This window comes from Hungatella sp. (assembly GCF_046966825.1).
The window spans coordinates 1-57,671 of the sequence record NZ_JBKVCZ010000027.1 but is presented as its reverse complement, the minus strand read 5'-3'; the positions used below and the strand labels follow the sequence as shown (position 1 = coordinate 57,671).

At 51.2% G+C, this 57,671-nt stretch carries 53 protein-coding genes, 1 other RNA gene, 3 pseudogenes and 3 riboswitches (1 of these 60 running past the window's edge); of the genes and pseudogenes, 48 read left to right on the top strand and 9 right to left on the bottom strand.

What is annotated here, in order from left to right; translation table 11 throughout:
* The 15 genes and pseudogenes from gcvPA to ACLTD4_RS11045 all read left to right on the top strand — a co-directional run.
* Window positions 1-535, top strand: a pseudogene (gene gcvPA, locus ACLTD4_RS11115) (aminomethyl-transferring glycine dehydrogenase subunit GcvPA); it begins 770 nt to the left of the window's first position.
* Window positions 532-1,986 carry an aminomethyl-transferring glycine dehydrogenase subunit GcvPB gene (gene gcvPB, locus ACLTD4_RS11110; protein ID WP_117620588.1) on the top strand — a complete coding sequence of 485 codons (1,455 nt, stop codon included), beginning with the start codon at window positions 532-534 and terminating at the stop codon, window positions 1,984-1,986. The pseudogene gcvPA and the gene gcvPB overlap by 4 nt, the downstream one beginning before the upstream one ends.
* On the top strand, window positions 1,983-2,978 hold the full coding sequence (locus tag ACLTD4_RS11105; RefSeq protein WP_117620589.1) for a lipoate--protein ligase: 996 nt from the start codon (window positions 1,983-1,985) through the stop codon (window positions 2,976-2,978). The genes gcvPB and ACLTD4_RS11105 overlap by 4 nt, the downstream gene beginning before the upstream one ends.
* A 48-nt stretch (window positions 2,979-3,026) precedes the next feature.
* Window positions 3,027-4,403, top strand: coding sequence for a dihydrolipoyl dehydrogenase (lpdA, locus tag ACLTD4_RS11100; protein ID WP_117620590.1), 1,377 nt, complete (start codon window positions 3,027-3,029; stop codon window positions 4,401-4,403).
* A gap of 338 nt (window positions 4,404-4,741) precedes the next feature.
* Window positions 4,742-5,752: a deoxyguanosinetriphosphate triphosphohydrolase gene (locus ACLTD4_RS11095; protein WP_002603855.1), complete on the top strand. Its 1,011-nt coding sequence runs from the start codon at window positions 4,742-4,744 to the stop codon at window positions 5,750-5,752.
* Window positions 5,753-5,784: 32 nt separating this feature from the next.
* The gene (dnaG, locus tag ACLTD4_RS11090) at window positions 5,785-7,548 is read left to right on the top strand and encodes a DNA primase (protein WP_002603856.1); all 1,764 of its coding nucleotides are present in this window, start codon (window positions 5,785-5,787) and stop codon (window positions 7,546-7,548) included.
* 39 nt (window positions 7,549-7,587) lie between these two features.
* Window positions 7,588-8,796, top strand: coding sequence for an RNA polymerase sigma factor RpoD (gene rpoD / locus ACLTD4_RS11085; RefSeq protein ID WP_002603857.1), 1,209 nt, complete (start codon window positions 7,588-7,590; stop codon window positions 8,794-8,796).
* Between the two features lie 16 nt (window positions 8,797-8,812).
* Window positions 8,813-9,529 carry a tRNA (adenine(22)-N(1))-methyltransferase gene (locus ACLTD4_RS11080; protein ID WP_117620591.1) on the top strand — a complete coding sequence of 239 codons (717 nt, stop codon included), beginning with the start codon at window positions 8,813-8,815 and terminating at the stop codon, window positions 9,527-9,529.
* Window positions 9,498-10,307 (top strand): Nif3-like dinuclear metal center hexameric protein, encoded by an 810-nt coding sequence (locus ACLTD4_RS11075; protein ID WP_117620592.1) that lies wholly within the window; start codon window positions 9,498-9,500, stop codon window positions 10,305-10,307. The genes ACLTD4_RS11080 and ACLTD4_RS11075 overlap by 32 nt, the downstream gene beginning before the upstream one ends.
* Before the next feature lie 22 nt (window positions 10,308-10,329).
* Complete coding sequence (locus ACLTD4_RS11070) at window positions 10,330-11,991, top strand: nucleoside kinase (protein ID WP_117620593.1); 1,662 nt, start codon at window positions 10,330-10,332, stop codon at window positions 11,989-11,991.
* Window positions 11,992-12,042: 51 nt separating this feature from the next.
* Window positions 12,043-12,966, top strand: a complete 924-nt coding sequence (locus ACLTD4_RS11065) for an AEC family transporter (RefSeq protein ID WP_055652912.1) — start codon at window positions 12,043-12,045, stop codon at window positions 12,964-12,966.
* 49 nt (window positions 12,967-13,015) lie between these two features.
* An RNA gene (gene rnpB / locus ACLTD4_RS11060) (RNase P RNA component class A) lies at window positions 13,016-13,365 on the top strand.
* Window positions 13,366-13,508: 143 nt separating this feature from the next.
* Window positions 13,509-14,555, top strand: a complete 1,047-nt coding sequence (locus tag ACLTD4_RS11055) for a lysylphosphatidylglycerol synthase transmembrane domain-containing protein (protein ID WP_412331311.1) — start codon at window positions 13,509-13,511, stop codon at window positions 14,553-14,555.
* Window positions 14,556-14,706: 151 nt separating this feature from the next.
* Window positions 14,707-15,156, top strand: a complete 450-nt coding sequence (locus tag ACLTD4_RS11050; protein ID WP_117620595.1) for a LytTR family DNA-binding domain-containing protein — start codon at window positions 14,707-14,709, stop codon at window positions 15,154-15,156.
* Window position 15,157: 1 nt separating this feature from the next.
* Window positions 15,158-15,550, top strand: coding sequence for a DUF3021 family protein (locus tag ACLTD4_RS11045; RefSeq protein ID WP_055652910.1), 393 nt, complete (start codon window positions 15,158-15,160; stop codon window positions 15,548-15,550).
* A 72-nt stretch (window positions 15,551-15,622) separates the two neighbouring features.
* On the opposite strand, the gene ACLTD4_RS11040 is transcribed toward ACLTD4_RS11045, so the two are convergent.
* Both ACLTD4_RS11040 and pyrB read right to left on the bottom strand, forming a co-directional pair.
* Window positions 15,623-16,048: an aspartate carbamoyltransferase regulatory subunit gene (locus tag ACLTD4_RS11040; protein ID WP_002603865.1), complete on the bottom strand. Its 426-nt coding sequence runs from the start codon at window positions 16,046-16,048 to the stop codon at window positions 15,623-15,625.
* Window positions 16,042-16,965 (bottom strand): aspartate carbamoyltransferase, encoded by a 924-nt coding sequence (gene pyrB / locus ACLTD4_RS11035; RefSeq protein ID WP_002603866.1) that lies wholly within the window; start codon window positions 16,963-16,965, stop codon window positions 16,042-16,044. The genes ACLTD4_RS11040 and pyrB overlap by 7 nt, the downstream gene beginning before the upstream one ends.
* Before the next feature lie 303 nt (window positions 16,966-17,268).
* Between pyrB and ACLTD4_RS11030 the strand changes: the two genes are divergently transcribed.
* The 15 genes and pseudogenes from ACLTD4_RS11030 (at window position 17,269) to fliB (ending at window position 33,124) form a co-directional block, all read left to right on the top strand.
* A complete protein-coding gene (locus tag ACLTD4_RS11030) occupies window positions 17,269-17,991 on the top strand; it encodes an ABC transporter ATP-binding protein (RefSeq protein ID WP_055653139.1) in 723 nt (240 codons plus the stop codon).
* Complete coding sequence (locus ACLTD4_RS11025; RefSeq protein ID WP_117620596.1) at window positions 17,975-19,804, top strand: hypothetical protein; 1,830 nt, start codon at window positions 17,975-17,977, stop codon at window positions 19,802-19,804. Before ACLTD4_RS11030 ends, ACLTD4_RS11025 begins: the two co-directional genes overlap by 17 nt.
* A complete protein-coding gene (locus ACLTD4_RS11020; RefSeq protein WP_055652908.1) occupies window positions 19,794-21,155 on the top strand; it encodes an ABC transporter permease in 1,362 nt (453 codons plus the stop codon). The genes ACLTD4_RS11025 and ACLTD4_RS11020 overlap by 11 nt, the downstream gene beginning before the upstream one ends.
* A 55-nt stretch (window positions 21,156-21,210) precedes the next feature.
* Window positions 21,211-21,293: riboswitch (ZMP/ZTP riboswitch) on the top strand.
* Window positions 21,294-21,376: 83 nt separating this feature from the next.
* Window positions 21,377-22,117, top strand: coding sequence for an IMP cyclohydrolase (locus ACLTD4_RS11015; RefSeq protein ID WP_117620597.1), 741 nt, complete (start codon window positions 21,377-21,379; stop codon window positions 22,115-22,117).
* 26 nt (window positions 22,118-22,143) lie between these two features.
* Window positions 22,144-23,319, top strand: coding sequence for a phosphoribosylaminoimidazolecarboxamide formyltransferase (locus ACLTD4_RS11010; RefSeq protein WP_117620598.1), 1,176 nt, complete (start codon window positions 22,144-22,146; stop codon window positions 23,317-23,319).
* A gap of 216 nt (window positions 23,320-23,535) precedes the next feature.
* A complete protein-coding gene (locus ACLTD4_RS11005) occupies window positions 23,536-24,876 on the top strand; it encodes an MATE family efflux transporter (protein ID WP_117620599.1) in 1,341 nt (446 codons plus the stop codon).
* 106 nt (window positions 24,877-24,982) lie between these two features.
* On the top strand, window positions 24,983-25,633 hold the full coding sequence (sigK, locus tag ACLTD4_RS11000) for an RNA polymerase sporulation sigma factor SigK (protein WP_002603873.1): 651 nt from the start codon (window positions 24,983-24,985) through the stop codon (window positions 25,631-25,633).
* A 173-nt stretch (window positions 25,634-25,806) separates the two neighbouring features.
* Complete coding sequence (gene licT / locus ACLTD4_RS10995; protein ID WP_002603874.1) at window positions 25,807-26,634, top strand: BglG family transcription antiterminator LicT; 828 nt, start codon at window positions 25,807-25,809, stop codon at window positions 26,632-26,634.
* A 25-nt stretch (window positions 26,635-26,659) separates the two neighbouring features.
* Window positions 26,660-27,151: a PTS glucose transporter subunit IIA gene (locus ACLTD4_RS10990; RefSeq protein ID WP_117620600.1), complete on the top strand. Its 492-nt coding sequence runs from the start codon at window positions 26,660-26,662 to the stop codon at window positions 27,149-27,151.
* A gap of 12 nt (window positions 27,152-27,163) precedes the next feature.
* Window positions 27,164-27,418: an HPr family phosphocarrier protein gene (locus ACLTD4_RS10985; protein ID WP_002603876.1), complete on the top strand. Its 255-nt coding sequence runs from the start codon at window positions 27,164-27,166 to the stop codon at window positions 27,416-27,418.
* A gap of 73 nt (window positions 27,419-27,491) precedes the next feature.
* A pseudogene (nagE, locus tag ACLTD4_RS10980) lies at window positions 27,492-28,948 on the top strand (N-acetylglucosamine-specific PTS transporter subunit IIBC).
* Window positions 28,949-29,206: 258 nt separating this feature from the next.
* Window positions 29,207-29,773 (top strand): signal peptidase I, encoded by a 567-nt coding sequence (lepB, locus tag ACLTD4_RS10975; RefSeq protein ID WP_055652904.1) that lies wholly within the window; start codon window positions 29,207-29,209, stop codon window positions 29,771-29,773.
* Window positions 29,774-29,871: 98 nt separating this feature from the next.
* The gene (locus tag ACLTD4_RS10970) at window positions 29,872-31,233 is read left to right on the top strand and encodes an MATE family efflux transporter (protein ID WP_055652903.1); all 1,362 of its coding nucleotides are present in this window, start codon (window positions 29,872-29,874) and stop codon (window positions 31,231-31,233) included.
* 38 nt (window positions 31,234-31,271) lie between these two features.
* The gene (locus ACLTD4_RS10965; RefSeq protein WP_055652902.1) at window positions 31,272-31,898 is read left to right on the top strand and encodes a manganese efflux pump MntP family protein; all 627 of its coding nucleotides are present in this window, start codon (window positions 31,272-31,274) and stop codon (window positions 31,896-31,898) included.
* 59 nt (window positions 31,899-31,957) lie between these two features.
* Window positions 31,958-33,124, top strand: coding sequence for a flagellin lysine-N-methylase (fliB, locus tag ACLTD4_RS10960; protein WP_117620601.1), 1,167 nt, complete (start codon window positions 31,958-31,960; stop codon window positions 33,122-33,124).
* Between the two features lie 2 nt (window positions 33,125-33,126).
* Here the strand turns inward: fliB and ACLTD4_RS10955 are convergent, their stop codons facing one another.
* A complete protein-coding gene (locus tag ACLTD4_RS10955; protein ID WP_117620602.1) occupies window positions 33,127-33,813 on the bottom strand; it encodes a DUF554 domain-containing protein in 687 nt (228 codons plus the stop codon).
* A gap of 169 nt (window positions 33,814-33,982) precedes the next feature.
* Here ACLTD4_RS10955 and ACLTD4_RS10950 point away from each other — a divergent pair, with 169 nt between their 5' ends.
* Together ACLTD4_RS10950 and ACLTD4_RS10945 are read left to right on the top strand one after the other, a co-directional pair.
* Window positions 33,983-34,627: a sugar O-acetyltransferase gene (locus ACLTD4_RS10950; protein ID WP_117620603.1), complete on the top strand. Its 645-nt coding sequence runs from the start codon at window positions 33,983-33,985 to the stop codon at window positions 34,625-34,627.
* A gap of 205 nt (window positions 34,628-34,832) precedes the next feature.
* Window positions 34,833-36,014 (top strand): N-acetylmuramoyl-L-alanine amidase family protein, encoded by a 1,182-nt coding sequence (locus ACLTD4_RS10945; RefSeq protein WP_055652899.1) that lies wholly within the window; start codon window positions 34,833-34,835, stop codon window positions 36,012-36,014.
* Window positions 36,015-36,085: 71 nt separating this feature from the next.
* On the opposite strand, the gene ACLTD4_RS10940 is transcribed toward ACLTD4_RS10945, so the two are convergent.
* Both ACLTD4_RS10940 and ACLTD4_RS10935 read right to left on the bottom strand, forming a co-directional pair.
* Window positions 36,086-36,778, bottom strand: coding sequence for an LrgB family protein (locus tag ACLTD4_RS10940; RefSeq protein ID WP_002603884.1), 693 nt, complete (start codon window positions 36,776-36,778; stop codon window positions 36,086-36,088).
* The gene (locus ACLTD4_RS10935; protein ID WP_002603885.1) at window positions 36,771-37,142 is read right to left on the bottom strand and encodes a CidA/LrgA family protein; all 372 of its coding nucleotides are present in this window, start codon (window positions 37,140-37,142) and stop codon (window positions 36,771-36,773) included. The genes ACLTD4_RS10940 and ACLTD4_RS10935 overlap by 8 nt, the downstream gene beginning before the upstream one ends.
* Window positions 37,143-37,287: 145 nt before the next feature.
* Here ACLTD4_RS10935 and ACLTD4_RS10930 point away from each other — a divergent pair, with 145 nt between their 5' ends.
* On the top strand, window positions 37,288-37,833 hold the full coding sequence (locus ACLTD4_RS10930; protein ID WP_117620604.1) for a phosphatase PAP2 family protein: 546 nt from the start codon (window positions 37,288-37,290) through the stop codon (window positions 37,831-37,833).
* 65 nt (window positions 37,834-37,898) lie between these two features.
* A riboswitch (THF riboswitch) is annotated at window positions 37,899-37,997 on the top strand.
* A gap of 64 nt (window positions 37,998-38,061) precedes the next feature.
* Complete coding sequence (locus tag ACLTD4_RS10925) at window positions 38,062-38,622, top strand: folate family ECF transporter S component (RefSeq protein ID WP_055652897.1); 561 nt, start codon at window positions 38,062-38,064, stop codon at window positions 38,620-38,622.
* Between the two features lie 2 nt (window positions 38,623-38,624).
* Here ACLTD4_RS10925 and ACLTD4_RS10920 read toward each other — a convergent pair whose 3' ends face one another.
* The gene (locus ACLTD4_RS10920; RefSeq protein ID WP_412331310.1) at window positions 38,625-39,404 is read right to left on the bottom strand and encodes an HD domain-containing protein; all 780 of its coding nucleotides are present in this window, start codon (window positions 39,402-39,404) and stop codon (window positions 38,625-38,627) included.
* Window positions 39,405-39,495: 91 nt separating this feature from the next.
* On the opposite strand from ACLTD4_RS10920, the gene ACLTD4_RS10915 reads away from it, so the two are divergent.
* From ACLTD4_RS10915 to ACLTD4_RS10905, 3 genes are read left to right on the top strand one after another with little or no spacing between them, the layout of a single operon-like run.
* Window positions 39,496-40,305, top strand: coding sequence for a Cof-type HAD-IIB family hydrolase (locus ACLTD4_RS10915; RefSeq protein WP_117620606.1), 810 nt, complete (start codon window positions 39,496-39,498; stop codon window positions 40,303-40,305).
* A 3-nt stretch (window positions 40,306-40,308) separates the two neighbouring features.
* Window positions 40,309-41,148: an Mrp/NBP35 family ATP-binding protein gene (locus ACLTD4_RS10910; protein WP_055652894.1), complete on the top strand. Its 840-nt coding sequence runs from the start codon at window positions 40,309-40,311 to the stop codon at window positions 41,146-41,148.
* Between the two features lie 45 nt (window positions 41,149-41,193).
* Window positions 41,194-41,904 (top strand): GTP pyrophosphokinase family protein, encoded by a 711-nt coding sequence (locus ACLTD4_RS10905; protein WP_055652893.1) that lies wholly within the window; start codon window positions 41,194-41,196, stop codon window positions 41,902-41,904.
* A gap of 135 nt (window positions 41,905-42,039) precedes the next feature.
* Here ACLTD4_RS10905 and ACLTD4_RS10900 read toward each other — a convergent pair whose 3' ends face one another.
* Window positions 42,040-42,699, bottom strand: a complete 660-nt coding sequence (locus ACLTD4_RS10900) for a GntR family transcriptional regulator (protein WP_055652892.1) — start codon at window positions 42,697-42,699, stop codon at window positions 42,040-42,042.
* A gap of 217 nt (window positions 42,700-42,916) precedes the next feature.
* Here ACLTD4_RS10900 and ACLTD4_RS10895 point away from each other — a divergent pair, with 217 nt between their 5' ends.
* Both ACLTD4_RS10895 and ACLTD4_RS10890 read left to right on the top strand, forming a co-directional pair.
* Window positions 42,917-43,606: a cyclase family protein gene (locus ACLTD4_RS10895; RefSeq protein ID WP_055652891.1), complete on the top strand. Its 690-nt coding sequence runs from the start codon at window positions 42,917-42,919 to the stop codon at window positions 43,604-43,606.
* A 25-nt stretch (window positions 43,607-43,631) separates the two neighbouring features.
* Window positions 43,632-44,543 carry a ketopantoate reductase family protein gene (locus ACLTD4_RS10890; RefSeq protein ID WP_117620607.1) on the top strand — a complete coding sequence of 304 codons (912 nt, stop codon included), beginning with the start codon at window positions 43,632-43,634 and terminating at the stop codon, window positions 44,541-44,543.
* A 69-nt stretch (window positions 44,544-44,612) separates the two neighbouring features.
* Here ACLTD4_RS10890 and ACLTD4_RS10885 read toward each other — a convergent pair whose 3' ends face one another.
* Together ACLTD4_RS10885 and ACLTD4_RS10880 are read right to left on the bottom strand one after the other, a co-directional pair.
* Window positions 44,613-45,860: a sensor histidine kinase gene (locus ACLTD4_RS10885; RefSeq protein ID WP_117620608.1), complete on the bottom strand. Its 1,248-nt coding sequence runs from the start codon at window positions 45,858-45,860 to the stop codon at window positions 44,613-44,615.
* Window positions 45,854-46,531: a response regulator transcription factor gene (locus tag ACLTD4_RS10880; RefSeq protein WP_002603896.1), complete on the bottom strand. Its 678-nt coding sequence runs from the start codon at window positions 46,529-46,531 to the stop codon at window positions 45,854-45,856. Before ACLTD4_RS10880 ends, ACLTD4_RS10885 begins: the two co-directional genes overlap by 7 nt.
* Before the next feature lie 248 nt (window positions 46,532-46,779).
* Between ACLTD4_RS10880 and ACLTD4_RS10875 the strand changes: the two genes are divergently transcribed.
* The 9 genes and pseudogenes from ACLTD4_RS10875 (at window position 46,780) to ACLTD4_RS10835 (ending at window position 57,416) form a co-directional block, all read left to right on the top strand.
* Window positions 46,780-47,871, top strand: coding sequence for an S-layer homology domain-containing protein (locus tag ACLTD4_RS10875; RefSeq protein ID WP_055652887.1), 1,092 nt, complete (start codon window positions 46,780-46,782; stop codon window positions 47,869-47,871).
* Window positions 47,872-47,885: 14 nt separating this feature from the next.
* A pseudogene (locus ACLTD4_RS10870) lies at window positions 47,886-49,630 on the top strand (efflux RND transporter periplasmic adaptor subunit).
* Entirely contained in the window at window positions 49,630-50,355 is a 726-nt protein-coding gene (locus ACLTD4_RS10865; protein ID WP_117620610.1) for an ABC transporter ATP-binding protein, read from the top strand. The pseudogene ACLTD4_RS10870 and the gene ACLTD4_RS10865 overlap by 1 nt, the downstream one beginning before the upstream one ends.
* The gene (locus tag ACLTD4_RS10860) at window positions 50,339-51,517 is read left to right on the top strand and encodes an ABC transporter permease (RefSeq protein ID WP_055653138.1); all 1,179 of its coding nucleotides are present in this window, start codon (window positions 50,339-50,341) and stop codon (window positions 51,515-51,517) included. The genes ACLTD4_RS10865 and ACLTD4_RS10860 overlap by 17 nt, the downstream gene beginning before the upstream one ends.
* 112 nt (window positions 51,518-51,629) lie before the next feature.
* Window positions 51,630-52,622: a dipeptidase gene (locus tag ACLTD4_RS10855; protein WP_117620611.1), complete on the top strand. Its 993-nt coding sequence runs from the start codon at window positions 51,630-51,632 to the stop codon at window positions 52,620-52,622.
* A 108-nt stretch (window positions 52,623-52,730) separates the two neighbouring features.
* Complete coding sequence (locus tag ACLTD4_RS10850) at window positions 52,731-54,383, top strand: Na/Pi cotransporter family protein (RefSeq protein ID WP_412331309.1); 1,653 nt, start codon at window positions 52,731-52,733, stop codon at window positions 54,381-54,383.
* A gap of 9 nt (window positions 54,384-54,392) precedes the next feature.
* Window positions 54,393-55,085 carry a response regulator transcription factor gene (locus tag ACLTD4_RS10845; protein WP_055652882.1) on the top strand — a complete coding sequence of 231 codons (693 nt, stop codon included), beginning with the start codon at window positions 54,393-54,395 and terminating at the stop codon, window positions 55,083-55,085.
* A 1-nt stretch (window position 55,086) separates the two neighbouring features.
* Window positions 55,087-56,475 carry a sensor histidine kinase gene (locus tag ACLTD4_RS10840; protein WP_055652881.1) on the top strand — a complete coding sequence of 463 codons (1,389 nt, stop codon included), beginning with the start codon at window positions 55,087-55,089 and terminating at the stop codon, window positions 56,473-56,475.
* 53 nt (window positions 56,476-56,528) lie between these two features.
* A complete protein-coding gene (locus ACLTD4_RS10835) occupies window positions 56,529-57,416 on the top strand; it encodes a DegV family protein (RefSeq protein WP_117620613.1) in 888 nt (295 codons plus the stop codon).
* Window positions 57,417-57,440: 24 nt separating this feature from the next.
* Window positions 57,441-57,548, top strand: a riboswitch (TPP riboswitch).
* Window positions 57,549-57,671 lie beyond the last annotated feature (123 nt).

Below are 57,671 nucleotides of genomic sequence, written 5' to 3'. Positions count from 1 at the left end.
AGAAGGACAGCCGCTGGGACTTCCTATGGCTTTCGGCGTTCACACCTGGGATTTATGGCGACGACGCGGGATATGATGAAACTCCCGGCCGTATTGTGGGGAGACGGTGGATTCCGATGGAAAAGGGCTTGTTCTGACTCTGCAGGGAGAACAGCACATCCGCCGGGAAAAAGCCAGCAGCAACATCTGTTCCAACCAGGCGCTCTGCGCGCTGACAGCCTCAGTCTATTTATCGGCCATGGGGCCGGAGGGACTTCGGGAGGTGGCGCTCCAGTGCACCTCGAAAGCCCATTATTTGAGAGAAAAGCTAAGAGCAGCCGGTTTAAGTCCGGTCTATGACAAGCCATTTTTCCACGAGTTCGTGACAGACTGTCCGGCAGATACAGCGCGGCTGTCCGCCAAACTGGAGGAAGAAGGTTACTTAGGCGGTCTGCCTCTGCCAGGCGGACGCATACTCTGGTGTACCACGGAGATGAATACGAAGGAGGAGATGGACCGTCTGGCCGATCTCGTAAAGGAGGTGTGCTGCGCATGAAACTGATATTTGAACGAAGTGTAAACGGGCGTCACTGCCAGATTCTGCCGCCATCCGACGTGCCTTACGTGATGCCGGAGTGTACGAGAACGCTTCCGCTGCGCCTTCCCGAGGTATCTGAAAATGACATAAGCCGCCATTATACGGAGCTGGCCAAAGCGACCCACGGTGTCAACGACGGATGCTATCCCCTGGGTTCCTGCACCATGAAATACAATCCAAAGATCAATGATGAGATTGCCGGACTCCCCGGATTTACAGGAATTCATCCGCTGCAGCCGGAATCCACCGTTCAGGGCGCCTTAGAGGTCCTGAAGACTTCGGAGGAAATATTCTGTGAGATAACAGGAATGGACAGCATGACGTTCCAGCCGGCGGCCGGCGCCCACGGCGAATTCACGGGACTTCTGCTGATTCGTGCCTGGCACGAGAGCCGCGGGGATGAGAAACGGACGAAGATCATTGTTCCGGACTCCGCCCATGGGACGAATCCGGCCAGTGCAACCATGGCCGGCTACAAGGTAATCAATATTCCATCCACAGCCGACGGACTTGTGGATTTAGAGAAGCTTCGGGGCGCTGTCGGAGAAGACACGGCAGGCCTTATGCTGACGAATCCCAATACAGTGGGACTCTTTGATCCCAACATTCTGGAGATCACAAAGATCGTCCATGATGCTGGCGGCCTCTGCTATTACGACGGAGCGAACTTAAATGCGGTTATGGGAATCACACGGCCGGGAGACATGGGCTTTGACGTGGTTCATTTGAATCTGCACAAGACCTTTTCCACGCCTCACGGCGGCGGGGGACCCGGAAGCGGTCCGGTGGGCTGCAAGCGTTTCCTGGAACCGTTCCTGCCGGGACAGAAGGTGGTGGAACGGGACGGCGCGCTTCACATGGAGCCCTATGAAAAATCCATCGGCATGGTTAAGGAATTCTACGGAAACTTCCTGGTGGTGGTGAAGGCGCTCTCTTACGTGCTGACGCTTGGACCCGACGGCATTGCCGACGCCTGTAAAAACGCGGTGTTAAACGCCAATTACGTCAGGGTAAAGCTCTCAGATTACTACCATATGCCGTTTAAACAGACGTGCATGCATGAATTCGTCATGAGTCTGGAGCAGGAAAAGGAAGAGATGGACGTGACGGCCATGGATATCGCCAAGGCCCTTTTAGATCATGGAATCCATCCGCCGACCATGTACTTCCCGCTGATTGTCCACGAGGCTCTGATGGTGGAGCCGACGGAGACGGAATCAAAGGAGAACTTGGATGAACTGATCGCCGTGTTCCACGAGATCTATGAGACAGCGAAGCGTGATCCCGAATATATACGGAGCTCCCCCCACATCACCATGGTGAAGCGCCTGGATGAAGTAAATGCGGCCAGGAACCCGAAGCTGCATTACGCATTCGGGGAGGAAAGCGCAGAGGGGGAAGAGGCGTGATCCGCCGACTGACCCTGGCCCTGGGGCCGGGGTCATACCCCTATCCCAATTTCGGCATGGAGGAGTATTTGCTTTACCATGTGGAAGAAGAGGAGTGCATTCTCTACCTGTGGCAGAATGAGAAAACCGTGGTCATAGGCAGGAATCAGAATGCATGGAAGGAGTGCCGCAGAGAGGAACTTGAGGCCGCCGGAGGTTATCTGGTGAGACGGCTGTCGGGAGGCGGCGCCGTGTTCCACGACCTGGGCAATTTAAATTTTACCTTCATCACAAGAAAAGATAACTACGATGTCACAAAACAGACGGAGGTTATCCTAAGGGCGGTCAAAAAGCTGGGTGTAAACGCAGAACGGACCGGCCGCAATGATATCACAGTGGATGGCCGCAAGTTTTCCGGCAACGCGTACTACGAGACCGGGGACTTCTGCTATCATCACGGGACCATTCTGCTCTCCGTGGACAAAGAAGAGATGGCCCGCTATCTAAACGTTTCCAGGGAAAAACTGAGATCCAAAAGCGTGGATTCCGTCAAAAGCCGTGTGGCCAATTTAATCGAATTCGTGCCGGATCTGACGGTTAGACGCATGAGAGACAGCCTGGAGGAAAGCTTCGGCGAGGTCTACGGCCTTCCCGCAGACCCATTTCCTCCGGAACGGCTTTGCGAAGACGAGATAAGGGAGCGGACGGAGCGGTTTGCCTCCTGGGAGTGGAAATACGGCAGGAAGATCCCGTTCAGCGATGAAGCCGCCGCTCGTTTTACCTGGGGGGAGGCCCAGGTGCTGGTCCATGTGGAAGAGGGGCGTGTCCAGGAAGGAAAGATCTGGTCCGACGCCCTGGATACGGACTTTATGAAAGCCGCGGAAGACATACTGACCGGCATGATCTGGAACAGAAAGGCCGCGGCAGACAGTTTTGCAGCCCTGTCCTGCGGCACTCCGGTTCAGGAGGCGATGCGGAAGGATTTACAGAAGCTGGTCTGCGATATGATGTAGTGCTGTGCCGTCGATTTACAGACTCGCCTGAGAGAACAGGAGGATTGGATGGAAAAACATTATGATCTCGTCGTAATCGGCGCGGGGCCGGGCGGCTATATGACGGCCCTTTACGCGTCGAAGGCGGGAAAAAGAACGGCCGTGATCGAACGGTCCCATGTGGGAGGCACCTGTTTAAACTGCGGATGTATTCCTACAAAAACGTATCTCCACACCGCCGGCCTTTACCGGGAGGTGAAGAAGACAGAGGCCGCAGGCCTCCATACGGAAGGCCTGCGCGTATCCATGGAGGAACTGAAGAAACGCAAAGACGCCGTGGTGGAAGAATTGCGCGCCGGCATCGAGAAGCAGCTGGCTGCCGCTAAGATCGATCTATACCGGGGTACAGGCGTAGTGTGCGGAGAACATTTAGTGAAAGTGATGCCGGGTGAGGAAGAAGTAACCGCAGATTATATTCTGCTGGCAGCAGGCTCCGAGCCTTCGTCCCTTCCCATTCCGGGCATGGACTTACCGGGCGTGAAAAACAGTACCCAGATGCTGGAGGAGGAGTGTGTTCCGGACCGTCTCGTGATCATTGGCGGCGGAGTCATCGGAATGGAGTTTGCTACTGTCTATAACGACCTGGGATGTCAGGTCACGGTACTGGAAGCCATGGATAAGATCCTGCCCGGCATGGACAAGGAGATTTCTCAGAATTTAAAGATGATTATGAAAAAACGCGGTGTAGATATTCATACCGGAGCCATGGTTTCCTCCGTCGAAAAGATGGGAGACGGAACGTATCTCTGCCGCTATACGGAAAAAGAAAAAAAATGTGAAGCCACGGCCGCGCTGATTCTGTCAGCCGTCGGCCGCCGTCCCTTAAGCCGCGGTCTGTTCTCAGAAGACATGCAGGAACGCATCGAAATGGAGCGGGGCAGAGTCCTGGTAAACGAGCGCTATGAAACCTCGGTACCCGGCATTTACGCCATTGGAGACCTGATCGGAGGCGTCTGTCTTGCCCACGTGGCTGCGGCAGAGGGCTGTCAGGCAGCTTCCGCCATGTTCCCGGAGCTGAAGGGAAAAGACATGACCGTCATTCCCTCCTGCGTGTACACCGATCCGGAGATCGCCTGCGCAGGCCTCACCGCCGACGAGGCAAAAGCCGCAGGCATTGATACCGCGACGGGAAAATACATCATGTCCGTAAATGGTAAGTCCGTCCTGTCCATGCAGGACCGCGGTTTCCTGAAAATAGTTTCTGAAAAGGAGACCGGCCGTATCCTGGGCGCCCAGCTGATGTGCGCCAGAGCAACCGATATGATCGGTGAACTGGAACTGGCCATTTCAAAACGCTTGACGGCCGAAGATCTGGCGGCCGTCATCATGCCCCATCCAACCTTCTGTGAAGGAATCGGAGAGGCTGCAGAATCAATATTGATGTAATATGAAGTACAGTCATAGTTATCATTACACAATCCCCACAGTTTATGGTGAAACTGTGGGGATTTTAAGATTCATATTACTTTTCTGATATTGACAGGCTTCGTAACCAACTGCTGGAACAGAACGGGAACCAGAAGCCGCTTGAACGGGAAGCTGTTGCTCAGATGACTTTGTGAAGTGAAGAACTTTAAATAGAGGGTATTAAAGTTACTGAAAATATGATATAATGTAACATAACTTTGGGTATTTATTTAGAAAAACAAATGTAACCCCTTTCCTCTTTGCAGATGGAAGGCGGAATCGAAAAAAATAAGTAAAAAACAGGAAGGATGTGACATATGAATATCAGGGAATCCACGGAATCCTGGGAAGCAGAAGCTTTAAGCCCTTACGCCTCACTCAGCAGGAATTCGAGAGGAAGGGAAAGGGAGGAAGAACCGTGTGATATACGGCCCGTCTATCAGCGGGACCGGGACCGGATTATCCACTGTAAGACATTTCGCAGGCTGAAGCATAAGACGCAGGTATTTCTGGCGCCGGAAGGCGACCATTACCGGACGCGCCTTACCCATACCCTGGAAGTATCTCAGATTGCAAGGACCATTGCCAGGGCGCTGCGCATGAACGAGGATCTGACTGAGGCCATCGCGCTGGGGCACGATCTCGGACATACGCCCTTCGGCCATTCAGGGGAAGCGGTCCTGAACAAGATCTGTTCGGAAGGCTTTGCCCACTACCGGCAGAGCGTCCGGGTTGTGGAGGTCCTGGAAAAGAACGGAAGAGGCCTTAATCTAACCTGGGAAGTGCGCGACGGCATCTTAAACCACAGAACGAGCGGAAGCCCATCCACGCTGGAAGGAAAGATTGTACGGCTTTCCGATAAGATCGCCTACATCAATCACGATATCGATGATGCGATCCGCGCCAGGATGTTTGTGGAGGAAGATCTGCCGGAGTGCTATACGGAGGTTCTCGGGCACAGCGTGCGGGAACGTCTGAATAACCTGATCCATGATATTATCCGAAACAGCTATGAGAAGCCGGAGATTATCATGTCCCCCCACATGGAGGAAGCCATGCAGGGGCTTCGCACCTGGATGTTTGAGAACGTATACCGGAGCGACGTACCCAAGGCGGAGGAAGGAAAGGCGCAGCATCTCATTGTGATGCTGTTTAACTATTATATGGAGCATACGGATAAGCTCCCGGCGGAATACCACTATCTGATGGATGTACGCCACGAAAACCGTGAACGCGTGGTATGCGATTACATAGCGGGGATGAGTGACAGCTACGCCATCGACAAGTTCGAGGAGCTGTTCGTCCCAAAGGCCTGGAAGGATATCTGACAGTTAAGGGAATCAGGGAGGTGTGAAATTTCATGCGATATCCGGAAGAAGTAGTAGAAGAAGTCAGAATGAAAAACGATATCGTGGATGTGATTTCAGGTTACGTGAAGCTGCAGAAGAAGGGAAGCAACTACTTTGGACTCTGCCCGTTTCACAATGAGAAATCACCTTCCTTTTCCGTGTCGCCCTCCAAACAGATGTATTACTGTTTTGGCTGCGGCGCCGGAGGCAATGTGATTACGTTTGTGATGGAATATGAGAATTATTCCTTTATGGAAGCGCTTCAGATGCTGGCCGACAGAGCCGGCGTGGCGCTCCCGAAGCAGGAGTACAGCAAGGAAGCAAAAGAGGCCGCGGATCTGCGGACGGCCCTGCTGGAGATTAACCGCATGGCGGCAAATTATTACTATTTCCAGCTTACGAATCCGCAGGGCGAGGTGGGTTACCGGTATTTGAGGGACAGGCAGCTGGCCGACGATACCATACGCCACTTCGGACTCGGCTTTGCCAATAAGACCAGTGACGATCTGTACCGGTATTTAAGGGCAAAGGGATACGACGACAAGATTTTAAAGGAGACAGGTCTGGTCACCATCGAGGAGCGCGGAGCCCATGACAAGTTCTGGAACCGTGTTATGTTCCCCATCATGGATGTGAACAACCGTGTCATCGGTTTCGGCGGCCGTGTGATGGGCGCAGGGGAACCGAAATACTTAAACTCTCCGGAGACGAAGCTGTTCGATAAGAGCCGGAATCTCTACGGCCTTAACTATGCAAGACTTTCCAGGGAAAAATACATATTAATCTGCGAAGGCTATATGGATGTCATCGCCATGCACCAGGCCGGCTTCACCAATGCGGTGGCGTCGCTGGGAACGGCCTTTACGACGCAGCATGCGGCGCTGTTAAAACGCTACACGGATAAGGTGGTTTTAACGTACGACAGCGACGGAGCGGGAACGAAGGCGGCCCTGAGGGCGATTCCGATTCTGCGCGACGTGGGCATGTCCATCCGGGTGCTGAACATGCAGCCGCATAAAGACCCCGACGAGTTCATCAAGAACATGGGGGCCGAAGCGTTCCGTGAACGGATCGAGCAGGCGAGAAACAGCTTTTTATTTGAAATCGACGTTTTAAAGAGAAACTACGAGATGGATGACCCCGAACAGAAGACCGAGTTCTATAACCAGGTGGCGAAGAAGCTCTGTGAGTTTCCGGAGGCCCTGGAGCGGGAGAACTATTTAGAGGCCGTGTCCCGGGAATTTTTCATCAATTACGAAGATTTAAAACGTCTGGTAAACCGCATGGGAGCGAGACTGGGTCCGGTGGCTCCGCGGGAGGAAGAAGAGAATACTGCAGGAAAGAAGAAAAAGGACAGGGAAGACGGAAGAAATCAGTCCCAGAGGCTTCTCCTCACATGGCTGATCGAGAATCCGTTCCTGTTTGACAAGATAGAGGGAATCATCACTCCCGATGATTTTATTGAAGATCTGTACCATCAGGTAGCCAAGATGGTATTTGACGGACACGCCGCCGGGAATTTGAATCCGGCAGAAATCCTGAATCATTTTATTAACGATGAAGAACAGTACCGGGTGGTTGCGGGACTTTTTAATGCGAGCCTGAAAGAATCCCTGGATAATGAAGAACAGAAGAAGGCATTTTCAGAAACGATCATGAAGGTGAAAAAGAACAGCCTCGATTATGCCAGCCGCAACGCAGCGGGGATCGAGGAGCTGCAGAGAATCATAAAGGAGCAGGCGGCGCTGAAAGATCTGCATATTTCACTGGATTAGGGTGAACACTATAGGCAAGCTGTGGAAGGATGGAAGAACATGGGCGAGAATGTTAAGAGAACGGCAGAGAAGCTGTCATCATCAAAGAAGGTGGACGAGGCCAGGGAGGCAGAACTGAGGGCCGCAGAAGAACTGGCTGCATTTGAGGAAAAGTTAAATCAGCTGCTTCTGCTGGCGAAAAAGAAAAAGAATGTTCTGGAAAATCAGGAAGTGCTCGATTTCTTTACTGGCACTACGCTGGATGCAGACCGGCTGGACCAGATCTATGATTTCCTGGAAACGAATAAAGTGGACGTTCTTCAGATCAATGAAGACGAGGACCTGGAGCTGGATCCCGATTTATTTATCGAGGAAGAGCTGGAGGAAGAGGAAGAAATCGATATGGAGCACATCGATCTCTCTGTTCCGGAGGGCGTCAGCGTTGAGGACCCTGTCCGCATGTATTTAAAGGAGATCGGCAAGGTTCCGCTTTTATCCAGTGATGATGAGATTGAACTGGCCAAGAAGATTGAGCTTGGAGATGAACTGGCCAAGGAGAAGCTGACGGAAGCCAACTTAAGGCTGGTCGTCAGCATTGCCAAACGGTATGTGGGACGCGGCATGCAGTTCCTTGATCTGATTCAGGAGGGAAATTTAGGGCTCATCAAGGCGGTGGAAAAGTTCGATTACAGGAAGGGCTATAAATTCAGTACTTATGCGACCTGGTGGATTCGTCAGGCGATCACGCGTGCGATTGCAGACCAGGCCCGTACCATCCGGATTCCCGTTCATATGGTGGAGACCATTAACCGTCTCGTACGGGTTTCAAGGCAGCTTTTGCAGGAGCTGGGCAGGGAACCGTCGCCGGAAGAGGTCGCTTTGAAAGTGGACATGCCGGTGGAACGGGTGCGGGAGATCATGAAGGTATCCCAGGAGCCGGTATCCTTAGAGACGCCGATCGGCGAAGAGGAAGACAGCCATTTGGGCGACTTTATTCAGGACGATCAGGTGGCGGTTCCGGCGGACGCGGCTACCTTTACCATGCTTCACGAGCAGCTTATGGAGGTCCTTGACACCCTGACAGAGAGGGAGCAGAAGGTACTTCGCCTGCGGTTCGGTCTCGACGACGGAAGACCGAGGACGCTGGAAGAGGTGGGCAGGGAGTTCAACGTGACGAGAGAGCGAATCCGTCAGATTGAGGCCAAGGCCCTGCGGAAGCTCCGCCACCCAAGCCGGAGCAAAAAGCTGAAAGATTATTTAGACGACTGATATTGGAGCTGTATATATGAAATTATCAAAACGGTTAGAAACAGTTGCTTCCTTTGTTCCCAAAGGAAGCAACATTGCTGATATAGGGACGGACCACGGTTACGTTCCCATTTACTTAGTCAGGGAAGGTCAGGCGGAGCACGCGGTAGCCATGGATGTGAGAAAAGGCCCGCTGGAACGCGCCAGAGCCCATGTGGAGGCTGCTGGACTCGGAAGCCGGATTGATGTGCGCTTAAGCGACGGCCTGGCGGGGCTAAAACCAGGGGAAGCGGACTGCGTCGTGATCGCGGGTATGGGCGGGGAACTGATCATACATATTCTGGAAGAAGGGCGGAGGCTGTGGGACACCATCGGATACTGGGTCCTTTCCCCGCAGTCAGAACTGGATAAAGTGCGCCGTTTCCTGGAAAAAGAGTCATTTTCCATTGCTCGGGAGACTATGATGAAGGAAGATGGAAAATACTATACGGTGATGGGGGTGACACGGGACGGCATTTCCTGGGATTATACCTCCGAGCCGCATTACCTGTACGGAGGACGGCTGATCCGGCAGAAGAGTCCCGTTCTCGCAGAATTTCTTAAGAAGGAACAGGAACAGCTGGAACAGATTCTGGATACACTGAAGGACAGCGACACGCCGGCGGCCTTAAATCGCCGCGGGGAGATGGAAGCCATGCTGGCCTGGAACAAGGAGGCACAAGATGAAATGCTTGGAACTGATACAGAAGCTTGAGACACTGGCGCCGTCTGGCTGCGCCTGTGATTGGGATAATGTGGGCCTGCTCGTCGGATGGAAGGAGCAGGAGATTCACAGGATCTTAATCGCACTGGATGCCACAGACGAGGTGGTGGAGGAAGCCATTCGGATGCGGGCCGATCTTCTGCTCACACACCATCCGCTTATTTTTAAACCGCTAAAAAAAGTCAATGACGATGATTTCATTGCCCTCAGGGTGATGAGTTTAATCCAGTACAATGTGAATTATTACGCCATGCACACCAATTTCGACGCGGCTCCCGGCTGTATGGCGGATATTGCCGCCGGGCGGCTGGGCCTTCTGGGACCGGATGTTTTGGAGGTGATGGGCACCATGGAGATCGACGGAAAGCCTGTTCCATATGGTATCGGCAAGGTGGGAACGCTTCCTTATGCGATGACATTAAAGGAACTGGCCCTGTTCGTCAAGGAGCGGTTCGGTCTGCCGTTTATTACCGTTTACGGGGAACACTCGGTGAAGGAGACGGTAACGCGTGTGGCGATTGCTCCCGGCTCTGGAAAGAGCTCCATTGCGTACGCGGAAAAGGCCGGCGCCGAAGTCCTGATCACAGGCGATATCGGGCATCATGAAGGCATCGATGCGGCGGCGAATCATCTGGCGGTTCTGGATGCCGGACACTATGGACTGGAGCATCTGTTTATCGGATTTATGGCGGATTACCTGGAACGGGAGTATGGAGACAGCCTTGAGATCCACAAAACAGCGGCGGCATTTCCTGCAGCCGTACTCTAATACTGCAGCAAGGAGGTATCAGATGGCATTAGTAACAATCGGTGATGTAACAAAAGAATATCCGAACGGAACGACGTACTTGGAGATTGCGGAGGAATATCAGCCGCAGTACGAGGACGACATTCTGCTTGTGCGGATCAACGGTAAGCTTCGGGAGCTTCATAAAAAGGTAAAGTTTGACTGCAGGCTGGAATTTTTCACAGGAAGGGACCAGCCGGGAATCCAGACGTACCACAGAAGCGCTACGTTCCTGATGCTGAAAGCATTTTACGACGTGGTGGGAGCGGAGAAGATCGAGAAGGTCACAGTGGATTTTTCCCTCGGAAAAGGCTACTATATTGAGCCACATGGAAGTTTTGCGCTGACAAAAGAGCTGATTGACCGTGTGAAGGCCCGGATGCATGAGTACGTGGAAGAGAAGATTCCCATCATGAAGCGGAGCGAGAATACGGACGATGCGATTGAACTGTTTCACAGACACCGCATGTATGACAAGGAACGGCTGTTCCGCTACCGCCGCGTCTCCCGCGTCAACATCTACAGCATCGGCGGTTTTGAAGATTACTACTACGGCTACATGGTGCAGAATACCGGCTATATCAAGTATTTTGATCTGGTTTTATACGACGACGGCTTCATGCTGATGCTCCCTCAGAAGGAGAATCCCAAGGAGGTTCCCATTTTTGAGGCGGAGAAGAAACAGAAGCTTTTCCAGGTGTTAAAGGAAAGTGTGAAATGGGGCGAGCGCCTGAACGTCTCCCATGTCGGGGAGCTGAACGAGGTGATCGCGAAGGGAGACATAAGCCGGCTGATCCTGATTCAGGAGGCTCTCCAGGAAAAGAAGGTTGCGGAGATCGCGGAGAAGGTCACGTATGAACGGGATAAAAAGTTCGTCATGATCGCAGGCCCGTCATCTTCCGGAAAGACCTCCTTTTCCCACCGGCTGTCCATCCAGCTGAAGGCACAGGGGATGATCCCCCATCCGATCGGTGTGGATGATTACTTTGTCAACCGGGCTGACAGCCCTAAGAATCCAGACGGAAGCTATAACTACGAGGTGCTGGAGTGCCTCGATGTAGAACAGTTTAATAAGGATATGATGGCCCTTCTGGCCGGAGATACCGTCGAGATGCCGCGCTATAATTTCAAAACAGGGATGCGGGAATACCACGGAGACATGTTAAAGCTGGGCAGAGACGACATCCTGGTAATCGAGGGAATCCACTGCTTAAATGACCGGCTGTCCTATTCCCTTCCGGCGGAAAGCAAATTCCGCATTTACGTCAGTGCGCTGACGCAGCTCAACGTTGACGAGCATAACCGGATTCCTACCACCGACTGCCGCCTGCTGCGGCGTATGGTCCGGGATGCAAGGACGAGAGGCGCATCTGCTCAGGATACGATCCGTATGTGGCCGACGGTGAGACGTGGGGAAGAGCAGTATATCTTCCCGTTCCAGGAGTCCGCCGATATGATGTTTAACTCCGCCACGGTATATGAGCTGGCAGTTTTAAAGCAGTATGCGGAACCGCTTCTGTTTGGAATCCCCAGGGATTCGGAAGAGTATATGGAAGCCAAACGTCTGCTTAAGTTCCTGGATTACTTTCTGGGCGTAAACAGCGAGACTATTCCCAATAACTCGATTATACGGGAATTTATCGGAGGAAGCTGCTTCCGTGTATGACAGCAGCCTCCGAATACAAAAGAAAATGGATTGTAAAGTGAGGAAGTAAACGTGGAACTGGCTGTTATTACTGCGGAAAAGATAAGCGTCATGTTTGTCATGGCGCTTATTGGGATGATTTGTTACCGGATTGGTCTGATAAGCGGACACACCAATGAGAAGCTATCGGATATTCTTCTTCTATTGGTGTCGCCGCTGCTTATTTTTACATCCTATCAGCAGGCCTTCGATCCGGAGAAGCTAAACGGGCTGCTGGCCGCGTTCTTTATGGCGGCGGTCAGCCACGCAGTGGCCATCGCGATCGCGTCCTTTCTGGTGAAAAAGGGAAGAACGGACTGGGAGGTCGAGCGGATATCCTCGATCTACTCCAACTGCGGTTTTATGGGGATTCCGTTGGTGAGCGCACTTTTCGGAGCCGACGGCGTTTTCTATGCGACCGCCTACATAACGGTGTTCAACGTTCTGGTGTGGACCCACGGAGTCATCCTGATGACCGGGAAACAGGATTTTAAATCATTTTTGACGGCCCTTCGATCGCCCTGTATCGTGGCAGTGGTTCTGGGGCTGTTCTGTTACCTTGCGCGCATCCGGTTTCCCGCGGTTATTCTGGAGCCGCTTACAGCGATTGCCGATATGAATACGCCGTTGGCCATGCTGGTAGCCGGTGTCTCCATCGCAGGAAGCGATATCCGCGCACTGCTCATGAAGGTGCAGATCTATTACATCTGTGCCATCCGTCTGCTCGTCATACCGGTCGCGGTCCTTCTGGTGCTGAAGGCTTTCCGGCTCGACGATATGGTCACGACGGTAGTTGTTCTGGCCACATCCTGCCCAACTGCTACCACCGGTACACTTTTCGCCCTGAAATTCCACCGGAATTCCGGTTACGCCTCTGAGATATTCGGTTTGGCCACGGCAAGCTCCATCGTGACGATCCCGGTTATGATGCTTTTGTGCGGTTTGATAAGGATATAGAGAACTGGTCTTTACAAAATCCCAAATCTATGGTAAACTAACAACGTTTTGAGTAAGACAAATGGCCGCAGCTGTAATGCCGAAAGGCTGCAGATGAGGAAAGTCCGGGCTTCACAGGGCAGGATGCCAGATAACGTCTGGCGGAGGCGACTCCAGGGAAAGTGCAACAGAAATATACCGCACCGGCATGCCGGTGTAAGGGTGGAAAGGTGGTGTAAGAGACCACCGCTCTCCTGGTAACAGGAGGGGTCCATGTAAACCCCATTCGAAGCAAGACCGAACAGAGAGCATAAGGCGGCCCGCCTGCTTTCGGGTAGGTTGCTTGAGCCTGCCGGCGACGGCAGGCCTAGATAGATGGCCATTCAACGACATAACCCGGCTTATCGTCTTACTCAAAATATGAATGAAAAAGCCCTCTGCCATGCGGGCCTGCATTCCGTTTTTTTGCAGGTCCATGCGGCAGAAGGCTTTTTTATTTCACAGGATTTTAATATTTAAGGTTTATAATAGCACTCAGTAAATCCTGGAAGGTTGTGACAATATTGAAACAAAAGAGAATGCATAAGAGACAGATGCTGATCTGTCTGGCGGTTTTGGCGATGCTGTCCTGGATAACGTTTCACATTCTGTTCAAGGACCACTCGCCGGAAGCGCTGTACGAAGTTTTTTCCAGGGCAGACTGGAGATTTGTGGGGCTTGGCGTGGCCTGTATGGCCGTCTATCTGATCTGTGAGGCGGAAAGCATCAGGACCCTGATGGGGGCGTTTCAGACGAAGGTTCCGTTTCTTCGGTCGGCCGGGTATTCGTTCGCTGATTTTTATTTCAGCGCGATCACCCCGTCTGCAACCGGGGGACAGCCCATGCAGCTTTACTATATGACGCGGGATGGATTCGGCTTTGCCCAGAGTTCCTTTTCCCTCCTTACGCTGGCCGCGGTATACCAGCTGATGGTTCTGGTGTACGGCGTGGTCATGGTAATCGTGAAGTATCCGTATGTACAGAGCCAGAGCCGTCTGATCAAGTGGCTGCTCCTATTCGGCATCGCAGTGAACGGCATCTGTTCCCTTGGCATCCTGCTGGTGATTCTAAAGAGGGCGCTGGTGGAGCGCATTGCAATGATTGGCATTACGATTGCGGTGAAATTGAGAATCATTAAGGACAGAAAGAAGATGGAGCGGAAGGCGGAGCACCTGATTGACGAGTACAGCAGGGGCGGCGAATGCTTCCGCAAGTATCCGCTGGTCTTCGTGAAAGTGGTAATTTTGACGGCGCTGAGGCTGACGGCGCTGTTTATGATCCCGTATTTTGCCTGTCTGGCTCTTGGGATCGGAGATTTGGGGCCGTTTGAGTTTCTGGCGGTCCAGGCCATACTAAGCCTGGCGGTAACTGCGGTTCCGCTGCCGGGATCAGTCGGCGCATCGGAGGGCAGCTTCATGCTTTTATACAGCGGCGTGGTGGCGGCAGGCAATGTATTTCCCATGATGATGCTGAGCAGGGGAATCAGTTTTTACGGCTTTCTGGCCGTCAGCGGCGCGGCGACCCTGCTCCTTCAGTTCTGGAAGGCGGGATATACAAAAGAATATACATAATCCATACAGTTGGCTGGGACAGGCTCCGGCCAGCTGCATTTTTTTGTGTAATAGAAAAACACATCTTACAGGCGAAAAAATACCACTTACCGCGTTTGGTGAGACAAATCAGAAGGGGTGGTATACAATGACATCAGAAGGGAGGAAGAATATGAAAATTATCATCGAACCGGGAGACATGGAAGAGCCGGAGGTCATCATACGCGGACGAAGCGGAAGCGAGGAAGTCAGGCAGCTGCTGGAGCTTTTAGGCGGCGCGGGAGGTATTTCCCAGATACCGCTGTATGCGGAAGAGAAGGAATACTTTTTCAGGCCGGAGGAGATCAGTTATTTTCTCACGGAGGGCGGAAAAGTCAGCGCATATCTGGTATCCGGAGTCTATGAGGCAAAAGGAAGGCTCTATGAGCTGGCCCGGCAGCTTCGCCACAGGGGATTTATTCAGATCAGCAAAAGTACCGTGATCAACGCAGCTATGGTCGCTTTTGTGGAGGTGGAGTTCAGCGGGAATTACACCGCATTTTTAAAAGATGGAAAGACAAAGCTGCTCATTTCCAGAAACTACATGAAGGATTTTAGAAAATATATTATGGAGGGAAGATAATATGAAACGATTGGAAGGATTTTTGACGTATCTGTTTACAGGAATTGGAATCGGGGCCGTTGTGTGTACGGTGTCCCTGGCAGTTATGGGCGGCATGGATGGAACGCTTAAGCAGATTCTCGTATGGCTGGCGGCGTCCGCGCTGTTTACGGTTATTTCCCATATTATGTGTATGGATTTTGGCAATCTGCTGATCCGTACCGTTATTCATTTCTGCCTCTGTTTTGCCCTGGCGGTGACAGTTGGAACGTTTCTTAACTATTCTGCCAGCTGGATTTCCAGCGCCAGAGTGATGCTGCCTGCATTCCTTGTCATTTATGTGATTATCTATGTGGGAACATTCCTGGTGCGGCTGGCCGAGACGAAGGAGCTGAATAAAAAGCTGAGCAGATAAGAAATAACAGGTTTTCAGAAAGTAAAAAAGAATCATGACAGTGCCAGTTCCCCTGTCATGATTCTTTTTGTTTTATTTGGAGTACTTTTCCTCGCAGTACATGCAGCGGTAGGTCTCGGTCTCCGAATCCGCAAGATAGAAGATATGCGGCAGCTCCTGCTCGATGGAGGTGATGCAGCGCGGGTTCCTGCAGTGGATCACATTGGTGATCTTTTTCGGAAGCTTCAAGGTTCTCTTTTCCGCAATCTGATTATCCCGGATAATGTTGACCGTGATGTTGTGATCGATGTAGCCGAGAATGTCGAGATCGATGTGGTCCAGGCCGCCCTCGATCTTAATGATGTCCTTGCGTCCCATCTTGTTGCTTCTTGCATTCTTGATAATCGCTACCTGGCAGTCTAACTTGTCCAGTCCCAGGTTATAGTAGATGTCCAGGCTCTTGCCGGCCTGAATATGGTCTAATACGATGCCTTCGTTTAATCCGCTGATATTTAACATGGTTTTTCTACCTCCAGTAATGTCATAATAAGGGCCATGCGCACGTATACGCCGTACTGGGCCTGTTTAAAGTAGGCGGCTCTCGGGTCGTTGTCTACTTCTACGGATATTTCGTTGACCCTGGGAAGCGGGTGAAGAACGTACATGTCCTCCTTGGCAAGCTTCATCTTGTTCTTATCGAGAATGTAGCAGTCTTTCAAACGAATGTAATCTTCCTCGTTGAAGAAACGTTCCTTCTGTACGCGGGTCATGTAGAGAATGTCGAGAGAAGGCATGGCCTCGTCTAAGCTGTCCATTTCCACAAATTCGATGTTGTTCGCTTTTAAAACGTCTTCCCTGATGTATTCCGGTACACGCAGCTCCGGCGGGGAAATGAGGACGAACTTAATGTTCTCATAGCGAACCAGGGCGTTGATCAGGGAGTGAACGGTGCGGCCGAACTTTAAATCGCCGCAGAGGCCAATGGTCAGGTCATGAAGACGGCCCTTTAAGGAACGGATTGACAGCAAGTCCGTGAGTGTCTGGGTCGGGTGCTGATGGCCGCCGTCACCGGCGTTGATGACCGGAATTCCGGAATGGGTGGCGGCAACTAACGGAGCGCCCTCCTTCGGATGTCTCATGGCGCAGATATCGGCGTAGCAGGAAATGACACGGATCGTATCGGCCACGCTCTCGCCTTTTGCTGCCGAGCTGGAATCGGCAGAAGAAAAGCCGAGTACGCTGCCACCTAAATTTAACATGGCTGCTTCAAAACTCAAACGAGTTCTTGTACTTGGCTCATAAAATAATGTCGCTAATTTTTTTCCGTCACATACGTGGGAATATTCCGAAAGGTGATGTTCAATATTGTCTGCCAGATCGAGCAGCTGACCGGTTTCTTCCACACTAAAGTCTAATGGGTTTAATAAATGTCTCATAAGAATCTCCTTTATCCAATGTCTTATACAATCCGCATTTTGAATGGGAATCAAAATGACAGGGCAGCAGTGCTGCTGAATTCTTTACCCATTATATAGTATCTTATAAAATATTTCCATAGTTTTTTACAAAAAAAGTGCCTGTAAGGAATATTTAAGGAACTTTAAGAAAATTAAGGAAGACCGGATGGAAAACCTGTTGTATAATGGCAGTATGAGAAAAGAAGGGCGCTAAGTGCTCATAGTGAGGAGGTATCTGCTTTGGCGGAAGAAAACAGGGAAGAGAAGAGTAAGAAGATACCTATGATTCAGGTGAAAAATCTCTACAAAGTATATAAAGTCGGCGACACCAGGGTCTATGCCTTGGGAGGGGTCGACTTTACGATATATAAAGGAGAATTTTGTGCGATTGTCGGACCGTCCGGTTCCGGAAAGTCTACTCTTCTTAATATGATGGCCGGATTGGAGAAGCCCTCGAAGGGGGAGATTCTCATTGCCGGGAAACATATCGAGAAGCTGACGGAGAACCAGCTGGTCGCCTTCCGGCGGAAGCATGTGGGCTTCATCTTTCAGTCCTATAATCTGCTTCAGACGATGAACGCCGTAGAGAATGTGGCTCTGCCGCTCTCTTTCCGGGGAGTCCCGAGGAAGAAGCGGAACGAGAAGGCAGTAAAGTATATTAAGCTGGTCGGCCTGGAGAAGCAGATGAAGCACATGGCCAACGAGATGTCCGGCGGACAGCAGCAGCGAGTGGGAATCGCCAGGGCCCTGGCCGTGGACCCGCAGATCATTTTCGCGGATGAGCCTACCGGTAATCTGGATTCGAAGACGACGAAGGAGATTCTGGGGCTGATGAGGAAGATTGTGCGGGAGCAGAATCAGACGCTTGTCATGGTAACCCATGATAATTATATTGCCGGCTTTGCCGACCGGCAGTTACATATAGTAGACGGCAAGATCTTCAAGATCGAAGAACAACACCATGATGATACCGAGGAGGATACAGAGAATGAAGAAGAGAGGTAATAGGGTACTGGCAGGTCTGCTTGCCGTACTGGTAGTGCTGGGGGCTGTGCCGCTTCAGTCGATGGGGGCGCAGTACGGGATACAAAGGAATACGTATCTTGATGTTAAGAAGACGCCGACTGGAAAGACCGGTCAGAATATGACGATTAATATGATATTCGGCAACGGTGATGGAACCAGGGATTTCCGGAGGGCCTCCGTAAAGTTTGATGACAGCGCGGTGGACAGCGAATTCGACGCGGCGGAAGATCCGGATGAAGATACCAGGTATAATGGTTCCATCTTTCCCTTTGAAATTACTTCCGATATTTTTGACGCCAAAGTAATTGGGCCTGTTAAGGCAGGCGCGACCAAAAACGTTTCCTTATCTGCCAGAGTCAGAAGAGATATTGCCGAAGGCTATTATTCCGTACCGATTATCATCGAGGATAGTGGTGACTACGTTACGACCGACCACATCAACGTCTGGATCACAAAGTCCAGCGGGACCACGGAATCGGGAGACGACGACGGATCGATCCGTTTTGAGCTGGGGGAAAACCAGTCCACCCCATCCGGCCAGTATCCGGATGTGATGAATTTTACCGTAAACTTACGCAACGCGTCGAATATTACGGCATTTGATGTCAATGTTCGCATGGGATTAAGCGAAGACAGCACAAAATTCCCCTTTAACATCAATGACGGAAATTACGTGAGGCATTTTGACCGGGTCGGCGGCGGTGAGAGCCAGGAGGTATCCTACAGTATGGCTATCCGCAAGGAGTCGTACACCGGATACTATCCGATCACCTTTACGATCGAATACAGAGACAGCACCGAGGGCGATATTCAGAAAGCGGAATCCATCTTCTACGTACACGTTCAGAACAAGGACAAGGAAGAGGAGACGGGAGAGTTTAACGCCAACGACAGAACGAAGGCCAGACTGATCGTCGACGGATTCCAGACGATTCCGGAGGTGGTTTACGCAGGCGATGATTTCGACCTGATTCTCCGCATGAAGAACGCATCCGAGAACGTGGCTGCCAGCAACATCTTATTTACCCTGGAATCCGAGAAGGTGACGGACAGCGCGGTATTTACCACAGACTCCGGTTCCTCCTCCATCGTGGTGAATTCCCTGGCGGCAGGACAGAGCACAGAGCTTAAGATCCGTATGAAGGCAGGGGCCTGGGTGGATCAGAGAACCTACGCCATTACGATCAATGAGAAATACGACAGCCCGGAATTCAAGAACGCCGAGGAGAAAGTAACGGTGGACATTCCGGTGAAGCAGATGGCCCGGCTTAACACCGGCACCATCGATATCATGCCGGACTCCATCTCTGTCGGAGCGGAATCCAATGTCATGTTCCAGATCAACAACACAGGCAAAGTCCTTCTTTATAACGTGATGGTCACCTTCTTGGGCGATTCCGTCCAGAAGACAGACGCCTATGTGGGCAATATCAAGCCGGGAGACTCCGGCAGCGTGGACGCCATGCTGTCAGGCATCGCCCCCACTGCGGATGACGGCAAGATCAAGATTATGATTACCTATGAGGATGAGAACGGAGTAGTCAGCGATCCGATCGAAAAAGAGATGACGCTCATGGTAACGGAGGCTGTGGATCAGGACTTCGATATGTCGGATGACATGGGCACGTTTCCGGCGGACGCGGAACCGACAGGCATTAAGAAATACCAGAAGTTCATAATTCCAGCGGTGATCGTAGTGCTTGTGGCCGGCACCGCGGCAGGCATTATCCTTGTTAAGAGACGGAAAAAGAAGAAGGCAGCAGAGGAAGAGGAAATAGACGATGAGATTTAGTGATTTGCTTTCCATGAGTGTGAACAATTTAAGACGGAGAAAGCTCAGGACATTCCTGACCGTTCTGGGGGTTGTCATCGGTACAGCCTCCATCGTGGTCATGGTCTCTTTGGGTATCGGTTTAAATGAACTCACCATGGAGCAGATTGCCTCCTACGGCAGCCTGACGGAGATATCCATCTATTCTGACGCCATGTGGGGCGGTTCCGATGACGGAAAGGATCCGAAGTATATGACGGATGAGGTCATGGACCAGTTTCGAAGGCTGGACCACGTGAAAACAGTCTCGCCGATCCTGTCGACGTACGTTATCATGCGTCAGGGCGTCTACCAGGCGAATGTCAACCTTACCGGTGTGACAAAGGAATATATGGAAAAGATCCCCTTAAAGGAGGGGACTGTGCCGGACACCAGCGGCAATGAGCTTCAGATGGTGGTCGGCAACATGGTGCCCAGACAGTTTTATAATCCGAAGTCCAGGAGCAACCGGTACGGCATGAGCGGAGACGACGTCCCGGATATCGACTTTATAAATAAGCCGATTTTCGTGATTTTCGATACGGATGCCTATTATCAGAGCCAGAACGGAAGCACGACGGAGGGAGGAACTCCGGTCAAGGCTCCCAAGAAGTATTTGCTGCCGACCTCGGGCCTGGTGGAAGGCGGCCTGGAGGACTGGAACAACTACAGCTACAGTGTGTATGTGGACATCGACATGCTGAAATCTCAGCTAAAGCAGGTATTTAAGAAGAAACCGATTCCAAACCAGCCGACGAATAAGAAGGGAAAGCCCTTTAATTACTTCGTCTACGAGCAGGCGGTGGTGGAAGTGGATGATATGAAGAACGTCACCGAAGTGCAGAAGATTATTAACGACATGGGATTCCAAGCCAACAGCAACATGGACTGGCTGGAACAGTCCCAGAAGCAGTCCAATATGGTGCAGGCCGTGCTGGGCGGCATCGGCGCCGTGTCCCTGTTTGTAGCGGCCATCGGCATTGCCAATACCATGATGATGTCGATCTATGAGCGTACGAAGGAGATCGGTATCATCAAGGTCCTCGGATGCGACATGGGCAATATCAGGAACATGTTCCTGCTGGAATCCGGTTTTATCGGTTTCATGGGAGGTGTGATCGGAATTATCTTAAGCTATGGAATCTCCTTTATTGCCAATAAGTTTTTATCCGGCCAGTTTCTGGTAGGCATAGAAGGAGATTTATCGAGAATTCCACCGTGGCTTTCGGTATCGGCAGTGGGATTTGCCATATTCGTCGGTATGGCGGCAGGCTTCTTCCCGTCACTGAGAGCCATGAAGCTAAGCCCGCTTGCGGCAATCCGGAACGAGTAGGAAGTACGGGAAAAAATACTTGCATTTCAGACCGGAATATTATATGATATGTGACAGAGTGACGTGCGACTGGCGGATAAGTGGAGAGATACCACGGGGAGCACGTTCGATAAGAAGCCGACCGCCTGGGCACCGCTTTTGGGGTATCCAGGCGGTTTTTTATTTCACAGGAAAGTTTGTCCTATGATTTCGGACGATACCACTATTTAGGAGGAAAGAAGATGAACATGATTTCACTGAAGGACGATTTGAGAGGCAATTCCTATCCGGGAAGAGGGATTATCATCGGAAAGACACCGGATGGAACGAAGGCGGTGGCTGCTTACTTTATTATGGGAAGAAGCGAGAACAGCCGCAACCGTGTATTCGTGGAGGACGGGGAGGGAATCCGTACCCAGGCATTCGATCCGGCGAAGCTTACCGATCCCAGCCTGATCATCTACGCACCTGTCCGTGTTCTTGGGAATAAGACGATCGTGACCAATGGAGACCAGACAGATACGATCTATGAGGGCATGGATAAGCAGATGACATTCGAGCAGTCCTTAAGAAGCCGTGAGTTTGAGCCGGACAGCCCCAACTATACGCCCCGGATCTCTGGAATTATGCATGTGAAGGGCTGTACGGACTGTGATGTCCAGGAGAAGGGCCATTATAATTATGCCATGTCCATCTTAAAGAGCAGCAACGGAAATCCTGATTCCTGCTGCCGCTATACATTTGCCTACGAGAATCCTGCTGCCGGAGAGGGCCATTTCATCCATACGTATATGCATGACGGCAATCCGCTTCCAAGCTTTGAAGGCGAGCCCAAACGGGTGGAGACCATCGACGACATCGACGCGTTCACCAGCCTGCTGTGGGAAAATTTAAACGAGGACAACAAGGTATCCCTGTTTGTACGGTATATTACGATTGCCACAGGTGCGTATGAGACACGCATTGTGAATAAAAACCAGTAATTCTTTATACAAAAGGAGAAAAAGCGATGAACGAATTAGAACTGAAGTATGGCTGCAACCCAAATCAGAAACCGTCCAGAATCTTCGTGAAGAACGGAGATCTGCCGATCGAAGTGCTGAGCGGTCGTCCGGGCTATATTAATTTCATGGATGCCTTCAACGGCTGGCAACTGGTAAAAGAACTGAAAGAGGCGACAGGACTTCCGGCCGCGGCTTCCTTTAAGCATGTGTCTCCGGCGGGAGCGGCCGTGGGCCTTCCGCTGGACGAGACGTTAAGAAAGATTTACTGGGTAGACGATATGGGAGAGCTCTCGCCCTTAGCCAGCGCCTATGCCAGAGCGAGAGGCGCGGACCGCATGTCTTCCTTCGGTGATTTTATCTCCCTGTCCGACGTCTGTGATGCAGATACGGCCAGGATCATCAAGCGGGAAGTCTCCGACGGCGTCATCGCTCCCGGATATGAGCCGGAGGCACTGGAGATATTAAAGTCCAAGAAGAACGGCAATTACAATGTCATCGCCATCGATCCCGCGTACAGACCGGAGCCGATCGAGCGCAAGCAGGTGTACGGCATTGTATTCGAGCAGGGAAGAAACGAACTGAAGATCGATGAGGAACTGTTAAAAGAAGTCGTGACTTCCAATAAAGAGATTCCGGATTCCGCGAAGATCGATCTGATCATCTCCCTGATCACCTTAAAATATACCCAGTCCAACTCTGTCTGCTTCGCAAAGGGTGGCCAGGCCATCGGCATCGGCGCAGGACAGCAGTCCCGCGTTCACTGTACGAGACTGGCAGGAAACAAGGCGGATAACTGGTTCCTGCGTCAGTGCCCGAAGGTCTTAAATCTGTCCTTTGTCGACAACATCCGCCGCGCGGACCGCGACAATGCGATTGATGTCTACATCGGCGAGGACTATATGGATGTGCTTGCAGACGGCAGATGGGAGAGTATTTTCAAGGAAAAACCAGAGGTATTTACAAAAGAGGAGAAGAGAGCGTGGCTGGACAAGATGACAGATGTAGCCCTCGGCTCCGATGCGTTCTTCCCCTTCGGTGACAACATTGACCGGGCGTATAAGAGCGGCGTGAAGTATGTGGCTCAGCCAGGCGGATCTGTCCGTGACGATCAGGTGATCGAGACGTGTGACAAATACGGCATGGCGATGGCATTTACGGGGATCCGTCTGTTCCACCACTAAGAATCTGCGTTTTAGCGGAGACAAAAGAGGACAAAAGAAAAGACAAAAAACGAGGCAAAGTATTGACAAACCGAAGATATTTGATAAAATATTAGTGGTTCATCGGAGGGATATAAATCGTTTGAATTTTATATGCCGGATAAGATGTCAGGTGGAAATCCTGATATTTTATCCGGCTTTTTTACGTAGTAAAGAAAGCTCAGGAGGTACCTTTATATGAATTCAACCACTCAAAACACACTGACAGAGGGAAAACTGGCCCCGGCGCTTCTGCGCTTTGCCGTTCCATTTCTCATCTCAAACTTTCTCCAGGCCTTATATGGAGCCGTCGATTTATTTGTCGTGGGACAGTTTTCGACTTCCGCGTCCGTATCTGCCGTGGCGATCGGCAGCCAGGTGATGCAGACGGTCACCTGGATCATCCTGGGAATATCCATGGGCGGGACCGTACTGATCGGTCAGAAGATCGGAGAGAAGAACCAGGAAGGCGCGGCGGAGGCTATAGGCTGCGTCGCCGTCTTATTCTACCTGATGGCCCTTGTCTTAACCCCGCTGATGCTGCTTGCCGTTAATGGGGCTGTAGCCTTGATGAAAACCCCGCCGGAGGCGGTCAGCGCGGCGCGCAGCTATATCTTCATCTGTTCCTGCGGACTTCCGTTTATCACCGGATATAACGGCGTCAGCGGTATTTTCCGCGGGATCGGGGATTCACGGACGCCGGTCATCTTCATCGGCCTGGCCTGCATCGTCAATGTCATCGGCGATTTCCTGTTCACCGGCTGGATGGGCATGGGCGCAGCCGGAGCGGCCCTCGCCACGGTTATCGCCCAGGCAGTCAGCTTCCTGGCGGCTCTGGCATATATGTATAAAAAAGGATTTTCCTTCCCCTTTGGACGGCGTCACTTAAGACTCCGCAGAAAACCGGCCGCTGCCATCCTAAAGGTAGGATTTCCGCTTGCCCTGCAGGACGCGCTGGTCAACGTCTCATTCCTGATTATCACGACGATCATCAACACCATGGGACTGACCGCGTCCGCCGCCGTGGGAGTCGTGGAGAAGATCATCTCCTTTGCCATGCTGCCTCCAAGCGCCATCGCATCGGCAGTGACCACGGTGACTGCGCAGAACATCGGGGCGAAGAAGCCGGAGCGGGCGAAGCGGGCGCTCTGGTATGGGATCGGCTTTTCCCTGATCTTTGGGATTGCGGTCTGTATTTTTGTCCAGTTTTTTGCGCCGCTGGTCACGGCCGTGTTCTCCAGGGACGAGGCCGTCATACAGGCGGCGGCCCAGTACCTCCGGTCATACTCCTATGACTGCATCCTGGTCAGCTTCGTGTTCTGCATCAACTCGTATTTCAGCGGCAGGAGCAACGCGCTGGTCCCGTTTATCCACAGCATGATCGCTACCTTTCTTGTCCGGATTCCGGCGACCTACGGCTTCAGCCTGATCGCAGGGGACAGCTTATTCCCCATGGGACTTGCCGCGCCGCTGGCTTCCTTCGTGTCCATCGTCATCTGTTTCGGCTATATGAGGTGGGAAGAGACGCGAAAAAGGTAAAAACGAGGGAAAATAAAAAGAAGTATAAGCCTATATTTTTTGTAAAAGCACTTTAAAAGGAAAGACGGCATAAAATGAGAGTAAGTAAGTTTTAAGGCGGCTTTCTTTGAAAACTTTTCCCAAACCTTTAACTGCGCGAGAGGAACGAGAGTGTCTGGAACGATACCAGGAAGGGGATCAGGAGGCGAGAGCCACACTCATCGAGCGGAATATGCGTCTGGTAGCGCATGTGGCCAAGAAGTATCAGAATACGGATTATGATATGGAGGACCTCCTGTCTGTCGGAACCATCGGTCTGATCAAGGCCGTCAATACGTTTCACACGGACAGGGGGTCAAGACTCGCCACCTATGCCGCGAAGTGTGTGGAAAATGAAATCCTCATGCTCCTTCGTGCTAATAAAAAATATTCAAAAGAGGTGTCTTTATTTGAGCCCATCGGAGTAGACAAGGATGGTGAGACCGTCAGCCTGGTGGATGTCATAGAGATGGAGAACAAGGAGGCTCTGGAGACCATCATCCTGAGCCAGGACATCAAGGAACTGTACGATGCGTTTGACCACTGTCTCAGAGACACGGAAAAAAAGGTGATCGGCATGCGGTACGGACTATACGGAGGAAAGGAGCACACCCAGCGGGAGATCGCTGATATGTTAGGAATATCCAGGTCCTATGTCAGCCGGATCGAGAAGAAATCCATTGAAAAATTACGTATGGAATTCGAGAAAAACAATAAAAAATCAGGAATTATTAAATAAGTATAAAAAATGTCTAAATAATTTGTTGACTTTTTCCTAGAGTTCTGGTATAGTATGAATTAAGTTAATACGAGATGGATTGTTACTGGTAAGCAGGCAAAACCAATTTTGATCAATGAAAATATAATTTTATTTTCGCTGGCAAAATTGGTTTTTTTATTTGTAGGTGAAGTATGAAAATTGACAAGATTATCAACAATAACATTGTCAGTGCCATAGAAGCGGATGGAAAAGAAGTCGTTATCATGGGCCGGGGACTGGGATTTGGAATGAAGCCCGGAAAAGAGATTCCGGAGGGAAAGATCGAGAAGGTCTTCCGGTTAGACAGCCAGAACAGCACGGATAAGTTTAAAGAGCTGTTGGCGAATCTGCCTCTGGAGCACATTCAGGCATCCACGGAGATCATCAATTATGCGAAAAGCGTGTTGAACCGGCGTTTGAACCAAAGCATCTATATTACACTGACAGATCATATTAATTTTGCCATCGAACGATTTAAAGAGAAGATGATGTTTACCAATCCGCTGTTAAACGAGATCAAGACGTTCTACAAGGAAGAGTACTTAATCGGCGAGTACGCCGTGGCCCTGATTGAGCGAAGGATTGGAATTACACTTCCGGTGGACGAGGCGGGATTTATCGCGCTTCATATAGTAAATGCCGAATATAATACAGCCATGCGGGACACGATTGATATTACAACCTTAATTCAGAATGTTGTAAAAATCGTGAAAGAATATTTTTCCATGGATTTAGATGAAACTTCGCTGAATTACCAGCGTTTTGTCACGCATCTTCGTTTCCTGGCTCAGCGGATTATCGGAGGAGAGATGCTAAACAGTGATAATCCGGAATTCAACCAGCTGATCAGTCAGATGTATCCGGAAGAATACGCATGCAGTCTGAAGCTGAAGGATTATATCCAGGTGACCTACCACCATGATGTGACCGAGGAAGAAACGGCATATCTGGCTGTCCATATTAAGAGAATAAGAATTTAAGGAGAAGAAAGGAGATTGAGGAAACATGTTTAGTTCATTGAAAAAGATGTTTTCAGGAGGCGAGAAGGAGAGAGAGAAGATCCTTGCGCCGGTAGAAGGAAAGGCGGTACCGTTAAGCGAGGTCAGCGACCCGACCTTCAGTCAGGAAATACTGGGAAAGGGTATTGCCATCATTCCGGAAAAGGGAAGAATCGTGGCTCCGGCCAGCGGTGTTCTGACCGTTATGTTTGAGACAAAGCACGCAGTCAGCGTAACGACTGACGGAGGCGCTGAGATCATCGTCCATGTGGGCCTTGATACCGTAAATTTAAAGGGAGAGCACTATACCTCCTATAAGAAGCAGGGCGAGCATGTCAAGGCGGGAGAGCTCCTTGTGGAGTTTGACATCGACGCGATCAAGGAAGCTGGCTACGATGTGATCACACCAATCATCGTATGCAACACGCCAAATTATCCGGATATGGTATGCCATACCGGCATGCAGGTTAAGGAACTGGATCCGATTATCGAATTATAGGGCTGGAGATCTATGAGGGAGTTCTTATATGAAGTGAAAGACCCTATGGGCTTTCACGCAAGGCCGGCTTCACGGCTGTTCATGAAGGCGAGAGAATACGAATGCCGGATTGACGTTGCCGCGGAAGGGGAAACGGTGGATGGAAAGAATCTTCTCGCTCTGATGAGTCTCGAGATCAGAGAAGGAGAGATGCTTCGGTTCCGGTTCGAGGGAACCGATGAGGAAGAGGCGGAGAAAGCACTTTTAGAGGTGCTGGACCAGATATGATTTGAACCTGTGATGGGCACAGGATCAGATAAATAATGTCCGTTAGGACAAAAAAGAAAGGGGTTTCTTTATTATGATGAAGTATTTGCAAAGACTTGGTAAATCATTGATGCTCCCCGTAGCGTGTTTACCTGCAGCTGGTATCCTGATGGGTATTGGTTACTGGATTGACCCGAATGTAATGTCGGGACTCGGTACGCCAAGCGCGCTTTCGTTCTTCCTTGTGAAGGCAGGCGGTGCGCTGATTGACAACATGGCGATTCTGTTCGCAATCGGTGTTGCAATCGGAATGGCTGATGACAACGATGGTACAGCGGCTTTAGCCGGTATTGTATCATGGCTGATGATTCAGCAGATTCTTTCACCTGCAGTAGGTTCCTTAAAGGGAATTGATGTATCAGAAGTAAATGCAGCATTCTCAAAATCAATAATCAGGCTATCGGTATCTTAAGTGGTTTGATTGGCGCTACCTGCTATAATCGCTTCAAGAACACGAAGCTTCCGGATGCACTTGCATTCTTCAGCGGTAAACTCAGTGTTGCAATTGTAACGGCTTTGGTATCGATCGTTGCTTCTCTGATTCTGTTCTTTATCTGGCCAATTGTCTATTCTGCACTGGTAGCTTTTGGCGAGTCGATCATCGGTTTAGGCCCGATCGGCGCTGGTATTTACGGCTTCTTCAACAGACTGCTGATTCCGCTCGGATTACATCATGCGCTGAATTCCGTATTCTGGTTTGACGTTGCTGGTATTAACGATCTGTTCAAGTTCTGGGGAACCGTCGATGGTGCGGTTTACGGACAGACAGGTATGTACATGTCTGGTTTCTTCCCAGTCATGATGTTTGGTTTACCGGCTGCAGCTCTTGCCATGTATCAGACAGCAAAACCGGGTAAGAAGAAAAATGCTTATGGTTTATTATTCGCAGCAGCACTTTGTTCCTTCTTTACAGGTGTTACAGAACCTCTGGAATTCGCATTCATGTTCCTTGCACCAGGATTATACTTAATCCATGCTGTATTAACAGGTATTTCACTGGCAGTCACAGCTTTACTTCCAGTCCGTTCCGGTTTCTGGTTCAGCGCAGGTTTCGTTGACTGGTTACTGAGCATGAAGGCTCCAATGGCTGAGAATCCATTGTTTATGCTTCCGTTAGGTTTAGTTTACGGTTTGATTTACTATGTGGTATTCCGTTTTGCCATTGTTAAATTCAACTTTAAGACTCCTGGCCGTGAAGATGATGATGAGTTTGACATGGATGAGTCAAAAGTTACATTAGCCAACAATGATTTTACTCAGATCGCTACAATCATTCTGGAAGGCCTTGGCGGCAAAGAGAACGTAACAAGTGTAGATAACTGCATTACCAGATTAAGACTGGAAATCAAGGACTACACAAAGGTTAGCGAGAAGAAGATTAAATCTGCAGGCGTTGCAGGTGTAATCAGACCAGGAAAGACCAGCGTACAGGTTATTGTTGGTCCTCAGGTACAGTTCGTAGCTGACGAATTCAAGAAACTGTGTAAGTAATCACGATAGAGAGACAGCCGGGCGGGCGACCGTTCCGGCTGTTTTACTATGTAATAGGAAAGTTCATCCTGGGCCGCTGAGGCGACCGCGCTTCGGCGCGGGAGTCCGGCTCGCCGGACTCTTTATTCTACCAAAAAGGGGATTGTCAGGAGGTTTGCCAAAAATAAATGTTAATTTTATGTGAAAAGGCTGAACGAAAGGTAAATTTTGTGGTAGAATAGGGAAAGAAAACAGAACAGCAAAGGAAAATGTGCAGACATGAGAGAGAAAAAAGAAAAGTTACAGGAACAGGAAGAGCCGTTTGATCTGAAAAAAGAAATATTTGAATGGGTGAAGATCATCATTGCAGCTGCGGCGATCGCGTTCTTCCTCAACACCTTCATTATAGCGAACAGCACGGTGCCCTCCGGTTCCATGGAAACGACGATCATGACAGGAGACCGGATTATCGGTTCCAGGCTGGCCTATAAGCTCGGCGGAGATCCTGAGCGGGGAGATATCGTTATTTTCGATCATGAGACAGGACCCGGCAACGAGGAAACACGACTGGTGAAGCGGGTTATCGGTCTGCCCGGAGAGACGGTGGAGATCAGGGACAATCAGCTGTACATTGACGGAGCCCTGCAGGACGAGCCGTATTTGCGGGAGGCGATGGACTCCGACGATTACCATTTTGAAGTGCCGGAGGGCTGTTACCTGATGCTGGGAGACAACCGGAATTACTCCGCAGACGCGAGATACTGGCCGGATCCCTATGTGCCCGAGAAAAAGATACTGGCAAAGGTTCTCTTTCGTTACTATCCCAGAATTGGAAAAATTAAATAATTTTCAGAAATCACTTGACCTTCCAGCAACTGGAAGGTCTATTTTATGTAATAGAAAAGAGCTTTGTTAATGTTGCACAGACTGGGAGGAACTGGACGATGAAACAGGAAAATAATCTGACGGAGGGAAATGTGTTCCGGGTTCTGCTGGAATTTTCGATTCCGTTTGTGATTGCAAATGTGATTCAGGCGCTGTATGGGGCCGTGGATCTGCTTGTGATCGGCAAATACTGTACGCCGGAGAGCGTCGCCGCGGTTTCCACGGGAACGCAGGTGACACAGATCATCACCAGCATGATTACGGGACTTACGCTCGGCGGAACCATCATGGTGGGAAAGTATACGGGGATGAATGCGAAGGAGGAGGTGAGGAAGACCATCGGGACGACGCTGTCCATATTCGGGGCGGCGGCGGTCGTACTGACGGTCCTGATGCTCTTCTTTACTCCGGCTGTCTTAAGGCTGTTAAAAACGCCTGAGGAGTCGTTTGAACTGGCAAAGCTGTATGTGATCATATGCAGCTGCGGAATCCTCTTTATCTGCGGCTATAACGCCATCAGCGCGATCCTGCGGGGATACGGGGACTCCAAACGGCCCATGATGTTTATCGCCCTGGCCTGCGTGTTAAACATCGTGGGCGACGTGGTGCTCACGGGCATCCTCGGCATGGGGGTGGCGGGAGTCGCCATTGCCACCATCGGTTCCCAGGCGGTCAGCATGATCTGTGCGATCTGGTACTTAAACCGGAATCAGTTTATCTTCACCTTTCGGTTTGCCAATCTGAAAATTGACCGGGATAAGGCGCTGGAGCTGGCAAAGGTGGGGATTCCCATCTCCCTGCAGGAATGCATGGTGCGGCTTTCCTTCCTCTATCTGACCAGCGTGACGAACCGGCTGGGCGTCTATGCGGCGGCGGCCGTGGGCGTGGCAAGCAAGTATGATGTGTTTGCCATGCTGCCGGCCACCTCCATCGCCAACGCGCTGGCGGCCATCACCGCTCAAAATTACGGGGCGGGTAAGCCGGAGCGGGCAAAGCGTTCCCTTACGGCAGGGCTTGCCTTTGCCGTGGCGGCTTCCGCAGTGTTCTGGCTGTGGGCCCAAGTGTCCCCTCAGACCATGATCGGGATTTTCTCAGATAATCAGGATATCATAGCGGCGGGAATTCCGTTTTTTACATCGTGCAGCTATGACTATCTGGCAGTCAGCTTCGTGTTCTGTTTAAATGGCTATTTAAATGGCAGGTCGAAGACCATTTTCACCATGATCAGCTGCTGCTTCGGAGCCCTGGCTCTGCGTATGCCCCTGATCTGGCTGGTCTACAGCCGCTGGCCGGATAATCTGTTCCGCATCGGAACCATCGCCCCGTTGGTGTCCGGATTTATGGCCTGTTATACACTTATTTACGTAATTTATGGCTTTTGGAAGGAGAGAAACGCAGGAAGGGTTTCCAAAACCGGTTAAGCGGAATATATTACTAGAAAAAGCAAAGACAGATGACTATGTTTCATATCCTGGTTTTAGTCCTGGCTCTCTGCATGGACACTTTTGTGGCCAGCATGGCCTATGGCGCAAATAAAGTGCATATTACGTGGGAAAAAATCGTTGTCATGAATGCAATCTGCAGCGGTTGTCTGGGGATTGCGCTGGTGGCGGGAAGTGTACTGGACGGTCTGGTTCCGGAGAGCATGACCCGGATGGTGTGTTTTATCAGCCTTTTCCTTCTCGGCGTGGTAAAGCTTCTCGATTATACCATTAAGAAATACATTAACAGGCATGTAAGCCTGCATAAGGGAATTACATTTTCTTTCTCCGGCCTTCGTATCATTGTCAATATCTACGGAGATCCCATGGCGGCGGACTGGGACCATTCCCAGTCGCTGTCATGGAAGGAGGTTCTGTTTCTGTCCTTCGCCATGTCGATCGACAGCCTGATTGCGGGGGCCCTCTCCGCATTTCTGGAAATACCGGTGGGACTGACGATGGGGACGGCACTCATCATGGGAATCGTGATGATGTATGCGGGCCTTTTTTTAGGAAAAAAGCTGGCTTCCCGCTGCAAATGCGACCTCTCCTGGATCAGCGGCGTCCTGTTCATGATTCTGGCCGTGACAAAAAGCCTTTCATGAGTTATACTATGAGCACCTGGTGGTGGTTCCGAATGGTCAGGTGACAGGAGATAAGAGAAATGAAGATAACAGTACCACATTATTACAGCCGGTTTCAGTGCGTGGCGGGCGAATGTCCGGATACGTGTTGTGCCGGCTGGCAGATTATGATCGATGACGCATCGTTAAAAAAATACAGGAAAAGAAGAGATCCCTTCGGCAGCCGGCTGAAGAATTCCATTGACTGGGAGAATTCTGCGTTCCGGCAGTATGACGGGCGTTGTGCATTTTTAGATGAAAATAATCTCTGCGACATCTATTCGGAGGCGGGCCCTTCCATGCTCTGCCGGACGTGCCGGGCGTATCCCAGGCATATCGAGGAGTTTGAGGGGGTGAGGGAGATATCTCTGTCGCTGTCGTGTCCGGAGGCTGCAAAGCTGATTCTGGACTGTGAGGAGCCGGTGCGGTTCCTGAGCAAAGAGACGGAGAAGGAGGAGACTTACCCTTATTTTGATTTCTTTCTTTATACGAAGCTCATGGACTGCAGAGATTTCATCATTTCCACGCTGCAGAACCGGGAGCTGGACTGGAACCTGCGCACGGGAATCGTGCTGGGACTGGCTCATGACTTACAGCGCAGAATCGTGAATGACCGTCTGTATGAGACGGATTCCCTGCTGGAGCGTTACGGAAGGAAGGGGGCTGTCGGGAAGCTGGCTTCCAGGCTTTTGACGTATCAGATTGACGGAGAGAGCCGTTTTGACGGGATGAAAGAACTGTTCGGCTTCTTTGATGAGCTGGAGGTGTTAAATGCCGGCTGGCCGGACTATATCGGGCGGATCAGGAAGGTTCTGTACGGAGCAGGGGAAAGTGCGTATGAGGCGCAGAGACAGGAATTTTATGAATTCCTAGAGGTGTCGGAGAAGCGGCGTAAGACATGGGAGCGGTGGTCTGAGCAGCTGATGGTCTACTTTGTGTTTACCTGGTTCTGCGGTGCGGAATACGATGAACGCCCCTATGAGAAGATGAAGCTGGCCGTGGTGAGTACGCTCCTGATCCGTGAGACGGCGCAGGCCCTGTGGAAAGAGCAGGGCGGCGTACTGGATAAGAACGTGTTTTTTGAGGCCGCGCGCCGCTATTCAAGAGAGGTGGAACACTCTGATCTAAATCTGGAACGCCTGGAGACCCTGTTCCGTGAGAAGAAGGTCTGCGGCCTGGACCGGCTGCTTACGCTGGTCATGGGGTAGAATTAAAAGAAATGGCAGAGCAGAACCGGAAGAAACGGCGCCAGCAGGAAGTTGGCAACCTTGATATCGGTTATTTTAAGCATATTGAAGCCGATGGCCATAATGATCAGGGAGCCAACGCACGTCATTTCATTGACGACAGGGGGCGTTAAGAACGCGGATACGGCGCCGGTGGACAGCGTCAGCGCCGCCTCGTAGAGAAGTACCGGGACGGAGGCCAGGGCGGCTCCGGGCCCCAGGGCGGCGGCCATGACCATGGTGGACACGAAATCGATTAAGGACTTGGCATAGAGAATCTCATGATTGCCGGACAGTCCGCTCTGGAGGGAGCCGACGATCGCCATGGCTCCTACACAGACGAAGATCGTACAGCTGACGAAGCTCTCCGCAAAGGTGCTGTCCGAGGAACCGCGGATGAGTCTGGACTGAAGACAGTATCCGGCCCGGGTCAGCTGGCGGTCGATGTTGATGAGTTCTCCAAACAGCGTTCCGATCACCATGGAGAGAATGGCAATGATGACCTGCTCCCCCTTTAACGCGCCGCTTATTCCCACGAATACGACGCAGAGGCCCAGGCCCTGGGTCAGCGTGCGGTCGAGCCGCTCCGGGATTCCTTTCTTTAACGCACTTCCGGCGAGTCCGCCGGCGAGCACCGCGGCTCCATTGATCAGGGCACCATTGAGTATCATATCGTTTCACAATTTCCTTTCCTGTTTCGGACTGTCTGCCGTCCGTTTTATTCATTAGTATAGCAGAAAGCCCGGGGAAAGGAAACTGGAAACGAAATTGTTTTGCGTTTTACAACCATACACGACTGTGATAGAATAAAAGAAAAAAAACAACCGGAGGTACAAAAACATGTCATTGGAAGGCAAGATGAAGAGTGGCCGCCTATACTGCGAATTCGGCCACGAGCTGGAAGAGAACAAGGCATATGAGCAGAAAATCCAATACCAGCGCGTGCATTGTAAGGAGCTGGTCTATGATTATAATCAGACAAGACCGTCGAATGTAAAGGAAAAACGGAGGATTTTAGACGAACTCCTGGCGGAAGCGGGAGAGGAAATCTGGATTGAATCCCCCGCCTTTTTTTCGTACGGATGCAATACGCATATCGGTCATCACTTTTATTCCAATTTTAATATGTGTGTCGTCGATGACTGTGAAGTATTTATCGGCAACTACGTGATGTTTGGACCGAATGTGACGCTTACGGTCACGGGACATCCTGTCTGGGGAGAGTACCGCCGCAAGGGCGCTCAGTTTTCCCTGCCTATCCACATCGGGGACGATGTATGGGTCGGATCGAATACGATTATTCTGCCCGGTGTGACGATCGGAAACGATGTGGTGATCGGAGCCGGCAGCGTGGTAACCCACGACATTCCTTCCCATTCGGTGGCCTTCGGGACGCCGTGCAGAGTGGTGCGGGAGATTACGGAGGAAGACCGGCTGTCTTACCGGAAGGGCTGTCCGGTTAATGAAGACTGGGACAGAGACTAGAGGCTGAAAAAACAGATTTAAGTTACAAAAAAACCGCTGAAAAGTCATAAAATGACAAAATGGTTACATATTAAAAAAAATAACTGGAAAAGTCTGTCATAAAAATGTAATATATCGTAATGATAAAGAAATTGAAAGATATTGGTTGTTTTACTATAATGAAGATAGAAAATAACTGGAGCATTTTTATGAGGAGGGATTTGTTATGAAAGGAAAGCGGTTAGGGTTTATTATGACACTGGTCCTGATCATGGCGCTGGCCATGCCGGCATGGGCCGCAGATACGAAGATTGATTCGGTGAAGCTGGACTTCTCGTACTCGGGGGAGGAACCGAAGTCCGGCAATGAGATCGGCCGAATTCACGTGAAGGCGCCGGATGGACAGCCATTTACCGTTGAATACGCGGAGTATTCAAACGAAGGCGACGTCTGGGTAGTCGGCGACCGGCCGCTGGTTCATGTAGAACTGACGGCGAAGAGCGGATACCGTTTCAGTTCCACATCGAAGAGCAGATTTACGTTAAACGGATGCAGCGCCGTCTATAAGAAGGCCAGAATCTACGACGACGGGACACAGATGGAGCTGGAGGTGTATTTAAAGAGAATCGGCGGAACCTTAAGCAGCGTTCAGAACCTGGAGTGGGGCGGAAACGTGGCTTACTGGGATCCATTGGAAGGTTCGAAGGAATACGAGGTCCGTCTTTACCGCGACGAGAAATCGGTAGTGACCGTCAAGACAACAGACAGCAGCTATAATTTCGCAAACAATATGGACCGTGAGGGTTCCTACACCTTCCGTGTCCGCGCCATTGCAAGCTATAATTCCAGAGCAGGCGAGTGGTCCGACTATTCGGAGGATTACTACATTGACGAGGATGAGGTCTGGTACTACGGCGGAAACGGAGCATGGCAGCAGAATGCCAGAGGCTGGTGGTACGCATATTCAGGCGGCGGATATCCGAGAAGCTGCTGGAAGCTGATAGACAATGCATGGTATTATTTCGACGGCGATGGATATATGACGACAGGCTGGAGGCGGATCGACGGCAATAACTACTATCTGGGACCTGACGGCAAGATGCGCACCGGATGGCAGCAGATCGACGGGGCGTGGTACTACCTGGACGGAAGCGGCGTGAGAACGACGGACTGGCAGTATGTAAACGGACGCTGGTACTACATGAATTCCAGCGGCGTGATGCAGGTCGGATGGCAGAGAATCAACGGCGACTGGTATTATCTGGATGGAAGCGGAGCCATGATGACGGGCTGGCAGTATATTAACGGAGCCTGGTACTATATGGACGGAAGCGGCGTGATGTACGCGGGACGCTGGACTCCGGATGGAAGATATGTGGATTATAATGGAGTCTGGGTACAGCAGTGATGCAGATAAATGGGTACAGTGGAGCTTTCCACCGTACCCATTTTTGACTCTTTTTTAAGCTCAGATTGTGGTTAAATAAAATTCGCAAATACCGATGCGAACAACACCGTGCAAAGCCCGGACACGGCGATGGCGAGGCTGCTCATGGCTCCTTCGATCTCGCCCATTTCCATGGCTTTTGTGGTGCCGATGGCGTGGGAGGCAGAACCGATGGCAATACCCTTTGCGACAGGTTCTGTGATGTGGAAGAGACGGCAGACGGTCTCCGCGATGATGTTGCCGATGATTCCCGTGATGATAATGCAGGCCACGGTGATCGTGACAATGCCGCCCATCTCCTCGGATACGCCCATGCCGATGGCGGTGGTGATGGACTTGGGAAGAAAGGTGACATACTGTTCGTGAGTCAGCTGGAAGAGGAGCGCAAGGACCAGAACCGTCGCCATCGTGGTCAGAACACCGGTCACGGTTCCCGCCAGAATGGCCCTGGCGTGCTTTTTCAGCAGGCTTAGCTGCTGATAGAGCGGGACGGCCAGACAGACGGTGGCCGGAGTCAGCAGATAGCTTAAGTATCTGGCGCTTACATTATAGCTTTCATAGTCTATGTGGAAAACGGATAAAAATATCATGACTGCGATAATGGATATCAACAGTGGATTAAAAATCGGAAGTCTGAACTTCGCCTTGAGAAAAAGGCCCAGTTCATATCCCATGATGCTTACAGCTGCTCCAAAAAACAAAAACTCTTTTATCATCTCATTCATGTTCCGGTACCTTCTTCTTTTTGTCAGATCTTATAAAAAACTGCGTAATTTTCCCAGAGACGACCATAACTACCACTGTGGAGACCATGGTGATGACCAGAAAAGGGATGAGGATCGGCCGGAGCAGTCCCCAGGAATCGAGAAGTCCCACCGCGGCAGGTATGAACATCAGCGGCATAATGTCGATTAAGAAGTAACTGGCTTCCTGGACGCTGTCCAGAGGTATGAGCTTCGTCTGAAGCCCCGCGAGCATAATAAGCAGCCCGTAGATGCTGGCTGGAACTGGCAGAGGAATAAAGTAGTGAAGCGCTTCCCCAATCAGGGAAATTATCAGGATGATACTGAATTGTTTGATGAATTTCATGTCTTTTGCCTCCCTTTATGTATCATTCATTTAACTACGGTTTATCCTAAACTCAAATAAGCCGCTTGTCAAATATTTTTTCAACTGTTATAATACCCATTACACCGAAAAAAAACAGATTCATACCGAAAGGAGCTTATAAATCATGATAGAAGCGGAGTTTGGAATTCTTTATTTTCTGCAGTCCATCCATACGCCATGGCTGGATGTGGTGATGAAAAATATTACCCATCTGGGGGACAGCGGAATTTTCTGGATTCTTACGGGACTGGTGCTGTTCTGTTTTAAAAAGACGAGGAGGATGGGATTCTGCGTTCTTTTATCCCTGGCAGGCGGTTTACTGATCGGCAATATTCTCTTAAAAAATTTGGTGGCGAGAGAACGGCCGTGCTGGATCGATCCGGCCGTACAGCTGTTGATCGAAAATCCGGGGGACTTTTCCTTCCCTTCCGGCCATACCATGGCCTCCTTTGAGGCGGCTGTGAGCATCTTACTCTATAACCGGCGCTGGGGAGCGGCGGCGCTTGTTCTCGCGGCACTCATTGCATTTTCCAGGCTGTATCTCTTCGTTCATTTTCCGTCGGACGTTCTGACCGGACTTGTGCTGGGAGTCGTGATCGCGCTGGCAGTCCATAAGGGCGTGGAATGGATGGTAAGACAAAAGAAAGAAAAGAATGCAGACGCCAAATGAAAAAATATTTGCATTTTCCGTATTCTGTGATATACTGAGTTCGTTACAAATTACAAATCAATATTAGCAGAGTAGGTTTGTGTGCGTTAAGTGCTGGTTGAACAGGGAGTTGTCAGCCGGACGAAAAGATTTCTCTTGCGGTACACGAATCGCATCCCGCTGCATCAGAAGATGATACGTTTATTATCTTCGGTTGTAGTAAGAGGTCTGCAAAGGAGGTATTTTTTTATGAAAAAATTCGTCACTTTGTTCACCGATTCTTACAAAGAACTGAAATCTGTAAGGACCATCACCACCGCGGCTATGCTCGCGGCCATCGCCATCATTCTGGGCATGTTTTCCATCAATGTAGGCAGTACCATCCGAATCGGCTTTTCCGGCATTCCAAACGGCGTATGCGCCTATTTATTCGGACCCGTGGTAGGCGGAATCTTCGCCGGAGGTCTGGATGTGCTGAAGTATCTGCTCAAGCCTGCCGGACCATTTTTCCCGGGGCTTACGGCTGTCGTCATACTGGCGGGCGTGCTCTATGGCTGCTTCTACTATAAGAAGCCCATCACCTTCTGGAGGGTGCTGTTAGCCAAGTTTGTAGTGATGCTGATCTGCAACGTGATCTTAAACACCCTGTGTCTGTCCGTCCTGTACGGCAAGGGCTTTATGGTGATACTGCCGGCCAGAGTGATCAAGAACCTGATTATGTGGCCCATTGATTCCATGATCTTTTACAGTGTTTTGAAGGCATTAAACCTGCTTGGGATTTTAAAGGCGGTCCGTACGAATTTCGCGTAATTTCAACGGCTGCTCCCGGCAGCGGATTCTGATAAAAAGTTCCAGGCCGCCTGACGGATGAGCTCCATCTTCCGCCGGGTGGCCTCGTTGCTGTATGGGACCCGGTCGATGAGCGTATCGATGGTGCCGCGCCCGGCCACAATACGGCGGCTTTCCGGAAAGTTTAAGTCATAGATATAGCCGAGGTAGGAGATCCACATATCCATGTGCGTCACACGGTCGGCGTTTTTAATGGGACAGCGGTTTAAGAAGGACGTGAGGATATGGTCGGAGATGGCCTCCGCGCCCAGCTCTTCGGCCTCGACATCCAGCATCGCGTGGATGGAGTCCTGCTCCTTTACCCGGAAATTATCGAGTTTATCGGCATCCCGGATGAGCATGGAATGCAGGCGTTCCTTTCCGGTGAGGGAGTCATCCATCAGGTAGAGTCCATGATTCTTTATGGCTGTATAGATGATGGAATCGTAGCTGCGTTCCGGAATGAAGCTGCGGATCAGATGATCCTCGAACAGAATCGAGAGGCTTAACTCCGCGTGAGGAACGATGGAATCGTCAAAGCTGTCGTATTTCTTCAGCTGTTCAAAGCGGCCGATGTCGTGGAGAAGCGCAATGTGCAGGGCCAGGGCGGTGTCCTCGTCGGAGAGGCCAAGGCCTTTGGAGATCAGCCGGGCGGCGTCTGTTACGCCGTAGGTATGTACGATTTTCAGCCGGATTTTCTCGTTTTTCGTGTCATACTGCTTTAAATATCCAGCAAATATTTTTTTTGCCTGTGTAAAATCCATAGACAGAACCCTTCTTTCATACTATAATCTTAAGTGTCTGCATTATACTACGAATCGCAGACGATGGCAACTTGTAAAGGAAGAGATGAGAATGAGCAAAAGGCAGATCAAAGCCATATTTTTTGATATAGACGGGACTCTGCGTGATTTCGAGACGAAGAGGATTCCGGAAAGCACAAAAGAGGCGCTGCGGAAGGCGAGGGAGGCAGGAATCCTGCTGTTCATCGCTACCGGGCGCCATAAGCTTGAGATCGAGGAGGAGAACCTCCTGGAGGACATGGAATTTGACGGATACGTCACGCTAAACGGGCAGTACTGTTACTGCGGCGACAACGTTGTATACGACGATCCCATTGACGGCGCGGAAGTCGCCGCCATGTTGACGCTTATCGGGAAAGATCCGTTTCCCTGCCTTTTCATGGAGGATGACCGCATGTATATCAACATGGTGGACGACGTCGTGGAGAAGGCTCAGGCGGGAATCGGGACAAGAATTCCGCCCGTTATGGATGTGAGGCGTGCGTCAGAGCATCCGATCTACCAGATCGTGCCCTATATCGGCAGGGCGCGGGAGGAAGAGATCCGGCGCGCGGTTCCCGGATGTGAGATCATCCGGTGGCACGATGAATACGCCGTGGATGTAATTCCGCGGGGCGGAAGCAAATGCATCGGAATCGAGAAGATGGCGGCTCATTTCGGCCTGTCGCTGGAGGAGACTGCGGCGGTCGGCGACGGAGCAAACGATGTTTCCATGGTGGAGATGGCCGGTCTCGGCATCGCCATGGGCAATGGAAAGGCTGCGGTGAAAGCCGTGGCGGATTATATTACGGATTCGATAGAAACGGATGGCCTTTTAAAGGCTGTCTTCTATATATTAGAGAATAATCATCAGGAGGAATGAAACATGAGTGAAACAAACTGTACTCATAATTGTAATACCTGTGGGGAGAGCTGCAGCAGCAGACAGACGGAGCAGACCAGCTTTCTGGAGCCGTTAAACCCTGCAAGTACGGTTAAGAAGGTAATCGGTGTGGTAAGCGGAAAGGGCGGCGTTGGTAAATCGCTGGTCACCACTATGATGGCGGTCCGCATGAACGCAAAAAATTATAAGACGGCAATTCTTGACGCGGATATTACCGGACCTTCGATTCCGAAGGCATTTGGCCTGGGAGATGACGGCGTCGGCATGACACCGACGGGACTCATGATCCCGGCGACCACTTCCATGGGCATCGAAGTGATGTCGGCCAACTTAATTCTCGATCATGAGACCGATCCCGTAATCTGGAGAGGACCTGTGATCGCCGGAGCGGTTAAGCAGTTCTGGCAGGAGGCCCTGTGGGAAGATATCGACTATATGTTCGTGGATATGCCTCCGGGAACCGGCGATGTTCCGCTTACGGTATTCCAGTCTCTGCCGGTAGACGGCATCATCATTGTCACATCGCCTCAGGAGCTCGTGTCCATGATCGTGACAAAGGCTGTAAACATGGCGAAAAAGATGAACATTCCGATTCTTGGTCTGGTGGAGAATATGAGCTACTTATCATGTCCGGACTGCGGAAAGAAGATTTCCGTATTTGGAGAGAGCCGGATCGACGAAGTGGCTAAGGAGAATGAAATCCCTGTTCTCGCCAAGATCCCGATTGAACCCAAGATTGCCAAAGCTGTTGATGAAGGCGCCGTGGAGTATTTGGAAGCACCGTGGCTGGACGAGGCGGTTAAAGCCGTGGAGTCCATATAATATGCGTTTCGTGACAGCTTAAGGATAGGACAGCGAGGTAGAAATATGAATATCAATATGAACCCCAACAGCGAACTGCACCAGTCCATCGTTAATGTGCCGAATCTGGTACAGGTTCCGGACCCGCTTATAAAGCAGGCGTACCAGTTCCAGGAAGCGATGATGATGTATACCTGTGCGATCAGGGAGATTAAGACGAAGCTGGAGGTATTAAACGACGAACTGTCCGTACGCAATTCCAGGAATCCCATCGAGATGGTGAAATCCAGAGTGAAGAAGCCCTTGAGCATTGTGGAGAAACTGCAGCGGAGAGGACTTCCCGTAACGATGGAATCCATGATGGAGAATCTCGACGATGTAGCGGGAATCCGTGTCATCTGTTCTTTTTTAGATGATATCTACGCCGTAGCCGACATGCTGACCCGTCAGGATGACGTGCATATCATCGCCATCAAGGACTATATCCGCCATCCGAAGGAGAATGGATACCGGAGCTATCACATGATCGTGGAGATTCCCGTCTTCTTTTCCGACCGGAAGAAGTGGATGCGGGTGGAGGTTCAGATCAGAACCATCGCCATGGATTTCTGGGCCAGCCTGGATCATCAACTGAAATATAAGAAAGAGGTTGGTGACAGCTCGGAGGAAATCAGCGCAGAACTGCGGGAGTGTGCGGAGGTCATCGCACAGACGGATGAACGGATGCTGAAGATCCGGCTGAAGATAGAATCAGAGGGAATTACTGTCACTAAATAGTAAAGCGAATCAGAGGAAGTTCATTCTATGAAAATAAGAAGCTGATGCCTTAGATCCGGTAATACCGGAGGGCGTCAGCTTCTTATTTTATATCAATTCTTACTTTCACAGAATATTTTCACAGGATATGAGCGGTTATTGACCGTCTGGATGATCGTGAAGCTTCAGTGGCATGGTCAGATGGCGGATCATGATCTGATAGGCATCGTTTCCATTACCCTCTCTGAGGGCGCGGTAGTAGAGCTCGTGTTCCTCCAGCGTTCCATCGACACGGCCTGTAACCGAGAGCGCGGTGGCAGATGTTAAGTGGATCAAATACAGCAGGCGCTGGAACAGCTGATTAAACTCATCATTCTCGGCATAACCGACGATGGCCAGATGAAAGGCGTGGTCACTGTCAATAAAGGTCTGCAGGTTATCATCAAAATCTTTTGCCTTCTGCATCTGCTCAAGTATCTGTCCCAGCTCGTCCAGCAGTCGTTTCCCCTTTTCGGTGGAGATCTGTCCGGCTATGATATGGGTGCAGAAGCCTTCAATGGCACAGCGGACTTCGATGGTTTCCTGCATGTCCTTATCCGTCAGGTGGCGGAGCATAAACCCCTTACTGGGGACGATAGAAATATATCCATCCTGGCTTAAACACTGTAACGCTTCCCTGATGGGTGTTCTGGAAATGTCCAGCTCTTTGGACAGGCGCGCCTCAGAGTAGAGTGTGTCCGGCACCAGCTTTCCTTCCAAAATCTGTTCTTTTATGTAATCGTATGCCTTGGATTGTAAAAAGCTTTTTTCTTTCAATGTGATGCATCTCCTGTTTGTTTGACATACCATTATTCTAATATAGAAGTTGTTTTTGGTCAATCACTCTTTTAAAGGGCGTTTTGCAGATAAAAATAATCGATGAAATTGTAAGATTTTGTTTTGTCAGTGTTGACAGTATACCGGTATAGCGGTATACTGGTTGTAAGAAGCAACGGGAGTTATTTATTATATTAAAATAGAGGAGGAAGACAAGATGTGCGTTTATAAGATGGGGAATTTGAGAGTGGTGGATTTAACGAAGGAGCTGGATCCGAAGACGGAGAGCCGGAGATGCCACATGTATCGGTTCAATACCGGGGGACCGATTCCGGATTTCCATACGATTATGGATCTTACCAGCCATCTGGGGACACACTGTGAGTGCCCTTACCATCATGATGACAACTGGCCGAGCGTGGCGGAGCTGCCTCTGACCACATTTATGGGCAGGGCTTTGTATGTGGATTTCAAGGAGGAGGTTGCGCCGGGAACCCACATTACGGCTGCGGATCTTGACAAGGCTACGGAAGGAAAGCTTAAGGAAGGGGATATTGTGATCATTGATTCCTCTTACAAGATTCCTCCGTTTACCCCGGCGACCAACACGGAGGCGGACAAGCGGCTTCTGGTAGGAAAAGAAAGCGCTGAGTGGTTCCGGGATCATAAGGTGAAGTGTGTAGGCTTTGGAGACGGCGTCTCGATTGAAAACTGCAATGAGGATGTCAAGCCATTTCATGATATACTAATGGCTGAGAATATCGTTTTCCTTGAGGTCCTGAAAAACCTTGAGAAGCTGGAGCAGGATGTGTTCTTCATGAGCTACGCCCCCCTTCCAATCCTCGGCCTGGACTCCTGTCCGATCCGTGCATATGCTATCGAGGGGCTGGCAGACTTTTCAAACTAAAAAGTCAGAAAGGCAGGAGGTCCAAATGAAAATAACAGTCATTGGCGCAGGAGCCATGGGCTCCGTCTACGGCGGCCATTTATCAAGGAAGCATCAGGTATATCTGGTAGACACGAATCCGGATATTGTAACGCAGATCAACCGGGAAGGACTGAAGATCGACGAGGATGGCGTGACGAATACGTACCATCCGACGGCGGTAACCGGCACGGAAGGGCTGGGGGAGATGGACCTGGTCATTCTGTTTGTGAAGTCTATCTATTCCAGGGCCGCGCTGGCGGGGAATCAGGGTGTGATTGGGGAGAAAACACGCCTTCTGACGCTGCAGAACGGCGCAGGCCACGAGGACATTTTAAAGGAATTTGTCCCCGAAGACCGTATAATCATCGGCACGACAGAGGACAACGGCGCGGTACTGGCGCCAGGGCATGTGAGAAGAGGCGGAGTTGGTAATACGAATGTAGGGATGCTGACGGAGGATCGGGAAGAATTCCTGCCGCAGCTGAAAGAGGCGTTTGACAGCTGCGGATTTCAGGTGAAAATCCATGAGAATATTCAGTATCTCATCTGGGACAAGCTGTTTACCAACGTTTCCCTGAGCGCAGTAACCGGCATTCTTCAGGTGGATATGGGATTTATTGCGGAGAATGAATACGCATGGAATTTGACGAAGGCGCTGATTCATGAGGCGATTGCGGTTGCCGGTGCGCTTGGCCTTTCCTTCGATGAGGAAGCTGTAACGGAGCGGGTACGTCAGACCTCCATCGGGAATCCGGCAGGATGCACTTCGATCCGTGCGGACCTGCGCGATGGCAGAAGAACCGAGGTAAATACCATCAGCGGTTCCGTGGTGACTGCGGCAGGGCGGTGTGGCGTTTCAGTGCCGAGCCATGAATTTGTCGTGAATATGGTTCACGCGATGGAGATGAAAAAATAAGTTACAACAACAAGCGGCCCGGGGCAGCTCTTGATATCAAGAGCTGTCCCGGGCTTATTCGTCCCTCCATTAAGGAACCGGAAACATAACCGTAAACGTCGTCCCTTCCTCCAGGCTGCTGGATACGGTAATTTTCCCCTTATGCTGTTCTACGATCGTCCTGGCTATGGAAAGCCCCAGGCCATATCCGCCTTCTTTTCTCACCCGCGATTTGTCCGTGCGGTAAAACCGTTCGAAGATATGCTTCTGATCGGACGGAGGGATAAGCTCTCCCGTATTATTGACGGTCAGCACCGCGTGATGGGGGGAGGACTTTAAGGAGACGGATACCGTTCCGTGGATACCGGCGTATTTGCAGGCATTGTCCAGAAGGATTGTGACCATCTGTTTGATCTGGGGCTCGCTGCCGCAGATGTGGATGCCGGGAACGATGTCGTTGTTTAAGGTGACCTTGTTCTCGAAAGCCACCGATTCAAAGAGCAGAACACAGTTCAGCACGCTGTCGCTGTAATCGAACTCGGTATTCGCCGTGTGTGTGACTTCCACCGTGCCCGCATCGGAGCGCGCCAGAAAGAGGAGCTCCTCCACCAGCTGCTTCATGCGGGCTGCCTCCTCCTTCGTGTTGTCAACCCATTTGATCTGGCTCTTAATGGATGAGTCCTGATGGGAGAGCAGAATCTGTAAATTGGCCAGGATGACCGTGAGCGGCGTTTTCAGTTCGTGGGACGCGTCGGCGATAAACTGGTTCTGCTGTTTCCATGCCTGCTCCACCGGCCTTAAGGCCCAGCGGGACAGGAAGATGCTGAGCAGCAGAAAAAGAATGGCGGCGATGAAAAACAGCAGAAGACAGTTAAGGCGCAGCGCCCGGAGGTTGTTCAGCTCAAAGCTCTGATCGGCGAACGCGATGGTGATGCTGTCCGGCGTCTCAGAGCGGATATAGCGAAGGGAGTAGTCTCTTAAGACGCCTCGCGGATCGCCGTTTTCCATGACAAGGTCTGCCAGAGTAGCCGCCATGTCATCGGATACGGAGAGATTGTTTGTGGTTACGTCCGTCACCGTCTGCCCATCCTTTGAAAGGGTGATGACTGCGGTGGGGATGAAGGGAGGCGGCGTATCGTCGGTCCGGCGTCCAGGTTCTACTTTATTCAGTTTTCCTTTGAAGCGGGCCAAATCCTGGGCCTGCATCAGGGCCAGGTCGGTCTGGCGTTCCAGCCGCCAGAGATTGGCATGATAAAAATTCCCCAGCACGATGATGAGAATCGTGATGACCAGGGACATATTGATGATAATGAATTTTCCGCGAAGCTTTTTCAGCATGACGGTTCCTCCAGACGGTACCCCACTTTCCGGACAGTTACGATTTCCACCTTGGAGCTTAAGAAGGAAAGCTTTTTCCGGAGAAAGGAAATGTAGGCTTCCACGTTGTTGTCCTCAGCGTCGGAATCATTTCCCCATACCCTTGAAATCAGCATATCCTTGGAAATGATTTTGCCCGCATTGTTCATGAGCAGTTTCAGTACCTCAAATTCCTTATATCCCAGATGGATGGACTTTCTGCCGCGCACCAGATCGTTGGTTGAAAGATTCAGGGTCAGATCTCCAAAATGAAGTTCTTCCACGACAACCTCGCCCTGTCTGCGGGAGAGGGCGCGTATCCGTGCCAGCAGCTCTTCCGGGATAAACGGCTTCGTCATGTAGTCGTCGGCGCCGCGGTCCAAACCGGTCACCTTGTCGCTTATGTCGTCTCTGGCGGTCAGCATCAGCACCGGCGTCTGGACATGGGCCTTTCGAAGCTTCTTTACCACATCAAATCCATTTTCCCCGGGAAGCATTACATCCAGGACGATGACATCATATTCGCCCGACAGGCCGCAGTAGAGGCCGTCGGTACCGGTATAAACGATGTCTGTGTGATAGTGCTGTTCCTCCATAATCTGCCCCAGCGCGTCGGCCAGTCTCACTTCATCTTCTACGATCAGTATATTCATGAATCATTTCCTTCCTTTTCCGGTATGGCCGAACGGCCGGTCCATATCCTTATCAATATTATAAAAGGGGTTTCCTCGTTTGGCAATCCCATTCCTTTTCCTGTATCCGCATTTTATAGATACTATTATAGAAGGAGAAGCTGAAAATAGCCTGAAACCGGCTTTCAGGTTAATTTCAGGAACCCGTGATAGAATAAACGACAGACTAAAGCAGAACATCAGACAGAGCGCAGAGAGGAGCAAATCGGATGAATGGAAGAAGAGTAGCCGCTTCCATGGCGGTGGTTGTAGCGGCCACGGCTGTGATGCCCATAACGGCGGAGGCGCAGACAAATATTGACTTGAGAAAAAAGGTGATCGGAATATCGGGGATCATGAGTGTGACCAACATGGATTCTGCCATTACGAGAGGGGAGTTTGCCAGCATGCTGGTGAATGCGTCTTCCTACAGGAGTACGGTCAGCAGTGTGAGCAATACCTCTGTATTTGCCGATGTACCGCGTGACCATACGTATGCGGCGTCCATCAGGATTGCGGCAGAACAGGGGTGGATGACGGGATACTTAGGAGGGAATTTTAAACCGGATGAGTATGTGACGCTTCAGGAGGCCGTAAGGGGAATGCTGGCGCTGCTGGGATATGAAAATACGGATTTTACCGGAGACCAGACCGGGGCCAGGCAGTCCAAATACCATTTCCTGGAGCTCGATGAAAATATGAATAAGAGTCCGGAGGAGGTCCTCATAAAGGAGGACTGCATTAATTTATTCTACAATCTTTTAAAGACCGATACGAAGGCGGGAACCATGTTCGGAAAGAGCCTGGGATGCGAGCTGACCTCCGACGGGGAGATCAATCCGCTTACCATGGTGGACAACAGCCTGAAGGGACCGAAGATCGTAAGGAGCAAGAGCCGCCTTTCCGATTATCTGCCGTTTAAGCTGAGCGCTGCCAGCGTATACCTCGATGGGTCGCCGATCTCCAACAGCAGCGAAGCCATCTCTGCGGCGCTGGAGAATGATAACGGTGTGCTGGTTTACTACCATCCGGTATCCAAAACAGTATGGTTGTATACAGTTGGAAGCGAAAATGAGAACGGGCGTTCCGCGGTATTCGGTGAGATCACAAATGTCATATACAATTCGGCCGATCTGATGACGCCGGACGCCATCATACTGGATGACGGCAATACGTATGAACTGGACAGCACCGAGATGAAGTTTGCATTTTCCACATATGGCGATATGCGGGTGGGAGATACGGTCACTCTGGTCTATTCCGTGACAACGGACAGCAACGGTGATGAGACGCGTACCGTGCTTGATTATATTGAAGACTGACAGGAGAGCCTGAGATGAAGAAAATAAGTTTTGGAAATAAGACAAAGAATGGAAAAAAGGGCGGCAGGAAGGGGAAAAAGCTTCTTCTGATTCTGATTCTCCTGCTGGTCGTCATCTTGGGAGTTTACGCGGCGGTTCGGATGAAGGCGGAGAAAGCGGCCAGCGCGAACGTGAAAGAGGTCAGGACCGCGACAGTGGAGACGCGGGATATCACCTCGGAGCTGTCGTCATCGGGTACGATCTCTCCGAAGAATACATACGATATCACCTCTCTCGTGGAGGGAGAGGTGATTGCCGCCGATTTTGAAGAGGGAGATCAGGTGGAGGCGGGGCAAATCCTGTACCAGATCGATACCTCCTCCATGGAATCGGAGCTGACCAGCGTCAACAATTCTCTGACGAGGGCGCAGGAAAATTACGAGGTCGCCCTGGATGACTATAACACGGCGCTCAGCGATTACAGCGGCAATACCTACAAATCAACAGAGGCGGGCTACATCAGGACTCTGTACATCAAAGAAGGCGATAAAGTGAGCTCCAATACGAAAATCGCCGACATTTACGATGACAAGGTCATGAAGATCAAACTGCCGTTTTTGTCCGGGGAAGCGGCTTTCATCGGAGCGGGCAGCGGCGCAGCGCTTACGCTGACGGATACGGGAGAGCAGCTGGCGGGAACGGTTACCGCGGTGAGCAACATGGATGTGACGCTGACAGGCGGCCGGATGTCGGTACGTCACCATCGAGTGGCGAATCAGGTGGTTTAACCACCGATATGGCTGCGACGGCGACGGTGGGGACTTTATCTGCAGCGCGGAGGCTCCTTGAGCCGACGCTGGAGACTGTGATGAATGCTGATATTTCCTCCAGTGTGGAGGTGGGAAAGCTGCTGATTAGCGAGGGCGATTACGTGGGCAAGGGAACCCCTGTTTTCACCATGGAATCGAAATCGGCGGAGAAGCTTCTCCGAGCATATAAGGACTCCGTGGAAAAAGCGGAGGAAACGCTGGAATCCGCCAGGAACAAGGTGGAGAGCACGCAGGATAATTACGATAATTACACGATCACAGCGCCGATCTCCGGTCAGGTGATCACAAAAAATGTAAAGGCGGGCGACAAGGTGGCGAAGAGCACCAGCGGAAGCACGACGCTTGCCGTGATATACGATATGTCCGGCTATACCTTTGAGATGTCGGTCGATGAACTGGATGTAAAGGAAGTGGCCGTGGGACAGAGCGTAGTGATTACCGCAGACGCGGTGAGCGGAAAGACGTTCTCCGGTACGGTGACCAATGTGAGCCTGCAAAGCTCCTACTCCAACGGCGTGACCAACTATCCTGTCACCGTAACCTTAAACGACGGTATGGATGAACTGCTTCCGGGCATGAATGTGGACGGCGTCATCATCCTCGACCAGGCGTCGGATGTGCTTGCCGTGCCGGCCGACGCACTGATGCGCGGCAACAAGGTCTATGTAAAGGACGATACGGTAACGGAGGCGCAGGGAATGGTTCCGGCGGGCTTCCGGGCTGTCGATGTAAAGACCGGGCTGATCAGCGACGATTACGTGGAAATCACGGAAGGACTGTCTGAGGGGGATGTGGTCTATGTGGCTGAGTCCACGGTGAGTTCGTCGTTTAATATGATGGGTGGCATACAGGTAGGTCCCGGAGAAATGGGCGGCGGAGGCGCGCCCGGAGGCGGCCCAGGCGGAAATGGCGGAAGAAGCGGCGGAAGTAACGGCGGCGGTCCCAAGTAATGGCTGGAGGTAGAGATTTGGAAGAAACATTAATTGAACTGAAAAATATCTATAAGATCTATGAGATGGGAGACGAAGAGGTGAGGGCCAACGACGGCATTTCCCTGACGATCAACCGCGGTGAATTTGTGGCTATTGTAGGAAAATCGGGAAGCGGGAAATCGACGCTGATGAATATCATCGGGGCTTTGGATGTGCCCAGCTCCGGCGAATACTTACTGGGCGGAAAAGACGTGGGAAGTATGACGGACAATCAGCTGGCGGACATCAGAAACCGGATGATCGGCTTCATATTCCAGCAGTACAATCTGCTTCCCAAGCTGAATCTCCTGGAAAATGTGGAGCTGCCGCTTCTCTACGCGGGGGCCGGCAATACGGTCCGCCGCATGCGGGCCATGGCTTCGCTGGAGCGTGTGGGCCTGGCGGAAAAATGGAGGAACCTTCCGAACCAGCTTTCCGGCGGGCAGCAGCAGAGAGTGTCCATCGCCAGGGCTCTGGCGGGAGACCCGTCCCTGATCCTGGCCGATGAGCCGACAGGCGCCCTTGATTCGAAGACGAGCCGCAGCGTTCTGGATTTCTTAAAACAGTTAAACGATGAAGGCAATACCATCGTCATGATTACCCATGACAGCTCCATCGCAATGGAGGCGCGGCGCGTGGTGAGAGTGCATGACGGAAAGATCAACTTTGATGGAGACGTAAATGAATATTCTGCAATCCTTTAAAATGGCAATGAAAAGTATTATGGGTAATAAGATGCGGTCCTTTTTAACCATGCTGGGCATCATCATCGGCGTGGCCTCCGTTATCATCCTGGTAAGCCTTGTCAACGGCCAGATGTCTTACATGACGGAGAGCTTCGCAAGCATGGGGACGAACCAGATTTCAGTCAATGTGACGAATCTTTCCACCCGATCGGTCTCTGTGGATGAGATGTATGAATTCTACGAGGACAACAGGGATTTATTTGCCCAGATGACACCGAATGTGACCGTATCCACGACTGTAAAAAACGGGACGGAGTCATCGACCTCGACAACGGTGTCCGGAGTCAGCGAGGAATACCTGGAGATGAAGGATATGGAGTTGGAGGCCGGCCGGTTTATCCAGTATTCCGATATTGTATCGCGCCAGAAGGTGTGTGTGGTGGGATATTATGTGGCGTGGGATCTGTACGGAGGCGTGGATAAAGCCCTCGATCAGACCATTAAGATCGGAGGCAATGCGTTCCGGATCGTTGGCGTGGTGTCGAGACAGGATGACGATGAGCTGGAATCGGGCGGAAGCGATGATTTCGTCTGGATGCCGTACAGCTGTGCCGCGAAGATGACGAGAAACGCCAATATCAGCAGCTACACGTTTGCCACGGCCGATATGAATCATACGGATGAGGCAAAGACGGCGATCGATGATTTCCTCATGGAAATCTTTAAGGATGAGGATTTATACCGGATCACGGCGATGAGCGAGCTTCTGGATTCCCTGAATTCCATGATTGCCATGATGTCCATGCTTCTCGGCGGCATCGCCGGAATTTCCCTGCTGGTGGCGGGCGTGGGAGTTATGAATATCATGCTGGTGTCCGTAACCGAGCGGACCAGGGAGATCGGTATCCGCAAGGCGCTGGGGGCGAAGAAACGGACGATCATGCAGCAGTTCGTCATCGAGGCGGCCGTGACCAGCTCCATCGGCGGCGTGATCGGAATTGTGATCGGATCCGTGGCGACCACGGTCATCGGCACAGCCATGGGAATGAACGCGACGCCGACGCCCAGCGCCGTGGCAGTGTCCTTCAGCGTGTCTGTGGGAATCGGGCTGCTGTTCGGATATATGCCGGCAAACCGGGCGGCGAATTTGAATCCGATTGATGCGCTTCGAAGTGAGTAGGAAGGGTTGCAAAATTGGAATAATAGTGATACTATTTGCATAGTTACAGAAGGAGTAGCTCGTTGGGAGTTGCTCCTTTTTGAGAATGAAGACATAGAGGAGTTTAAATCATATGAAGGTTGTGGATATGCACTGTGATACGATTTCGGAGCTATTTTACCGCATGGAGGAAGGGAAGGAGCATTCGGTTTGGAAGAATGACTGCCATGTGGATCTGGAGAGGATGGAGAAGGGGGACTACTGTCTCCAGAATTTTGCGATGTTTACGTCGCTGGACAGGTATGAGAAGCCGTTTGAGCACTGCATGAAGCTGGTGGACCTATTTTATCAGGAGCTGGAAGAGCATGGTGACCGGATTGGGATTGTGAAAACGTATGAAGATATTGAGGAGAACCGGAGACTGGGGAAAATGTCTGCGCTGCTGACGATCGAGGAAGGCGGCGTCTGCCAGGGAGAAATCGCTTTTTTGAGGAACTTTTACCGGTTGGGAGTGCGGATGATGACGCTTACCTGGAATTTTCGGAATGAGCTGGGCTGGCCGAATATAATCCGGATTGAAGGGGACGAGGCGTATTTTGAACCGGATACGGAGCACGGACTGACGGAGACGGGGATCGAATTTGTCAGGGAGATGGAACGGCTGGGGATGATTATGGATGTGTCCCACCTGTCTGACGCGGGGATTATGGATGTGTTCCGGTATACGAAGAAACCGTTCGTGGCGAGCCACTCCAACGCGAGAACGGTTGCCTCCAATCCAAGAAACTTAACCGATGAGATGCTTAAAACGCTTTCGGAGCGCGGCGGAGTGGCCGGCATCAATTACTGCGCGGACTTTCTGCATGACTGGCAGAGAGGTGAACACGCGGTGAGCCGCGTCGATGACATGATTTTACATATGAAGCATATGAAGAAGATCGGCGGAATTCAGTGTATCGGGCTGGGATCGGATTTCGACGGAATCGGCGGGGAACTGGAGATAAAATCCCCGGAAGACTTGCCGGTGCTGGAGCAGGCCATGAGAAGGGCCGGCTTTACGGAGGAGGAGATCGAGGGCGTGTTCTATAAGAATGTGCTTCGTGTATACAAGGATATTTTAAAATAAGACAAAATTTTACATAGATTTTACATTCCCGTGCATCATACTTTACATAGATTTGATATAGTGCTTACATAATCAATCAATTTATTTCATGAAAACCGGGAGGGGACTATGTCAATCAATGATTTACAGATGCTGTTTAAATTTATCGGGGGTCTGGGAATGTTTCTCTATGGCATGAATGCCATGGCGGACGGACTGCAGAAATCTGCGGGACACCGGATGCAGCAGCTGTTGGGAGCATTAACGAAGAACCGTCTGATGGGCGTGATTCTCGGAGCGGGTATTACCGCCATTATCCAGAGCAGTTCCGCCACCACGGTCATGGTCGTCGGCTTCGTAAACGCCGGGATTATGAACCTGGGCCAGGCGGTCGGCATCATTATGGGCGCCAATATCGGAACCACGGTGACCAGCTGGATCGTATCCGAGGCGGTGGGCGAGATGCTGAAACCGGAGTTTTTTGCACCGGCCCTGGTGGGCGTGGGTGCGGTCATGACGCTGTTTTGCAAGAACAGCAGGAAGAAGCAGACGGGAGAGATCCTGGTGGGCTTCGGCGTGCTGTTTATCGGTCTGACCTTTATGTCGGCCTCCATCACTCCGTACCGCGACGCTCCGATATTTGCGCAGGCATTTGCGGTTCTGGGACGAAATCCGTTTCTCGGTATCCTGGCTGGTGCGGCGGTGACCGGAATTATCCAGAGCTCTTCCGCGTCGGTGGGTATCCTGCAGACACTGGCGTTAAACGGAATCGTGAACTGGCAGTCCGCCATCTTCATCACGCTGGGACAGAATATCGGCACGTGTGTGACGGCGCTGATCTCCAGCGTCGGAGCCAATAAGACGGCGAAGCAGGCGGCCGGAATCCACCTCCTGTTTAATACGGTGGGAGCCGTGATCTTCGGAATTGTGATGTATATCATCTTTAAACTGAATCCGGTGTTTGCGTCATCGACGATCAGCAGTGTGGAAATCTCTATCTTCCATACCGTATTTAATGTGAGCAATACGATACTCTTATTCCCCTTCGCGGGACTTCTGGTAAAGGCGTCAAGCTTCATGATCAGAGGCAGCAAAAAGGGAAAGGAAGAGACGGAGGGCTCCCAGATGGAGCGCCACCTGGACGAGAGAATTTTAGAGACGCCGTCCTTCGCCATTGAGAATGCGACACAGGAAGTAATCAACATGGGAAAAGCGGCGCTGGAGAATTTTGATATTGCGACAGCGGCCTTACTGGATAACAGCAGGGCAGAAGCGGAGCAGGTGGAGAAGCTGGAGGCAAAGATCAACCAGTACGAGAAGCTTCTGACCTCCTATCTGGTCAAGATTAACAATCAGTCCCTGAATGAGGAACAGCATCTGCTGGTGAAGAATTTATTCTATACGGTCAGCAACTTTGAACGCGTCAGCGACCACTGTGAGAACCTGTCGGAGCTGGCGGTGGAGAAGGCGGACAAGAATATCGTATTTTCCGTGGAGGCGGCCGGCGAGATGAAGGAAATGATAAAGACGGTGCGTTCCGCACTGGAGCACGCCATCAACGCCAGAGGCGGCGCCGGAATGTCTGAGGTACGGGCCGTGGTACAGAGTGAGGAGAGCGTGGACATGCTGGAGGAAGAACTGAGAGAACGCCATATTGAGCGTCTGTCCAGCCATAAGTGTACGCCGGAAAACGGCATCGTATTTTTGGAGGCATTGAGCAACCTGGAACGTATTTCGGATCACGCCCATAACATAGCGGGATTTGTGAGAGATGAGATGTAGGAGGCGCGTATGGAAAGAATCTATGTGGTAGAAGACGACGACAATATCAGGGATTTAATCAGAATCGCCCTGGAGGGCTTCGGGTATAGTGTCTCCGCCTTTGAGATGGCGGAGGACGCCCTCAAAAGCATTGAGACAGACATGCCGGATCTGGCGGTGTTCGATCTGATGCTTCCGGGGATGGACGGCCTGAGTGCGATTAAGAGAATCCGGAAAAATGACGCCCTGGCAGACATGCCCATTATCATTCTGACCGCCAAGGACAGGGAGTTTGACAAGGTGGCGGGACTGGACGGCGGCGCTGATGACTATATGACGAAGCCCTTCGGCGTCATGGAGCTGGCGGCCAGAATCCGGAGTCTGCTCCGCCGCAGGGCGAGAAACCAGACAGAGGATGAGATTTTAGAGAAATACTGCATCAGTCTGAATAAAAAGACCAGAGAGGTTTTAAGCAGCGGGAAAAAGGTAGAGCTGACTTTAAAAGAATTCGAACTGCTTTTGTACCTTATGGAGAATCAAAGCAAGGTGGTCACCCGGGATGAACTCTTAAATCACATCTGGGGCTACGATTACGACGGAGAGACGAGGACGCTGGATATGCATATCCGAACGCTCCGCCAGAAGCTGGGCGAGGAGGGCGGCTTCTGCATCCGCACGGTGCGCGGTGTGGGCTACCGCTTTGTGAAGACGGAGGAAGGCTGATATGCGAAAGGCCATATTTGTAAAATTTATTCAGGTAATCCTGGCGGCGCTGATCTTAAGCAGCGCCATCTTTTATATAGCAGCCAGCAGCGCGCTCTTAAAGAGCTCCAGAAAGGACATGACCTACACTCTGCGGGCCATCGACAGCGTTCTCGACTATAGCGGGGATTTACAGGGTGAGGTGATGATGCTGGAGGAGACGGTAAATGACAACAGCAGCCGTTTTACGGTCATCAGAAAGGATGGAAGCGTCGCGGCCGATACGGGCGTGGTGGATACTTCTTCCATGGACAATCACCTGGACCGGGAGGAAATTAAGGAAGCACTGGAATCGGGGAGCGGCTCCTCCAGGAGATATTCCGATACGCTGAAGAAAAATATGCTGTACGTGGCTTATGAATCGGATCACTCTGACTATATCCTGCGGATGGCGGTACCGTTTACCGGATTTAAGGAGTATTTGATTCTCCTTCTTCCAGCCGTCTGGCTCAGCTTCCTGGTGGCGCTTATCTATTCCGCCTGCTCGGCCGACAGCTTTGCGGCCTCCATCACGAAGCCGCTGAAGGAGATATCGCAGGAGATGCTTAAGGTCAACGGGGACTACACGGAGCTGACCTTTGAGACGTACCAGTATCCGGAAATCAACATTATCGCGGAGACGACAACGGAAATGTCAAAGAATGTCAAGGAGTATTTAAACCAGATCGAACTGGAGCGGCAGATCCGGCAGGAATTCTTCAGCAACGCCTCCCACGAGTTAAAGACACCGATCACGTCGGTACAGGGCTACGCAGAGCTTCTGGAGAGCGGAATTATTCAGGATGAGGAACAGAAAAAGGACTTCATCCGGCGGATCAAGAAGGAGGCGGTCCACATGACCAGCTTGATTAACGATATCCTGATGATCTCCAGGCTGGAGACGAAGGAGGCCGAGATGGTATGCCAGGACGTCCGGATGTCCATCGTCCTGGACGACGTGCTGGAATCGCTGAAGCCGCTGGCGGCCTTTCACGAAGTTCTGATCCACGCAGACTGCAAACCGCTGTGCATCTACGCCAATGCCCGCCAGATGACGGAGCTTTTAAGCAATCTGCTCAGCAACGCTATAAAATACAACAAACCGGGCGGAGAGGTCTGGGTGACCATCACAGAAGAAGACAAGGAAATGATCATACGGGTAAGGGACAACGGCATGGGAATTCCAAAAGAATCCCTGGGGCGCATCTTCGAGCGGTTCTACCGGGTGGACAAGGGACGAAGCCGCAAACAGGGCGGAACCGGCCTGGGATTATCCATTGTAAAGCACATTGCGGGTTATTATCACGGAACGATTACGGTACAGTCTGAACTGGAGGCAGGGACAGAATTTACGGTAAAGATTCCAATTTGACGAATTTTGTGATAAAATGAAAAAGGCTAATCACAAAAGGAGGTGTGCGGAGTATGAATCAATTTGTATTAACATGCTGTTCCACGGCAGATATGAAGAAAACGTATTTTGACGAACGTCAGATTCCCTATGTCTGCTTCCACTACTTAATGGACGGGGTGTCCTACCCGGATGATTTGGGGCAGAGCATGCCGTTTGATGAGTTTTACAACAGGATTTCAAAAGGCGCCATGCCGACTACATCACAGGTCAACGTGGCTGAGTTCCATGATTTTTTTGGAGCTATATTAGAGGAGGGAAAGGATATTCTCCATATCAGCCTTTCCTCCGGTATTTCAGGAACCTATAATTCCGCCTGCAGCGCGGTGGAAGAGCTGAAGGAAGAGTACCCGGACCGGAAGATTCTGGTGGTGGACTCCCTGGGGGCTTCTTCCGGCTATGGACTGCTGGTGGACGCGGCCGCGGATTTGCGCGACCAGGGCCTTTCTCTGGAAGAGGCGTACCGGATTACGATGGAGCGGAGACTTCACGTGCATCACTGGTTCTTTTCCACGGATTTAACCAGCTTCAAGCGGGGCGGCCGTATTTCAGCGACCTCAGCCATGCTGGGGACCGTATTAAACATATGCCCGCTGATGAACATGGATCACGAGGGACATTTGATTCCCCGCCATAAGATCAGGACAAAGAAAAAGGCGATGCAGGAAGCGGTCCGGATGATGGAAGAGCACGCCGATGGAAAGAACGGGTACAAAGGGAAATGCTTCATCTCCTGCTCTGCCTGTGAAGACGACGCGAGGGCCGTGGCCGAACTGGTGGAGACGCGCTTTTCGGAGCTGAATGGCAGAGTGCTGATCAACAGCATCGGAACCGTCATCGGAGCCCATACGGGACCGGGAACCGTGGCTCTGTTTTTCTTCGGAGACGAAAGAAAGGATTGACAAAAAAAGCAGGCAGTGATAGACTGACATACAACAGGGAGCTCGTGCGGCGGGCTGAGAGGAAGTGCTCAAACTTCGACCTATTACCTGATTTGGATAATGCCAACGTAGGGAAATATGAGATGACAGGGATATTTGCCGCCCATACCAGACGTTTGGTATGGGCGCTTTTTTTGTTTCATGGGAAAGCTTGTCCTATGAAACAAAAATCCGGAGGCCGCTGAAGCAGCCGCGCTCCGGCGCAAGAGTCCGGCT

Bases quoted from the DNA above. Each gene is read 5' to 3' on its own strand.
- gcvPB (WP_117620588.1), top strand. From the start codon at position 532: ATGAAACTGATATTTGAACGAAGTGTAAACGGGCGTCACTGCCAGATT.
- lpdA (WP_117620590.1), top strand. From the start codon at position 3,027: ATGGAAAAACATTATGATCTCGTCGTAATCGGCGCGGGGCCGGGCGGC.
- ACLTD4_RS11095 (WP_002603855.1), top strand. From the start codon at position 4,742: ATGAATATCAGGGAATCCACGGAATCCTGGGAAGCAGAAGCTTTAAGC.
- dnaG (WP_002603856.1), top strand. From the start codon at position 5,785: ATGCGATATCCGGAAGAAGTAGTAGAAGAAGTCAGAATGAAAAACGAT.
- rpoD (WP_002603857.1), top strand. From the start codon at position 7,588: ATGGGCGAGAATGTTAAGAGAACGGCAGAGAAGCTGTCATCATCAAAG.
- ACLTD4_RS11080 (WP_117620591.1), top strand. From the start codon at position 8,813: ATGAAATTATCAAAACGGTTAGAAACAGTTGCTTCCTTTGTTCCCAAA.
- ACLTD4_RS11075 (WP_117620592.1), top strand. From the start codon at position 9,498: ATGAAATGCTTGGAACTGATACAGAAGCTTGAGACACTGGCGCCGTCT.
- ACLTD4_RS11070 (WP_117620593.1), top strand. From the start codon at position 10,330: ATGGCATTAGTAACAATCGGTGATGTAACAAAAGAATATCCGAACGGA.
- ACLTD4_RS11050 (WP_117620595.1), top strand. From the start codon at position 14,707: ATGAAAATTATCATCGAACCGGGAGACATGGAAGAGCCGGAGGTCATC.
- ACLTD4_RS11045 (WP_055652910.1), top strand. From the start codon at position 15,158: ATGAAACGATTGGAAGGATTTTTGACGTATCTGTTTACAGGAATTGGA.
- ACLTD4_RS11040 (WP_002603865.1), bottom strand. From the start codon at position 16,048: ATGTTAAATATCAGCGGATTAAACGAAGGCATCGTATTAGACCATATT.
- pyrB (WP_002603866.1), bottom strand. From the start codon at position 16,965: ATGAGACATTTATTAAACCCATTAGACTTTAGTGTGGAAGAAACCGGT.
- ACLTD4_RS11030 (WP_055653139.1), top strand. From the start codon at position 17,269: ATGATTCAGGTGAAAAATCTCTACAAAGTATATAAAGTCGGCGACACC.
- ACLTD4_RS11025 (WP_117620596.1), top strand. From the start codon at position 17,975: ATGAAGAAGAGAGGTAATAGGGTACTGGCAGGTCTGCTTGCCGTACTG.
- ACLTD4_RS11020 (WP_055652908.1), top strand. From the start codon at position 19,794: ATGAGATTTAGTGATTTGCTTTCCATGAGTGTGAACAATTTAAGACGG.
- ACLTD4_RS11015 (WP_117620597.1), top strand. From the start codon at position 21,377: ATGAACATGATTTCACTGAAGGACGATTTGAGAGGCAATTCCTATCCG.
- ACLTD4_RS11010 (WP_117620598.1), top strand. From the start codon at position 22,144: ATGAACGAATTAGAACTGAAGTATGGCTGCAACCCAAATCAGAAACCG.
- ACLTD4_RS11005 (WP_117620599.1), top strand. From the start codon at position 23,536: ATGAATTCAACCACTCAAAACACACTGACAGAGGGAAAACTGGCCCCG.
- licT (WP_002603874.1), top strand. From the start codon at position 25,807: ATGAAAATTGACAAGATTATCAACAATAACATTGTCAGTGCCATAGAA.
- ACLTD4_RS10990 (WP_117620600.1), top strand. From the start codon at position 26,660: ATGTTTAGTTCATTGAAAAAGATGTTTTCAGGAGGCGAGAAGGAGAGA.
- ACLTD4_RS10985 (WP_002603876.1), top strand. From the start codon at position 27,164: ATGAGGGAGTTCTTATATGAAGTGAAAGACCCTATGGGCTTTCACGCA.
- lepB (WP_055652904.1), top strand. From the start codon at position 29,207: ATGAGAGAGAAAAAAGAAAAGTTACAGGAACAGGAAGAGCCGTTTGAT.
- ACLTD4_RS10970 (WP_055652903.1), top strand. From the start codon at position 29,872: ATGAAACAGGAAAATAATCTGACGGAGGGAAATGTGTTCCGGGTTCTG.
- ACLTD4_RS10965 (WP_055652902.1), top strand. From the start codon at position 31,272: ATGTTTCATATCCTGGTTTTAGTCCTGGCTCTCTGCATGGACACTTTT.
- fliB (WP_117620601.1), top strand. From the start codon at position 31,958: ATGAAGATAACAGTACCACATTATTACAGCCGGTTTCAGTGCGTGGCG.
- ACLTD4_RS10955 (WP_117620602.1), bottom strand. From the start codon at position 33,813: ATGATACTCAATGGTGCCCTGATCAATGGAGCCGCGGTGCTCGCCGGC.
- ACLTD4_RS10950 (WP_117620603.1), top strand. From the start codon at position 33,983: ATGTCATTGGAAGGCAAGATGAAGAGTGGCCGCCTATACTGCGAATTC.
- ACLTD4_RS10945 (WP_055652899.1), top strand. From the start codon at position 34,833: ATGAAAGGAAAGCGGTTAGGGTTTATTATGACACTGGTCCTGATCATG.
- ACLTD4_RS10940 (WP_002603884.1), bottom strand. From the start codon at position 36,778: ATGAATGAGATGATAAAAGAGTTTTTGTTTTTTGGAGCAGCTGTAAGC.
- ACLTD4_RS10935 (WP_002603885.1), bottom strand. From the start codon at position 37,142: ATGAAATTCATCAAACAATTCAGTATCATCCTGATAATTTCCCTGATT.
- ACLTD4_RS10930 (WP_117620604.1), top strand. From the start codon at position 37,288: ATGATAGAAGCGGAGTTTGGAATTCTTTATTTTCTGCAGTCCATCCAT.
- ACLTD4_RS10925 (WP_055652897.1), top strand. From the start codon at position 38,062: ATGAAAAAATTCGTCACTTTGTTCACCGATTCTTACAAAGAACTGAAA.
- ACLTD4_RS10920 (WP_412331310.1), bottom strand. From the start codon at position 39,404: ATGGATTTTACACAGGCAAAAAAAATATTTGCTGGATATTTAAAGCAG.
- ACLTD4_RS10915 (WP_117620606.1), top strand. From the start codon at position 39,496: ATGAGCAAAAGGCAGATCAAAGCCATATTTTTTGATATAGACGGGACT.
- ACLTD4_RS10910 (WP_055652894.1), top strand. From the start codon at position 40,309: ATGAGTGAAACAAACTGTACTCATAATTGTAATACCTGTGGGGAGAGC.
- ACLTD4_RS10905 (WP_055652893.1), top strand. From the start codon at position 41,194: ATGAATATCAATATGAACCCCAACAGCGAACTGCACCAGTCCATCGTT.
- ACLTD4_RS10895 (WP_055652891.1), top strand. From the start codon at position 42,917: ATGTGCGTTTATAAGATGGGGAATTTGAGAGTGGTGGATTTAACGAAG.
- ACLTD4_RS10890 (WP_117620607.1), top strand. From the start codon at position 43,632: ATGAAAATAACAGTCATTGGCGCAGGAGCCATGGGCTCCGTCTACGGC.
- ACLTD4_RS10885 (WP_117620608.1), bottom strand. From the start codon at position 45,860: ATGCTGAAAAAGCTTCGCGGAAAATTCATTATCATCAATATGTCCCTG.
- ACLTD4_RS10880 (WP_002603896.1), bottom strand. From the start codon at position 46,531: ATGAATATACTGATCGTAGAAGATGAAGTGAGACTGGCCGACGCGCTG.
- ACLTD4_RS10875 (WP_055652887.1), top strand. From the start codon at position 46,780: ATGAATGGAAGAAGAGTAGCCGCTTCCATGGCGGTGGTTGTAGCGGCC.
- ACLTD4_RS10865 (WP_117620610.1), top strand. From the start codon at position 49,630: ATGGCTGGAGGTAGAGATTTGGAAGAAACATTAATTGAACTGAAAAAT.
- ACLTD4_RS10855 (WP_117620611.1), top strand. From the start codon at position 51,630: ATGAAGGTTGTGGATATGCACTGTGATACGATTTCGGAGCTATTTTAC.
- ACLTD4_RS10850 (WP_412331309.1), top strand. From the start codon at position 52,731: ATGTCAATCAATGATTTACAGATGCTGTTTAAATTTATCGGGGGTCTG.
- ACLTD4_RS10845 (WP_055652882.1), top strand. From the start codon at position 54,393: ATGGAAAGAATCTATGTGGTAGAAGACGACGACAATATCAGGGATTTA.
- ACLTD4_RS10840 (WP_055652881.1), top strand. From the start codon at position 55,087: ATGCGAAAGGCCATATTTGTAAAATTTATTCAGGTAATCCTGGCGGCG.
- ACLTD4_RS10835 (WP_117620613.1), top strand. From the start codon at position 56,529: ATGAATCAATTTGTATTAACATGCTGTTCCACGGCAGATATGAAGAAA.